The sequence below is a fragment of the Candidatus Hydrogenedentota bacterium genome (assembly GCA_012730045.1).
Taxonomy (GTDB): Bacteria; Hydrogenedentota; Hydrogenedentia; order Hydrogenedentales; family CAITNO01; genus JAAYBR01.
The window spans coordinates 1-57,671 of sequence record JAAYBR010000114.1 but is presented as its reverse complement, the minus strand read 5'-3'; the positions used below and the strand labels follow the sequence as shown (position 1 = coordinate 57,671).

Genomic DNA, 57,671 nt, shown 5'->3' with positions numbered 1-57,671 from the left:
TCCACTCATTGACCACAAGGAGCCACATCCCGCTGTCGGTGTTCTTGGGCAGGGCGATGACGCCGCGGTCCAGGGAGCCCCAGGTGGGCGCGAGGTCGGCCTCGATCATGGGGCCGGCGTCGGGCGCGGAAAGGACGGGCTGGAGGTCGGCCAGCTCGCGGACGGCCCGCATGAGGTCCTTCCAGAATTCCGAGTCCTTCTCGACGTATGCGGTGCCCCAGTAGACCAGGCCGCGCGCGCCGCGCACGATGGCGTTGTAGGCCATGAACCGGGTCTCGGCGAGGGTGGGCCGGCGCAGTTCCTTTTTAGCTTCCGGCGTGTGTTCGGGCTGGATGTCGGCCCAGCCGAAGCCCTGGAGGACCAGCCACACGGGCTTGCCGGGGGCGGCGGCCTTGAGGCGCTCGGTGTAGCCGCCCACGCTGGACATGGTCTGGTCCATGAGGTCGGAGTGGTTGACGTGGCGGGTGCGGGGCACGGGGTAGATGTCGCAGGCGATGATGTCGGCGGCGCGGCTGAACTGGGCGAGCTGGGGAACCGAGTTGCGCGGGGCGTGGTTCATGACCACGGGGTGGGCGGGGTCGAGGCGGCGCAGCTCCTCATAGCCCGCCAGCATGCCCTCGGCCATCTTGTCCGCGCGCTCCCGCGCATTGGAAAGGTTCAGGCCGGGCTGGGGCTGTGTCTCGCCGAGGGCCTCCCAAATGGCGTCGGCAAGGGCCTCAGCCTCCGCCGGCCGGCCTGTGCCAAAGAGGCGCTCCACCTCCCCGCGGTCCTTCGCCAGCTTCTCGGCCAGCGCCTTGTCCTCGAGGGCGGCGATCTTCTCGCGCTGCTGGCGCACTTCAGCGTTGCGCCGCCACATGGTGGCGCCGTACCAGCAGTTCCACAGCGCCTCGTCCGGCACCTCCCAGGTGATGAGCGCCGGGTGGCCGCCGAACTTCGCCACGAGGTCGGCCAGATGCTTTTTCCCGCCCTCGGGGTCGTCGCTCAGGTCAATCTGGCCGCCCGTGTTGATCCAGGCGAACATGCCGCGGGCGGCCAGCTTGTCCATGACCCCCGTGTCGGCGCCTGAATACACCAGGTTGACACCCGAGGCCGCCAGCTCGTCGTAGAGGGCGTCCTCCTTCGGCGTCTCGTACACCCCCAGGATGAACGCGCGCTTCCCGTCGATCCGCGTCATCTGGTCGTCGTCAATCACGACGGTGGCGGCGTGGGCGGCGGACACGGCGCACGTCGCGCAGAGGAGAAGGGTCCAGAACGGTTTCATGGCAGGCTCCTTTACGGTTGCAACCCCGCGATTAGACCACGCGGGAGGGGAGCGCCGCAAGAGAGCGCCGGGACCATCGGTCGCATTGGCCGGACCCGTCCGGCCTGTTCAACGAACGCCCCCGGTTTGCATCGCTCCTCCGACAAAACTTATGATAGCGTCGTGTGCCTGGTTGCGCACGTTGTCATCCGGGGAACTAGCATGCCGAAAATCGCCTTTATCGGCGCGGGGAGTACGGTCTTTGCGAAGAACGTGCTGGGCGACTGTCTTCTGACGGACGCCCTGCGTGACGCCCGCATCTCCCTGATTGACGTGGACCCCGTCCGTCTGCGGGACTCGGAGGCCATGGTGCGGGCCCTGAACCGGACCGTGGGCGCGTCGGCGGTGGTGGAGGCCTTTCCGGCCGCCAAGGCGGAGCGCGCGCTGGCCGGGGCGGACTATGTGGTGAACGCGGTCCAGGTGGGGGGCTACGAGCCCTGCACGGTCGCGGACTTTGAGATCCCCAAGAAGTACGGCCTGCGGCAGACCATCGGCGACACCCTGGGCATCGGGGGCATTTTCCGCGCCCTGCGCACGATTCCCGTGCTGCTGGACTACTGCCGGATCCTGGAGCGGGTCGCTCCGGACGCGCTCCTTCTCAACTACACCAACCCCATGGCCATGCTGGTCCGCGCGGTGCAGCGGGCGGCATCGGTGCGCTGTGTCGGCCTGTGCCACAGCGTGCAGGCCTGCGCCCCCGGCCTCTGCCGGGAACTGGACCTTCCGGAGGACAACCTGCGCTGGCGGATCGCCGGGATCAACCACCAGGGCTGGCTGCTGGAAATTTCCCGGAACGGCGAGGACCTGTACCCCGAAATCAAGCGGCGGGCACTGCTTCCGGAATACCGTTCGCGGGACGCGGTCCGATTCGAGATCATGCGCCTTTTCGGGCACTACGTCACCGAGTCCAGCGAGCATTCGGCGGAGTATGTGCCCTGGTTCATCAAGGCGCGCGCGCCGGAGCTGGTGGGGCGTTTCGGCATCCCGCTGGACGAATATCCCCGGCGCTGCCGCGAACAGATCGCCCAGTGGGCGGCTCTGCGCGGGGAGCTGGTGACCGACGCGCCGCTTCCGCACACGCGCACGGACGAGTACGCCTCGCGCATCCTGGAGGCCGTCGAGACCGGCGCCCCCTTCACCTTCGGCGGCAACACGGCGAACACGGGGCTCATCCCCAACCTGCCGCACGGCTGCTGCGTCGAGGTGATGTGCGTGGCCGACCGCAACGGCGTCACCCCGGTCTTCGCCGGGGAACTCCCGCCGCAGTGCGCGGCATTAAACCGGACGAACATCAACGTGCAGGAGCTGGCAGTGGAGGCGGCGCTCACGCGGCGCCGGGACCATGTCTACCAGGCGGCCCTGCTCGACCCGCACACGGCGGCGGAACTGACGCCGGACGAAATCGTCTCGCTGTGCGACGACTTGTTTGCGGCGCACGCGGAGTGGATGCCGGAGTATTTCTGATGATCACAACCAGGGGACGGGAGAACAGGACCATGGCTTGGCTGGCGTTCATGCGGGAGGTGATCCGCAACAGCAAGACAACGGGGGCCATCGCCCCGAGCAGCAGGGAACTGGCGGAGAGGATCGTCCAGATGGCCGACATCTCCGGGAAGAAGATGCTGGTGGAGTTCGGCGCCGGGGACGGCGTGTTCACCCGCGAAATTCTCCTTCGGAAGGACCCGGACGCGGAGTTTTTCTCCCTCGAGATCAACCCGCCCCTGGCCGAGGCCTGCCGGAAGAGCTGCCCCGGGGCCGCCATCATCACGGACAGCGCGGAAAACGTGCGGAAGCACCTTCAGGCCCTCGGGCATGACCGCTGCGACGCCATCATCTCGGGGCTGCCCTGGTCCCGGTTTGACAACGACCTGCAGGACCGCATTCTGGCGGCCACCTGCGAGGCCCTGGCCCCGGGCGGCGTTTTCGTCACGTTTGCCTATGTGATGACCCCCCTGCTGCCCTCGGGGAAGCGCTTTCTCACGGCGCGGCTCCCCGCGTGCTTCGCCTCGGTGAAGCGGTTGGGGCCGGTGTGGAACAACCTTCCGCCCTGCCACGTTTACCTCTGTACCAAACAGGGATGACACGGCGGCCCCGCGCCGAAGGAGGACCGACATGAAGTTTGCGGTGCTGGTCTGGGGCGGATGGGAGGGCCATGAGCCCCGGAAGTGCGTGGAGCGCTTCCTGCCCTTTCTGCGAGGGGAGGGGGTCGAAACCCTCGTCTCTGACAGCCTGGAGGTCTTCGCCGACCCGGAAACCATGCGCAAGGCCGACCTCGTGGTGCCCTGCTGGACCATGGGCGTCCTGACGGAACCGCAGGAAAAGGGCCTGCTGGCCGCCGTGGCCGGGGGTGCGGGCATCGCGGGATGGCACGGCGGCATGGGCGACGCCTTCCGCAACAGCACGGACTACCAGTTCATGACCGGCGGCCAGTTCGTCGCCCACCCCGGCGGCATCCTGGACTACACCGTGCGGGTCACGCGGCCGGACGACCCGGTCATGGCCGGCATCCCCGACTTCACCATGCGGTCGGAGTGCTACTACATGCACACCGACCCGTCCAACGAGGTGCTCGCCGACACCGTGCTCACCGGGGAACACGCCCCCTGGACCGCGGGCTGCGTCATGCCCGTGGTGTGGAAACGCCGGTACGGCGCGGGCCGCGTCTTCTACAGCGCCCTCGGCCACGTCGCGGCGGATTTCGACACGCCTGAGTGCTTTGAGATCATGAAGCGCGGAATGCTCTGGGCGGCGCGGTAGCCTGTCCCCGCGCGCAAATGCAGGGAGCCTTCGCATGGAACCAGTGAATGTCGGCGTCATCGGCTGCGGCAACATCTCCGACCGCTATTTCGAGGCGGGAAAGCGCTTTGACGACATCCAGATTGTGGCCTGCGCCGACCTGGCGATGGAGCGGGCGCGGGCCAAGGCGGAGGCCCACGGCATCCCCAGGGCCTGCCCGGTGGACGCGCTCCTGGCGGACGAGGAGGTGGAGATTGTCCTGAACCTCACCGTGCCGGGCGCGCATTTCGACGTGGCCCGCCGCGCCCTGGAGGCGGGCCGGCATGTATACAACGAGAAACCCCTCGCCCTCGCGCGCGGGGAGGGGCGGGCGCTCCTGGAGCTTGCGGAGAGGCGCAGCCTGCTCCTTGGCTGCGCCCCGGACACCGTCCTCGGCGCGGGCATCCAGACCGCCCGCAAGGCCATTGACGACGGCTGGATTGGCGAGCCCGTCTCCGCAACGGCCTTCATGCAGTGCCACGGCCACGAAAGCTGGCACCCCGACCCCGAGTTCTACTACGCCGCCGGCGGCGGCCCCCTCTTCGACATGGGCCCCTACTACCTCACCGCGCTGGTCACCCTGCTGGGACCCGTGGTTTCCATCTCCGCCGAAACCCGCGTCACCTTCCCTGAGCGTGTCATCACCAGCGAGCCCAAGCGCGGAAAGCGGGTGACTGTCGAGGTGCCCACCCATGCGGCGGGGCTGCTGCGCTTCCGCAGCGACGCCGTGTGCGTGCTGGTCACCAGTTTCGACGTGTGGCGCACCACCCTGCCGTGCATCGAGATTCATGGCACCGAGGGTTCCATGATCGTTCCCGACCCCAACACCTTCGGCGGTCCCGTGCGTGTCTTCCGCCCCGGCCACGAGGACTGGCGCGAAATCCCCCTCACCCACCCCTACGCCGAACAGTCCCGGGGGCTCGGCCTCGCCGACATGGCACGCGCCCTCGGCACGGGCCGCGCCCACCGCGCCACGGGCCGTCTGGCGTTTCATGTCCTCGACATCATGCACGCCCTGCACGAGGCGGCCGCATCCGGCACGCGCGTGCGGATCGAGAGCGTCTGCGAGCGTCCCGCCCCCATGCCCATGTCCCTGCGCGCGGGCCAGGTGGACCCCGAACCCGCCGCCTGACGATTTTTCCCCTTTTCACCCGTTGCGCAATGTGATACACTCTCTGTAGAGGTGCGCGTGAATATCGGGCGCGGGGGGCTGCGCCGGCAGGAGCAGGACATGGCTTATACGCAGCACGTGAACCAGATGCGCGAGGGCCTCGCCAAGTGGAACCAGTGGCGTCTGGCCACGCCGGGGTCCAAACCGGACCTGTCGGGCATGGACTTGGCGGGGGCGGACCTGCGCCGGGGCAACCTGCGCGAGGTGAACTTCTCCAACGCCATCCTGGCGGGGGCCAACCTGGAGGGGGTGGACCTGACCCACTGCAATTTCTACGCCGCAAACCTTTCCAACGCCAACCTGCGCAACGCGGTCCTGTCGGGGGCCGACCTGACCAAGGCTGACCTGCTGGCGGCGAACCTGGCGGGCGCGTCCTTTGAGCAGGCCACCATGGGCGGGGTGAGCCTGAAAGGCCAGACTCTGGTGGGCGCCAACCTGCGCCGCGCCAACCTGTACCAGGCGGACCTGACAGAGGCCGATCTTTCCGGGGCGGACCTGACAGAGGCCATGCTGGTGGAGGCGGTGCTGGAGATGACCAACTTCTTCGAGGCGCAGCTGGTCAGGGTCAACCTCAGCGGCGCAAAGCTGAAGTTCACCAACTTCAGGGGAACGGACATGGACGGCGCCGTGCTGCGCGATGTGAACCTCAAGGGCGCCCAGTTCACCCTCGCCCAGCGGATGAAGATGCTGCTCAAGCGGTGACGGCGGTCTCCGGTTCCCCGCCGGGGCCGAGAATGGCCGACAACGACAGCTCCACCCGGAGGGCCTCGCCCACCAGCGGGTGGTTCGCGTCCACCACCACCTGGTCCCCGTCCACCGCCACCACGGTCAGCAGCGAACGCCCGCCGTCCGCCGTCTCCATGACAAAGCGCCGCCCCGTCTCCGGGATTCTTCCTTCGGGGAAATGCTCCGCGGCGATCTCCACCACGAGCTCGGGGTCAAACACGCCGAAGGCCTCCTCCGGCGGGAGGACAAGCTCCCGGGATTCCCCGGGGGCCATGCCCAGAACGGCCGTCTCGAAACCGGGCAGGTGCCTGTTGGCCCCAATCACCAGTTCAAGGGTTTCCCCCTCCGGCGAGGCGTCCACCACCTCCCCGTCCATTCTCGTCACCCGGTAATTCACGGCGACCCGGTCGCCGGCCTGCGCGCGCTGCATGGTGTCCTCCTGGTGGGAAACAGAGAAGGGCCGGAAGCCCCGAAAGGCTTCCGGCCCGTTGTGTGCAACTTGGGGACTAGTAACGCCCGCCGCCGCCGCGGCCGTAACCGCCGCCGCCGCGGCGGTCGTTGTCCGCCTTGGGGCGCGCCTCGTTGACCGTGATGTTCCGGCCGTCGAGGTCGGCCCTGTCCAGCGCCTTGATCGCGGCCTGGCCCTCGGAGGCCACCGGCATCTCGACGAAGCCGAAGCCCCGCGACCGGTCCGTCTCGCGGTCCATGATCACGCGGGCCGAGTCCACCTGGCCGAACTGCTCAAAAGCGGCCCGCAGGCTCTCGTCACGCGTCGAGTACGACAGGTTGCCAACATAGATGTTCATCTTCACAGCTCCTTGTTCCGGGCATCGCCCGACTTCACAAATAACGTCGTCTCAGCACTGGCAAGGTCGGGACTATGACACTCGAACACCTGGGAGCTGATCGACAAACAACCGGAACCGGCAAACGGACCGCCTCCGGGACTGTCTTACTCTACCACAAAACCCTTTCCATTGCAAGCATTTTTTTCGTTTTTCGGGTTTCACCGAAAAACGATCGTTCGGCGGCGGTACACCATGATCCGGTCGTCGGCATGCGCGCGCACCGCCGTGGAGAGCACGTGGCGCTCAATGTCGCGCCCGAGCGCGACCAGTTCCTCCACGCTGTGGGTGTGGTTCACCCGCAGGGTCTCCTGTTCAATGATGGGGCCCATGTCCAGGTCCGCCGTGGCGTAGTGGCTGGTCGCCCCGATCAGCTTCACCCCGTGTTCGTAGGCCTGATGGTAGGGTTTGGCTCCTTTGAAGGCCGGCAGGAACCCGTGGTGCACGTTGATCACCCGGTGCGGGAAGCGGTCTATGAAGGCCGGGGTCAGGATTTGCATGTACCGCGCCAGCACGACGAAGTCGGCATGGTGCGCCCGCAGCAGCTCCAGCATCCGCGCCTCCGCGGCCTCCTTGCCGCCGGGGGGCACGGGCACGGTGAAGAAGGGCACCCGGAACCCCGCCGCCACGGGCTCCAGGTCCGGGTGGTTGCCGATGACCAGGGCGATGTCCGCGTTGATCTCCCCGTACTGGTGGCGGAGCAGCAGGTCGTAGAGGCAGTGGTCGTACTTGGACACAAGCACCGCCATGCGCTTGCGCTCGCCGGAAAAGGAGAGGGAAGTCTTCATGCCGAACGCCTCGGCGAGCTTCGCCAGGTCCCCGCGCAGTTCCCCGCGCGACCGCCCCATGCCGGAGCAGTCGAAATGCACCCGCATGAAGAAGCGGTTGTCCAGCGCCTCGGCGTGCTGCTGCGCGTTGATGATGTTGCCGCCGTTCTCGAAGATGAACCGGCTCACATGGTAGACGATGCCCCTGACGTCCTCGCAGTGGAGGGTCAGCGTCGCGGTTTCCTGGCTCATGCGCGTGTTCCCATGGGTTGCCGCCGCCGGGGGCGGGAGGGAAACCATACCGCCGCGCCGCAGGTCATATCAAACGAAGGGTGACGCCGCGGACGGACACAAGGAACGCGGACATGGGCAAAAAGAACGCCTTTACACTGATTGAACTGCTGGTGGTCATCGCGATCATCGCCATTCTGGCGGCGATCCTGCTGCCGGCGCTCTCGCGGGCCCGCGAGGCGGCCCGGCGCGCCTCCTGCCAGAACAACCTCAAGCAGCTCGGGCTGGTGCTCAAGATGTACAGCGGCGAGGCCCCCGGAGGGAAATTCCCCCCCAAATCCATCCGGGTCATCAACCTGCTGTTCTCGCTCAAGTCTTCCTATCCCGAATACCTGACGGACCTTAACAGCCTCTTCTGCCCGTCGGACCCGGAAAACCTGAAGGACGTGTTCGAGCCCGGCGGCGATTTCGCGGACGCCTCGGGCCGCATTCTCGTGGACCGCATGGACGGCGACCCGCGGGACGGGGAGTACACCCCCGGATCGGGCATCCTGCCCGCCGACCGGTCCTATGTCTATTTCGGATGGGTGGTTCCGGAGAACTCCTGGCTCGTGCCGGTGGTGTGGGGGCAGGGCTTCTTCCTGGGCGCCTATTTCGAGCGCGTGGTCCAGCCGTGGATGCAGGCGCAGTACGACTTGGTGGAACAGCGCAACGACGAGGACTTCACCTTCGTCCACGCGGGCAACACGCGCGTCGCGCCGAACTCCGAGCTGACCATGTACCGCCTGCGCGAGGGCATTGAGCGCTTCTTTATCACGGACATCAACAGCCCCGGCGCCGCCAACACGGCGCAGTCTTCCATCCCCGTGGTGTGGGACAAGGTGGGCACGACGGCGGAGATGTTCAGCCACATCCCCGGCGGCGCGAACGTGCTCTACATGGACGGCCACGCGGACTTTGTGCGGTGGGTGCCCCAGGCGAACCCGTCCACCGACGCGTCCGGCACGGAGGGCGAGCCGTTCCCCATGTCCCTCGCGTGGGGCATGCTCGCCGAACTCGCCCGCGACGAGCAGGAGAACCTGTAGGCCGGGGCGCTCAGGCGTCCAGCCGGTCCCAGGCCGCGGTGTCCTTCGGCGCGTACCGCTCCAGCTCGACGGAGTCGGCGATGAGCCGGCGCATTTCGGCCAGCGACCCCACGGCCCCGGCGGCCATGGCCTGCACGCCGATGTTGCCCAGCGCGGTCGCCTCGACGGGCCCCGTCACCACGCGCACGCCGCAGGCGTCCGCCGTCATCTGGTTGAGCAGCTTGTTTTGCGTGCCGCCGCCGATGATGTGCAGCACCTCGGTGGGCCGCCCGAGCAGGCCGTCCAGGGCGCGCAGGGTGCGCCGGTATTTCAGCGCCAGGCTCTCCAGCGCGCAGCGGACCACCTGCCCGCGCGTCTCCGGAACGGGCTGGCCATTCTCCGCGCACAGCGTCTGGATGAGCGCCACCATGTCCGGCGGCGCCATCAGCCGCGGGTCGTCAATGTCCTTCAGCACCGAGCGGAAAGGCGCCGCGGCGGCGGCCTCGGCCGTCAGCGTGGCGTAGTCGGCCGTCTGGCCCGCACGCTCCCAGGACCGGCGGCACTCCTGCACCAGCCACAGGCCGAAGATGTTCTTCAGCAGGCGGATTTTGCCGCCCACGCCGCCCTCGTTCGTGAAGTCCAGCGCGGCGCTCTGTTCGTTGACCACGGGCGCGTCCGTCTCCGCGCCCAGCAGGGACCAGGTGCCGCTGGACAGGTAGGCCCACGGCGCGCCGTCATCGCCCACGGGCACCGCCGCCACCGCCGACCCCGTGTCGTGCGACGCCGTGGCGATCACGGGGATGCCCTGCGCGAGCCCGGCCGCCGCCGCGACCTCCTCCCGCAGGGGGCCCAGCACCGTGCCCGGCGCCACGGGGTCCAGCAGCAGCCGACGGGGGAGCCCCAGCCGCGCGATAAGGCCCTCGTTCCAGGTGCGCGTGCGCGGGTCCAGCAGCTGCGTGGTCGAGGCGTTCGTGTATTCGCAGGCCTTCTTGCCTGACAGCAGGTAGGCCAGCAGGTCGCCCATCATGAGCAGGGAATCCGCCACCTCGAGCAGGGGGGACCCGGACTTCACGAGGCTCAGGAGCTGGTACACCGTGTTGAACGGCAGGAACTGGATGCCCGTCTCGCGGTACAGCTCCTCCCGGGGCACGGCCTTGAACGCCTCGTCCATCATGCCGTCGTTGCGCTTGTCGCGGTAGTGGACCGGGTTGGCCAGCACCGACCCGTCGCGCGCGACGAGCCCGAAATCCACGCCCCAGGTGTCCACGGCGATCCCGTCCAGCTCCCGGGTGTGCTCGCGGGCGCACACGGCCAGCCCCGCGCACATTTCCTCATAGATGCGCGCCAGGTCCCACTGCCGGGTGCCCAGCATCACCAGCCCCTCGGTCCGGAACCGGTGGATCACCTCCAGCCGGAGCCGGCCGTCCTCCAGCACGCCCAGCACCGCCCGGCCGCTTTCGGCCCCGAGATCGAACGCAAGAAACTTGTGGGTCTTCATACTGTCCTCCGTTGCCGGTTGCCCGTCTTCTTAACGGTCAGGAAAGAAGATAGAGGAATGCCCCGCCGAAATACAACCCGTGCGATTCCCCCGAATCATCGGACGGGCTACACGCCGAACGCCGATTTCCGTGTGGCAGCCGGGGTGCCTTTTCCTTGTTCCTCCGCTTCCCCGGTATTTGCGCGCGCCGCTCTCGGACTCCCTAGCAGGGCTTTCCCAGTGCGAATGCCTCCGAGGAGTGCCAAACGGCGGTGTCGCATCGCCCTAAAGGAGGAGTTGTTATTGGTTGCAGGCATAAGCCTATTGGTGAAAATAGAATAGATTTTTTCAAGGAGTATGGAAGAGTCGGAGTTTGGACGCGTGCGGTTGGCGGGGAGGGGGCATCCAGGCGGGAAGACGCAGTTTTTTTTTGCCTTTTTCCCGATTGCAGAGTAAGATTCCCATAAGTGCCTGGTGTGTCGGTTCGGTTCCGTCACGCCAGTCTGTCTCGCGGATTGTGCAATGTAGGGAGAACGGTCATGGGTATTCTCGGACGGAGTTTGTCTTTTGTGCTGGTCCTCACAGCGGCCATGGCGGCCATGCCGCTTCCCGCGGCGGCGCAGGGCGCCTCTCCGGGGCCGATCGAGTGGAAGAACGCCGCCGCGCAGAAGGCGGCCGGTTCCCCTGCGGCCGTGCTGGCAAATCCGGCGCCGCGTCATGTGGTGCTTCAGTTCGCCGCGCCGCTGGCCCCCGGCGTCCGTCAACAGCTTGAAGCAAGGGGCGTGACACTGCTCGCCTATCTGGGGAGCAACGCCTATTTCGCGGCGCTTTCGGGGGCGGACAAGGCGGCGGACGCGGCGACGGCCGCCGGACTGGTGTCGGCGGAGGAGATTGATCCCGCCCATAAATTGCACCCCCGCGTGGCGGCGGGCGACTGGCCGGAACACGCCATCGCCTCCCTGCCCGCGTATGTTCTGGACGGTTCGGGGGAGAAGGGCGGCGAGGAGGTGCTGACCGCCGCGGTGTGCGTGGTGTTTCATGGGGACGTGGACCAGGCGACGGCGGGGGCGGAGGCCGTGGCGCGCCACGGGGGCCTGCTGAAGGACGCCATCGCCAGCGTGAACGCCGCCGTCGTGTGGGTGCCGGCGGCGAATGTCGCCGCGCTGGCGGCGGAGGACTGCGTCCAGTGGATCGAGCCGGTGCTCCCGAAGATGGGACCCGTCAACAATTCCAACCGGGTGATCACGCAGGCGGACGCCGCGCAGACGGCGCCGTACAACCTGGACGGCACGGGGGTGAACGTGCTCGTGTACGACGGCGGCACGGCGCGGGGCACGCATTTGGACTTCGGCGGGCGGCTGACCGTGCGCGACGCCTCCGGAATGGCCGACCATGCCACGCACGTTGCGGGCACGGTCGGCGGCAGCGGCGCGGCCAGCGGCGGCACCTACCGGGGCATGGCCCCCGGCGTGACCATCCAGTCCTACGGCTTCGAGGATGACGGCTCGGGCACCTTCCTGTACACCAACCCGGGCGACATTGAGGCGGACTACACCGCCGCCGTCAACACTTACGGCGCGGTGATCGCCAACAACTCCATCGGCACGAACACGGCCGCGAACGGCTTTCCCTGCGAATACGAGGGCGACTACGGCGTGACGGACCAGGTCATTGACGCGCTTGTCCGGGGCAGCCTCGGCAGTCCCATGCGCATCGTCTGGGCGAACGGCAACGAGCGCGGGAACGGCCGCTGCGGCACGGAATACCTCACCACCGCGCCGCCCGCCTGCGCGAAGAACCACATCACCGTGGGCGCCGTGAACTCCAACGACGAGGCCATGACCTCCTTTTCCAGCTGGGGGCCGACGGACGACGGGCGCATCAAGCCGGACGTTTCCGGCCCCGGCTGCCAGAGCGACGACGACGGCGCCGTGACCTCGTGCAGCTCCACCGGCGACACCGCCTACACCACCATGTGCGGCACCTCCATGGCCGCGCCCACCGTGACCGGCCTGTGCGCCCTGATCCTGCAGGATTTCAAGGTCCTTCACCCCGCCGACCCCCTTCCGCGCAACTCCACGCTGAAGGTCCTCCTCGCCCACAACGCCGTGGACCTGGGCAACGTCGGGCCGGACTACCTGTTCGGCTACGGCTCCGTCCGCGTGACGGACACCATTGACTTCATGCGCGGCGGCAGTTTCCGCGAGGACTCGCTGGACCAGGGCGAGGCGATGTTCTACATCGTGCCCGTGACGGCGGGCGATCCCTTTCTCAAGGTCACCGTCGCCTGGGACGACGCGCCCGGCGCGGTGAACACCATCCCCGAGCTGGTCAACGACCTGGACCTGACCCTGACCGCCCCCGACGGAACCACCGTCCACTACCCCTGGACGCTGGACCCGGCCAACCCCTCCGCCCCCGCTGTGCAGACGCAGGCGGACCACCGGAACAACATCGAGCAGGTGTTCGTGAACGCCCCGGCCGAGGGGAACTGGATCATCAGCGTGGCCGGCACCAGCGTGCCGTCGGGCCCGCAGGTGTTCTCCCTGGCCGCCTCCCCGGCCCTGTATGCCTGCACCTCCGCGGGCATCCTCACCCTGGACCGGGCCGCCTACCGCTGCGAGGACACGCTGGGCGTCACGGTCAACGACTGCGACCTGGACGCGGACCCCGGCACGGTGGAAACGGTCACCGTGACCGTGGCCTCCACCACGGAACCCGCCGGGGAGACCGTCGTGCTCACCGAAACCGGCATGCACACGGCCACCTTCACGGGGAGCCTGCCGCTCTCCGCCGCAAACGCCCCCGGAACCCTCCAGACTGCCGGCGGGGACACGCTGACGGCGTCCTATGTGGACGCGGACGACGGAATGGGCGGCACCAACGTGACCGTGACCGTCACGGCGGTGACGGACTGCACGCCCCCGGTCATCGGCGGGGAGCAGGCCCTCGAGGTGAAGTCCACCACGGCGACGCTCACCTTCACCACCGACACGCCCACGACCGGGCGGGTGCTCTGCGGCACCGTCTGCGGCGACACCGCCATTGACATGACCGACTGGACTCCGGGGACCACCCACACCTTCGCCCTTTCCGGTCTCACGCCGCTGACGCCCTACTACTTCTCCTTCGAGGCGGAGGACGCCGCGGGCAACCAGACCGTGTCCCCCGGAAGCGGCTGCTTCAACTTCACCACGACGGAAAGCCCCGACTATTTCACGGAATGGTTTGACAGCGCCGACTTTGACCTCGAAGGCCAGACGCTGTTTTTCACGCCCGACGGGTCGCTGAGTTATTACCACGCCTGCCGGGAGGCGGCCTCGGCGTTCCCGACCGACCCGACGGGCGGCACGGCCCTGGCGGTGGGCGACGACAACTTTGCCCAGGTGGACATCGGCGCGGGCCAGCATGTCTCCCTGTACGGGGTGGACTACACCACCTTCTATGTCGGGTCCAACGGCTACCTCACCTTCGGCGCGGGGTCGAGCGCGTCCTCGCGGTCTCTTGAGAACCAATTCGCCCTTCCCCGCGTGTCGGGGCTGTTCAGGGACCTGAATCCGGGGTCTGCGGGCACCGTTTCCTGGAGGCAGCTCGCCGACCGCGTGGCGGTGACCTTTGAGAATGTTCCCGTCTACGGAACCACCAACTCCAACAACTTCCAGTTTGAGCTGTTCTTCGACGGGCGCGTCACGGTCACCCATCTCGCCATGGACGCCACAGACGCCATCTGCGGGCTGTCGGAGGGCAACGGCGTCCCTGTGGACTATGTCGAAAGCGACCTGAGCGCCTATTCTTCCTGCGACCCCATGCTGGTGACCCCCGGCGAGGGGTTTTCCTCCTCCGGGCATGTGTCCGGCCCCTTCACCCCGGCGGACAAGGTGTACACCGTGGCCAACAACGGGGCGGCCGACCTGCACTGGACCGCCGGCACGGCGGAACCCTGGTTCACCGTCTCTCCCGCGACCGGGACCCTCCCCGCCGGCGCGGAGTCCGACGTCACCGTCTCCCTCAACGCCACGGCGGAGACCCTTCCCGTCGGCAGCCACACGGGAACCGTGCTGTTCACGAACACGGATTCGGGGCACGCCGTGGCCCGCGGTGTGGCCCTGGAGATCACGGCCATCCCGGGGGAGATCGTCGTCACGGACTCCATTCTCCCGGACAATGATCTTGCCATGCCTTTCGGCGATGTGATCCACGGCCTCGCCCGCACCGAACAGATCACCGTCAGCAACACGGACGGCGCCCACGACCTCGTCATCTCCGACATAAATGTGGGCGGACTTCTCTATATGGAGGACTTTGAAGACGGACTGGCCCAGGACTGGGTCGAATACGAGGACGCCTGGTGGAGCGTTTCCGGCGGGAAGTATTCCGCGTCAAGCAGCTCGAGCTTGTTCATGAGCTCCCGCTACACAGGGGACACCTGGACCGATCTGGACGCCTCCGTCGCCTTCAGCTGGACAGGCATTAACTCGAACACCCAGTCCGTGTTTGTGCGCGCCACCTCCGACTTCATCCCCGAAGTCTCTGGGTCCGGCCTCGGCGTGGGCGTGGCGGATGGCGAGTTCTGGGTCATCCGCTACACCGACGGCAGCATCACCTGGATCCAGGGTTGGACATCCTCCGCCCTTCTCAACCCCGTGGACAACCTCGTCACGCTGAGTGTGAACGGTTCAGACATCAGTGTTTACTTCAACGGATCCCTGGCCTGGACGGGCACCGACCCCAGCCCGGGTGCCGGGCATGTCGCCCTCGGCGGGTGGAGCTGGGGCGGGAACGATCCCGTGCAGATTTTCGATGATGTGCGGGTGGGGCTGCCCGGAGAAATCGCCGGCACCGGCGGCAAGATCAGCACGGAGCAGGCCTGGTACAACGCGCACCCCGTTTCTGGTTACGGCACCGGGCAGGCACCTCCCGCATCGGCCTTCCCCGCGTATGACGGGCCCAAATCGGCGGATTCCGCCCCCACTGGAGGGGTGGCCACCGCCGTGTCCCCCTTCACGCTGGGCGGGCTTCCCGCCCTGCCCCATGCCGTGCCCCCCGGCGGGGCCCTCACCTTTGACGTGACCTTCGCCCCCCAGCGTCTGGGGGCGGCGGACTCCACGGTGAGCATCGTCACCAACGACGACGACGAGCCCGAGGTCGCGGTGGCCGTCACCGGAAACGGCATCGCCGACGATCTGGCGGTGGACCCGTCCGACGGCTTCTCCCCCTACGGCCCCCAGGGCGGGCCGTTTGGGCCGTCCTCGGCGGACTATACCCTGACCAACAACGGGGCGGGCGACCTTAACTGGACCGCCGCCGTCACACAGCCGTGGCTGTCCGTTTCCCCCGCGTCGGGCACCCTTGCCGGCGGCGGATCGGTCACCGTCACCGTGTCCCTCACGCCGGACGCGGCCGCGCTGGCCACCGGAACGTATACGGACACGGTCAGCTTTGTGAACACCGGAAACGGGGTGACTTCGACCAGGCCCGTGGAATTGACCGCTGTCGAGCCGATGTCGGTGAGCACGGGAACGGACCTGGACGCCTTCGGGTATGTCGGCGGGCCGTTCACACCCGAGTGCCAGACCTATGACATCTGCAACAATGAGGGCGGCATCCTGAACTGGAGTGCGGTCTTCAGCGCGCCCTGGGTCACCGTGACGCCCTCCTCCGGCGCGCTGGACCCCTACAGCTGCGTCACCGTGAACGTCTGCATCGGCGGCACCGCCGACACCCTGACGCCCGGAAATTACACCGACACCGTCACGTTCTCGAATGACAGCTCCGGCTACTCGGCCGCCCGAAGCGTCGCGCTGGAGGTGGAGGCCGTGCCCGGCGAGATCGAGGTGACGGACACCATTGCCCCCGCCGACGACCTCGCCATGCCCTACGGGTATCAGTTGGTGGGGTCTCCCCGGACAGAGAACATCACCGTGTCCAACACCAGCGGCGCGCACGATCTGGTGATTTCGGACATCCTTTTTGGGGCTTTCTACCGAGAGGATTTCAGCGACGGACTCGCCCAGGGATGGGTGGAATACGAGGACGCCATGTGGGACGTGGTGGACGGCCACTACCGCGCGCAGACGGCGTCCGCCTACTACATGTCCGCGGTGTACACCGCGGCATCCTGGAGCGACCTGGACGTGGTGGCCACGCTCGGCAGGGCCGGCGTCAACACCAACACCCACGCCCTGTTTGTCCGCGCCAGTTCCGATTTCGTGCCGGAGGTCTCCGGGTCCGCCCTGGGCGTCGGCATCAGCGCCGAAGGCAGTTTCTGGGTGATCCGGTTTGACGGCGCCACCTTCACCTGGATTCAGGACTGGACACCTTCGGCGCTGCTGGATCCGGTGACGAACACCGTCAGATTGAGCGTGGAGGGAAGCGCCATCAACGTGTTCCTGAACGAAACCCTGGCGTGGACCGGGACGGATCCGTCCCCCTCGGCGGGGCACATCGCGCTTGCCGGCTACAGCCCCGGGGGGAATGACCCCGTGCACTCGTTCGATGATGTGACCGCCGGCCCTCCGGGGTTCGCGCTGTCCACGGGCGCGGGGATCAGCGCGGAGCAGGCCTGGCGCAACGCGCACCCTGTCACCGGCGGCTCCGCCTCCCTCGCCCCACCGGCCTCGGCGTTCCCCGTGTACAAGGGGCCCAGGGCTGAAACGGGCGCGCCCGCCGGCATGGAGACGTCGGGCAGCTCTTTCAGCCTCAGCAACATGCCGACGCTTCCTTACACGGTGGCCCCCGGATCCTCGGTGGCCTTCGACGTGGTCTATAACCCGGCTGCGGCCGGTCCGGACGCGTCGTCCGTGCTGATCCAGACCAATGACGCCGACGAGCCGGAGGTTTCTGTCGCCGTCACGGGAACCGGGCTGGACGACTATCTCGTGCTGGATCCGGAATACGGCTTGGACTCCTCGGGCTACGAGGGGGGCCTGTTCTCCCCGGTCGGCACCACCTACACACTGACCAACCACAGCGGGGCGGACATCTCCTGGACGGCGGCGCCGACGCAGCCCTGGGTGACGGTCTCCCCGGCGGGCGGGACTCTGGGGGCGTTCTCGTCCACCGCCGTGGAGGTGACCATCAACACGGCAGCCTTCACCCTGACGCCCGGCACCTACACGGACACGGTCACCTTCGCGAACACTGGGAGCGCGTACACCACCACGCGGGACGTGGCCCTGGAGGTGATCCCCCTTCCTGGCGAGGTCCAAGTGACGGACAGCGTCCTTCCCGCAGACGACCTGCAGATGCCCCTTGGCAACGTGATGGTGGGCGTCACCGAAACGGGCCAGATCACCGTGACCAATGTGGATCCCATCCATGACCTTTCCCTGGAGGGCGTCTCGTTGGTGGGCTTCACCTACACGGAGGACTTCGAGAGCGGGTCCGCCCCCGGATGGGTGCCGACCGAGCCCGGCAGCACCGAGGTGGTTGCGGGCGAGTATGTTCTCTCCAGCGGCTCCGGAAACGACCCCCAGTCGTACTACTCGGGCATGACCATGCAGAACGGCTCCATTGAGGCGGACGCGCGGCTGATTGCGCCGAACAGCGACCTGTACTGGGGCCTGTTCCTGCGCGCCAGCGCCGACTTCGCGTTCAATCCGGGGGCCGACGCGGGCACCGGGTATGTGCTGGTGATGAGCCCGGACGGGGATTACTGTGTGCTGAAGGTGGTTTCCGGCTCATTCACTGATCTCAGCTGCACCAGTTCCGGCGCACTGAATACCGGAGAGGCGCCGAACACGGTCCGTTTCTCGGCCGATGGAAGCCTGCTGGAGGTGATCTTCAACGGCGTGCCCGTCTGGAGCACGACCGACTCGGACATTTCCGGCGCAGGATACGCCGGCGTGTGCATCGTGGACGGGTTTGGCGGCGCCGGCTCCTGCGCCTTTGGCGAGGTGCGCATCACGCCCGTCGGGGCGGAGGCGAGCGCCTTCTCCCTCTCCGGGGTTCCCTCGTTTCCGCTGACGCTCAATCCCGGCGGATTCACCACGTTCGACGTCAACTTCACCCCGACCGGCGAGGGGCCGTTCACCGACTCGGTCCTGATCGCCACCAACGACCTGGACGAGCCGGTGACGGAGGTGCTGCTGAGCGGCAACGGCGTCCTGGACGACCTGTGGGTCAGCCCGGTGGAGCCTCTGGTCTCCTCCGGCGGCACCGGCGGGCCCTTTGACCCGACGGGCAAGGAGTACCTGCTCAACAACGCGGGCGGCAGTGACGTGAACTGGACCGTCGGCCTCTCGGAAGCCTGGCTGGACGTCTCCGTTTCGTCCGGGATTCTGGCGGCGGGCACCTCCACGTCGGTGGTGGTCTCCCTGAACAGCAACGCCAACGCGCTGCCCTTCGGGGTGCACACGGCGGTGGTGTCCTTTACCAACACCGCCACCAGCGTCTCCATCACCCGGGACGTGGAGCTTACGGCGATTCCCGACCCGCCCATCGCGCGGATCGAGGCGCCCGCCTCGCTCGAGGCGACGCTGTCCCAGGAGGCCGTGTTCACCTTCGACCCCGCGCTCAACCTCTGCAACGACGGCGAGGACTGGCTGGAGTACACCATCAGCGTCCAGTACAACGAACCGGTCCTGGACAAGCAGGGCGGCGGGGACCGAGTGCGCGCCGCCGTGGACACGGCCATCGAGCGCAGCGGCATCCTGGACGGGCCGTTGTCAATAAAGGGCGCGGGCAATGCCGCCGCCGCCGGGACCAAGGCGGCGGACACCCTGTCCGACCCGGCGCAGGTCGCCAGTGTCATGACCGCCGCCGAGGCGGGCATCACCACGGCCTCCACCGTGAACGTGGCTGTCTATGGGGCTGACGACACGGCGTATCTGTCGGACGTCCAGGCCAAGCTGATCTCCACCGGGCAGTTCGGCAGCGTCGCGACCTTCAACCTCGGCGCCGTCACGCCGACACTGGCCGAACTCCAGGCCTTTGACGCAGTGCTTGTCTACGGCAACATGCCCTACGCCGACGCCACCGCCCTGGGCGACGCCATGGCGGACTACGCGGCCGGCGGCGGCGGCGTGGTGTGCAGCGTGTTCGAGGTGGGCGACAACCTGAACAGCTGCATGATGCAGGGCCGGTGGGTTTCCGGGGGGTACGTGCTGATGGACCGCCCAACCACCATCGACAGCCCCGCCACCCTGGGTACGGTCCATGATCCGGGGCATCCGATCATGACGGGAGTGGTCTCGTTCAATGGAGGGAGTTCCTCCTACCGGCCCACCACGACCTCTGTGTACCCGGGGACGACCCTGGTGGCGGAATGGTCCGACGGGCACCCGCTCGTGGCGGTCGCCGATGTCAATGGCGCGCTTCGCGCGGATGTGTGCTTCTACCCGCCCTCCAGCGATGTTAGCTCCGACTTTTGGGACGCCTCCACGGACGGCGCGCGCATGCTGGCGAACGCGCTGGTCTGGACTGCGGGCGGCCAGAATTGGCTGCAGGTCCAAGACCCGTCGGCCGGGGCCGTCGCCGGCGGCGCCTGCGCCGCCAAGACCGTCACCTTTGACGCGGCCGGGCTCGCTCCGGGCGTGTACACGGCGGACATCCTGATCGAGCACAACGACCCCGGCAACCCGTCCGTGACGGTTCCCTGCACGCTGACGGTGCGCGTGGACGACCTGCGCGCGCAGCCGGAGACGGGGCTGGACGCCGAAGGGTACTTCGGCGGACCGTTCGCCCCCGGGCAGGCGGTCTACACCCTGACCAACGCGGGCGCGGCAGCCGTGCCCTGGCAGGCGGCCGCCGATGCCGCCTGGGCGGATGTTGTCCCGGCCTCCGGCACGCTGGATCCGGGCGGAACGGTGGACGTGACGGTGTCCGTCAACGCCGCGGCGCAAAGCCTCGTGCCCGCCGACTACACGGGCAGGGTCACCTTCTCCAACACCGGCACGGGGTACAAGACGTACCGCAGCCTGGACCTGACGGTGCTTGAGCCCCTCAGCGTCACGCCGGACACGGTGTTCCGCTCGCGCGGCGCGCCGGGCGGCCCCTTCGCCCCGCTGACCGCGTCCTACACGCTCACCAATGCCGGCCCGTCCCCGGTGCCCTGGCATTTGACCCCCTCCGAGACCTGGCTGGACGCGGCCCCGACCTCCGGAACGCTGGACCCGGGGACGTCCGTGGAGGTGCTGGTCGCCCTCAACATCGGCGTCACCGCCCTGCCGGCGGGAACGTATCCGGCCATGGTGGGTTTCGTCAACGAAGCGACCACGCATTCGGTTCCCCGGAACATCCTGCTGGAGATCGGCAGGGAGTACCACACAGAGCTGTTCGATGCGGATGACTGGGACATTCAGCACCAGACGCTGCTGTTCACCCCCGACAGCTCCCCCCTGTTCTACGGGGTGTGCAGCGCACCGGCGGTGTCCTTCCCGACCGATCCCACGGGCGGCACGCCCCTGACTCTGACGGATGACAGCTCCGTGCAGGTGGACCTGCCCGCAGGGGTGGAGGTCTACCTGTATGGGACGGCGTACTCCACCTTCTACGTCGGGTCCAACGGGTATGTCACCTTCACCGCCGGAGACAGTTCGGCCACCGGATCCCTGGGAAACCATTTCAGCCTGCCCCGCGTTGCGGGCCTTTACAGGGACCTCGACCCGGAATTCCAGGGCGTCGTCTCCTGGAAGCAGCTTGTGGACCGGGTGGCCGTCACGTTCAGCAATGTCCCGAACTACGACACCACCAACTCCAACAACTTCCAGATCGAGCTCTACTTCGACGGGCGGATTGCCCTCACCCATCTCGGCATGGACGCGGTGAACGGGCTCGCGGGGCTCTCCGCGGGCGCGGGTGTGCCCGCCGACTACCTGGAGACCGACCTTACCGGCTTCGCGGGCTGCCCCGTGACGGTTCCCGACGTGGTCGGCCTCCAGCAGGGCGCCGCGGAAACGGCGCTGGTGGAGGCCTTCCTTGCCGTGGGCGCCGTCACGGAGTCCTGGAGCGCCACCGTTCCCGTCGGCGAGGTCATCAGCCAGAATCCCGCTGCGGCCGCGGTGGTGCCTGCCGGATCGGCCGTGGACCTCGAAGTGTCGAAGGGCCCCGAGCCCGTTCCTGTTCCCGACGTGGTCGGCCTGCAGCAGGCGGCCGCGGAATCCGCGCTCACAGGCGCGGGCCTTGCCGTCGGCACGGTCACCGAGTCCTTCAGCGCCACGGCGCCCGTGGGCGAGGTGATGAGCCAGACGCCGGCGGCCGGCGCGTTGGCGCTTCCCGGCTCGGCGGTGGACCTCGAGGTCTCCAAGGGCCCCGAGCCCGTTCTCGTTCCCGCCGTGGTCGGCCTGCAGCAGGCGGCCGCGGAATCCGCGCTCACAGGCGCGGGCCTTGCCGTCGGCACGGTGACCGAGTCCTTTAGCGCCACGGCGCCCGTGGGCGAGGTGATGAGCCAGAATCCGTCGGCCGGTGCGTCGGTGCTTCCGGGCACCCCGGTGGACCTCGAGGTCTCCAAGGGCCCCGAGCCCGTTCTCGTTCCCGCCGTGGTCGGTCTCCAGCGGCTCGCCGCCGAGACCGCGATCATGGGCGCGAGCCTCAACGTTGGCACAGTCACCGAGACCTGGAGCGCCACGGTGCCCGTGGACGAGGTGATGAGCCAGAATCCGTCGGCCGGTGCGTCGGTGCTTCCGGGCACCCCGGTGGACATCGAGGTCTCCAAGGGCCCCGAGCCGGTCACGGTTCCCAACGTGGTCGGTCTCCAGCAGGCGGCTGCGGAATCCGCGCTCACGGGCGCGGGTCTCGCCGTCGGCACGGTGACCGAGTCCTTCAGCGCCACGGCGCCCGTGGGCGAGGTGATGAGCCAGACCCCGGCGGCGGGCACGCCCGTCGCCCCCGGCACCGCGGTGAACATGGAAGTGTCGAAGGGTCCCGCGCCGGTGACGGTTCCGGATGTGGTCGGCCTCCAGCAGGCGGCTGCGGAATCCGCGCTCACGGGTGCGGGTCTCGCCGTCGGCACGCTGACCGAGTCCTTCAGCGCCACGGCGCCGGTGGGCGAGGTGATGAGCCAGACCCCGGCGGCCGGCGCGTCGGTGGCCCCCGGCACCGCGGTGGACCTTGAAGTGTCGAAGGGTCCGGCGCCGGTGACGGTTCCGGATGTGGTCGGCCTCCAGCAGGCGGCTGCGGAATCCGCGCTCACGGGCGCGGGCCTCGCCGTCGGCACGGTCACCGAGTCGTTCAGCGAGACGGCGCCGGTGGGCGAAGTGATGAGCCAGACCCCGACGGCGGGCGCGTCCGTTGCGCCCGGTACGGCGGTGGACCTTGAAGTCTCGAAGGGCCCGGCGCCGGGCGGCGACAAAGAGGTGCCGAACGTGGTCGGCATGACGCAGGCCCAGGCCGAGTCCGCCCTGACCGGGGCGCAGCTCACGCTGGGCACGGTGACCGAGGTGTACAGTGACACGGTTCTCGCGGGCGAGGTCATCAGCCAGAATCCCGCCGCCGGTGCGATGGTCGCCGAAAACACCCCCGTGAACCTCACGATCTCGAAGGGTCCGGCGCCGGTGGCCGTGCCCAACGTGGTCGGCCTGACCCAGGCGGCCGCCGAGGCGGCCCTCACGGGCGCGGGCCTCGCCGTCGGCGCGGTGACGGATGCGTTCAGCCTGACCGTTCCGGCGGGCCAGGTCATCAGCCAGAACCCCGCCGCCGGGGTGGAGGTCGCGCCCGGCACGTCCGTGGACCTGGTGGTCTCCAAGGGTCCGGCGCCGGTGACGGTGCCCGATGTCGTCGGCCTGACGCAGGCTGTGGCGGAGACCGCGCTCACGGGCGCGGGCCTGACCGTCGGCACGGTGACCGAGTCCTTCAGCGACACGGCGCCTCTGGGCCAGGTGATGAGCCAGACGCCCGCCGCGGGCGCCGAGGTGGCGGCGGGCGCCGCCGTGAACCTGGAAGTCTCGAAGGGTCCGGCCCCGGCGGGAGACAAGGAAGTGCCCAATGTGGTCGGCATGACCCAGGCGCAGGCCGGGTCGGCCCTGGTGGCCGCCGAGCTGACCCTGGGCACGGTGACCGAGGTGTACAGCGCCACGGTGCCCGTGGGCCAGGTCATCAGCCAGAATCCGGCGGCCGGGGCGATGGTCGCCGAAAACACCCCCGTGAACATCACGGTCTCCAAGGGCCCGGCGCCGGTGGCTGTGCCCAATGTGGTCGGCATGACTCAAGCCGCCGCTGAGACCGCCCTGACGGGCGCGGGTCTTGCCGTCGGCGCGGTGACCGAAGCGTACAGCGCCACGGTCCCGGCGGGCGAGGTGATGAGCCAGACCCCGGCGGCGGACACGTCCGTCGCCCCCGGCACGGCGGTGGACCTCGAGGTCTCGAAGGGTCCGGCGCCGGTGACGGTTCCCAACGTGGTGGGCCTGCAGCAGGCGGCCGCAGAGACGGCGCTCACGGGCGCGGGCTTGGCGGTCGGCACGGTGACGGAGTCCTTCAGCGACACGGTTCCCGTGGGCGAGGTGATGAGCCAGACGCCGGCGGCGGGCGCCGAAGTGGCGGCGGGTACCGCCGTGAACCTGGAAGTCTCGAAGGGCCCGGCCCCCGCGGGCGACAAGGAAGTGCCCAACGTCGTCGGCATGACACAGGCCGCGGCAGAGACGGCTCTGCTTGCGGCGCAGCTGACCCTGGGCACGGTAACCGAAGCCTTCAGCGCCACGGTTCCCGCGGGCCAGGTCATCAGCCAGAATCCCGCCGCCGGGGCGATGGTCGCCGAAAACACCCCCGTGAACCTCACGGTCTCGAAGGGTCCGGCACCGGTGACTGTTCCCGACGTGGTGGGCCTGCAGCAGGCGGCCGCGGCGACGGCCCTCACAGGGGCCGGCCTTGCCGTCGGCGCGGTCACGGAGTCCTTCAGCGCCACGGTGCCGGCGGGCGAGGTGATGAGCCAGACCCCGGCGGCGGGCGCGTCCGTTGCTCCCGGCACGGCGGTGGACCTCGAAGTTTCGAAGGGTCCCGCGCCCGCAGTCACCGTGCCGGACGTTGTCGGCATGACTCAGGCGGCCGCGGCGACGGCCCTGACAGGCGCCGGCCTTGCCGTTGGCACGGTCACGGAGTCCTTCAGCGCCACGGTCCCGGAGGGCCAGGTCATCAGCCAGACGCCCGTCGCGGGTGCCAGCGCCTCCGCCGGTTCGGCGGTGAACCTTGTGGTCTCGAAGGGTCCCGCCCCGGTGATTGTGCCCAATGTGGTCGGCATGACCCAGGCGGCGGCCGGCACCGCGATCGGCGGGGCCGGGCTCACCCTGGGCACGGTGACTGAGTCCTTCAGCGCCACGGTCCCGGCGGGCCAGGTGGTCAGCCAGACGCCCTCAGCGGGCGCAAGCGCGGCCGCCGGTTCGGCGGTTTCCCTGGTGGTCTCGAAGGGGCCGCAGCCGGTGGTCGTTCCCGACGTGGTCGGCACGGCCGAGGCGCAGGCCCGGTCGGTCATCGCCACTTCGGGGCTCACCGTGGGCGGCGTCGCCGGGGCCTACAGCGACACCGTGGTCGCGGGCGCCGTCATCAGCCAGAGTCCGGCGGCGGGCGCGCAGGCGGCCCCCGGCAGCGCCGTTTCCCTGGTGGTCTCCACGGGTCCGGACCCCGCCTCCGTGGAGGCGGCGCGCGCCGCCCTGGCCGAGGTCTTCCGGTCCGCCGACACGAACGGGGACCGGCTGCTTTCGTACGACGAGGCGGCCGGGGTTTATCCCCCCCTCACCCAGCCCATATTCGACGCCCTCGACCTCAACGATGACGGGCGGCTGGACAAGGAAGAGCTGGGGGTCAAGGGCTGCGGATGCGGGTGTACCTGCTCCAAGGCCGACATGACGGTGGAGGGCCTCAAGTCGCGTCTGGGCGACGTGTTCCTGGGGGCGCTGGCGCTCACGCTGCTGGCCGCCCTGGGGCGCCGCCGCACGGAATAGGCCCACCGTCCCGCATTTCGCGCCCGCCGGAGCTTCGGCTCCGGCGGGCGTTTCCTTTCCATGGCGGCGGTTCTCCGAAAGCGATGGGAAACATGGGAGGTATGGGATGCCGGGGAAGGGCGGCGCCTTGGGCCTGAGAGGAGTGTATGCCCGGACCGTATTGCCGCTGGAACGAAGTCCCAGCCTCCGGGCGGTCGGGCCCCGGCCTGTGGCGCCCCCCCGCGGGGAGGTGTCCGTCACTGGATCATGGTGCGGACGGGCTCGAAGGTCTGGGGGGCGGGGGCGCCGCCGCGCTGCTGGAGTTCGCTCTCGGGGGCGCCGCGTTTTTGGGCCTCGGCGAGCCAGGCGGCGGCGGCGTCGGGCTGCTGGGCGTCGCGGGCCATGTCGGCGAGGCGGAGGGCGGGTTTCCAGTTGGCGGGGTCGGCCTCAAGGGCGGCGCGGAGGAGGCGTTCGGCCTGGTCGGGCCGCCGGAGGGCGAGGGCGGTTTCGGCGAGTTTTTCCCCGGGCGATTCGCCCCCTGCGCGGGGTGTCTTGGCGGCGTAGCGGAGGGCGGCGGCCCAGGCATTGGCGGAGGCGGCCTGTTTGGTGAGGGCGTCCCACGCCTCGGGGGAAAGGGTGTCGCCAGCCTCGTCGAGAAAACGGTCGGCCTCGCCGCGCAGGGCGCGCACCATGCCGAGGATACGGGTGGCGTCGGCGTTCTCGGGGAACCGGCGGTGGGTGCTTGCGGCGAGGTACAACGCCTGGGTGAGGCGTCCCGAGGCGAGTTCATACTCCACGCGGGCGAGATGCCCGGCCGGGTCGCCCGGGTTGGCCGTCAGTTTCTCGCGGGACGTTTTCTCCAGCGCGGCGACACGCTCGGCGGCCTTCTGGGCGGGTTCGGCGGCAAAGGCAAAGGGGGCCTCGGGCAGGGCGGCAGCGGCCTCGGCCAGAAGCGGCGCGGCGTCCCGCATGTTTCCCGCCATGAACAGCTGGAGGCCCCGGGCGCCCTGCAGGTCGGCGCGGTTCGGGGCGCGGCGGGCGGCGTAGGCCATCCCGTCGAGGGCGGCGCGGGCCGCGCCGGGGGCGTCCATTGTGTCGGCGGGCCGCAGGCCGGCGGCAAGGGCCGCGGCGTCCGCCGCCCAGTCGGCGTGCGGCGCGCGCAGGAGGAGGGCGGCGATCTCCGCCGGATCGGGCGGAATCTCCGGAACGCCGGCGCGGATTGCCTTCCAGCGGTATTCAGCCCTGTCCGGCGCGGTCTCCGCCGCGCGGACCCAGGCCTCGCGCGCGCGGCCCCGCCATTCGGCGCGCGCATCGTCCGCAAGGCTGGCGGATGCCGTCTGGCGTTCGCAGTACCGGGCGAGGGCGGCCCAGGCGCCGGGGCTGTCCGGGGCGGCCTCCGTTGCGGCGAGGAGCGCGGCGTCGGCGTTCTGCCGGGCCGCCAGGTCGAGGAAACTGAAAACGCCAAGAATGACGGCCCCAACGCCCGCCGCCCCAGCGAGGACGAGGCGGGGGGTGCCCAGGGGAAGACGGTGGATCACCGCCGCCAGCGCGAGGGCCGCGACGGCCCAGGCGTAATACGCGGAAAGGGCGGGGTTCACCCCGGCGATGCCGGCGGCATGGCCGAGAGCCCCGGGAAGGGGCATGCCCGCGGCCAGGCGGGCGGCCGCGCCCGTTGCCGCGCACAAAATGGCCAGCAGCGCGCCGAACCCGATCTGCCCCGCACGGTGCCGCAGGGCGGGCAGGGCTGCCGCCAGCGCCGCAACCAAGAACAGGGCGGCGGTCGCGTCGGCGGCGCAGGCGGCCGCGCCCAGCACCGCGGCGAAGGCGGCAAACCTGCTCTTGCCGGAAAACAGGCGGTCCAGACAGACCATGGCCCACACGGCCAGCGACGCGCCCAGCACGGGCGCCAGACCCGGCGCGGTGGACAGCGCGCCCGCGGCGGCGGGGGAAAGGGCAAAGAGCAGGGCGGTGCCGAGGGCGATCCCCTCGCCCGACCCGGGACGGCGCCCCCGGCGTGCCAGCAGGAAGACGCCGAGCGCCGCCAGAACATGCGCGAAGAGGCCGAGCGCGCGGACGGTTCCCGCACCGCCGCCGCCGGCCTGCCACGCCGCGGACAGCCCCAGCACGGTGAGCGGGGCGTCGGGCAGCAGGGGGAAGGCTTCCGGCGCGGTGAGGAGCGCGTGGGCCTTCGGCGTGTCGCAGAGCAGGTCATCGCCTGGACCGCTAAAGGGGACGTGCACGACGGAAAAATGGACCAACAGCGCGGCCACGCCCACCAGCACGGCGGCCACAGCGGCCTGCACCCCCTGAAACACCTCGCCCTCCGGCGCTTTGAGGGGCGCGGCGGGCGCGGGGGACTGCTCGGCGGCGGATTCGGGGATGTCGGGGCGGGTCGTCTCTTCCATGGGCCGGTCTCCGGGAATGTCGGATTAATGCGCCTGATTATACCCCGAATCGGTGCCCGGCGGCAGGCACAGGCGCATGGAAATCACGGACGAACACGGACCTGCACGGACCGACACGGACACCGGAATCCGGGCAGGGAGAATTGAGGGGGGCTCGGCCTGATTTCGTCCGTGTTAGTCCGTGCTCGTCCGTGTTCGCCCCTGACCCGGGCATCCGGGGAATAGAACTTGCCCTCCCGCTATGTTATAAAGAGCGTGCCACTTAGGAAGCTTTCGGGAGCAACCCCAGATCAAGACTGAACAGGAGGCGTATGCTGATTGCCGTCATGTCCGGTTTCGCGGGGGCCCTGCTTGCGCCGGCGGTGTGCGGCGCGGCGGGCAAACGGACCGGATGGATCCTCGCGGCGCTCCCCGGCGGACTGTTCCTGTACTTCCTGCGGCTGCTGGCGGCGGGGGGGGCGGTGTCCACGCTGGACTGGGCCCCGGAACTGGGCGTGAGCCTCGCCTTCCGCGCGGACGGGTTGTCCCTGCTCTTCGCGCTGCTCATCTCCGGCATCGGCGCGCTGGTGACGGTGTACTCCGGCGGCTATCTCTCGAACCACCCGTTCCTGGGCCGCTGGTTCCTGTACCTCTTCGCGTTCATGGCGTCCATGCTTGGCCTTGTGCTGGCGGACAACCTCTATCTACTGTTCATCTTCTGGGAACTGACCAGCTTCACCTCCTACCTGCTCATCGGGTTCAACCACGACGAGGAGGCCTCGCGGGCGGCGGCGTTGCAGGCGCTCCTGGTGACGGCGGCGGGGGGGCTTGCCCTGCTGGCGGGGCTGGTGATCCTCGCCGGGGTGACGGGAAACACCGGCCTGTCGGGCATGGCCGCGTCGGCGGAGCTGCTGCGCGGACATCCCGCGCGCGTCACGGTGGTCGTGCTGCTCCTGCTGGGGGCCTTCACCAAGTCCGCGCAGTTTCCGTTCCATTTCTGGCTGCCGAACGCCATGGCCGCGCCAACCCCCGCCAGCGCCTACCTGCACTCCTCGACGATGGTGAAAGCGGGCGTGTACCTTGTCGCGCGGATGCACCCGTTGTTCGCGGACGACGCCGTGTGGCACACGGGACTCGTCGTGTTCGGCGGCGCGACGCTGCTCTACGGCGGGGTGCGGGCGGCGGCGCAGACGGTGATCAAGCGGATGCTGGCCTATTCCACCGTGGCGGCGCTGGGGGTCATGATGCTGCTCTTCGGCATCGGCACCGAGGCGGCGGTCCATGCGGCGGTCGCCTTCCTTTTCGCCCATGCGCTGTACAAGGCCGGGCTCTTTCTCGTGGGCGGGGCGGTGGACCACGCCACGGGGGAGCGCGACCTGCGGCGGCTTTCCGGACTGGGACGGGCCATGCCGCTCACGGCGGCGGCGGCGGCCGTGGTCGCCCTGTCCATGGCGGGCGTGCCGCCCCTTTTCGGGTTCACGGCCAAGGAGCATGTTTACGCCGCCGTGCTGGCCTCGCCCGCCGTGGCGGCGGTGACCGTTGCGGGCGCGCTGCTCTTTGTGCTGGTCGCGCTGGCGGTGGGTGTGCGCCCCTTCTTGGGGCGCCCCCTCGACACGCCAAAACACGCCCATGAGCCGTCCCCGTCCCTGTGGCTTCCTCCCCTGGCGCTGGCGGCGGGGTCGCTGGGGTTCGGGTTCGCGCCGGGTCTGCTCGACCGCGCCCTGCTGCTGCCCGCGGCGGCGGGCGTGCTGGGGGAATCCCTGGCCCCCTCCGGGCACGCCGCGCACGGCGGGCTGGTGCTGGGCCTGAGCGCGGCCACCCTCGTCGTCGGGTTGGGCCTGTTCTTCGCGCGGGACCGGATCCGGGGGCTGCTCGGCGGGTTCCGGCTGCTGTCGCCGGGGGAGCCGGAAAACCTCTGGAACGCCGGGATGCGGGGGATGGTGTGGGCGGCGGGCGCGCAGACGCGGGCGATCCAGCACGGGTACCTGCGCGGCTATCTTACCCTGGTCTTCCTGGCCCTCGTGCTGCTGACCGCGCCGGTGCTCCTGCGCCACAGCCCCGAGGTGGGGCGCATCCTGCACAGCCGGTCCCTGTCCGCGCTGCTCCACCTGCGCTTCCATGAGGTCGGGCTGGGGCTGCTCATGGCGGTCTCCATCGGCGCGGTGGTCCACATGCGGACGCGGCTGGCCGCCGTGGCCGCGCTGGGCGTGGTGGGCTACGGCATGGCGATCATCTTCATTCTTTTCGGCGCGCCCGACCTGGCCATGACCCAGTTCGTCATCGAGACGCTCACGGTCATCCTGCTGGTGCTCGCGTTTTACCACCTGCCCGCCTTCGCGCCGCCCGCACGCCGGGTCTTCCAGACCGGAAACCTCCTGCTGGCGGGGTCGGTGGGCGTGGTCATGGCGCTGCTGGTGCTGGTGGCCGCCGACGAGCACCACCCGACGGCCCTCGCGCGCTATTTCTCGGACAACAGCCTGTCCCTGGGCCACGGCCGCAACGTGGTGAACGTGATCCTGGTGGACTTCCGCGCCCTGGACACGCTGGGCGAGATCACCGTGCTGGCGCTGGCGGCCCTCGGGGCCTATGCCGTGCTGTATCTGAAGCCGCGCGGGGAGGGGGGGAAGCCGTGAACTCCGTCATCTTCCGCTCCGCCACGCGCTACATGTTCCCCATCCTGCTGCTGCTCTCCGTGTTCCTGCTCATGAGCGGCCACAACGAGCCCGGCGGCGGGTTCACGGGCGGGCTGGTGGCCGCGTCGGCCTTTGTGCTGTACGCGCTGGCCTTTGACACGGCCGAGGCGCGGCGGAGGCTTTGGCTGGACCCCCGGTATCTCATCGGCACGGGCCTGCTGCTGGCGCTGGCCTCCGGAGTCGTGGGGCTGCTGGCGGGCGAGCCTTTCCTGACGGCGTACTGGGTGAACGTGCCGCTTCCCGGCGGGGGCGTGGCGGCCCTGGGGACGCCGCTGCTGTTCGACGCCGGGGTGTGCCTGGACGTCGTCGGCGTGTCGCTGCTCATCATTTTCTCCATGGCCGACGTGGACCGGGGGGAACCGTGATGGAGCTTCTCTTCGCGGCGGTGGTCGGCGGGCTGTACGCGGCGGGCGTGTACCTGCTGCTGCAGCGCAATGTGGTGAAGATCATCCTCGGGCTGGCCCTGCTCGGCCACGGCGCGAACCTGCTGATCTTCACGGCGGGCGGCCTCACCCGCGCGCGCGCGCCCATCATCGCCGAGGGCGCGCTGTCGGCGCCGCCGGACACGGCGGACCCGCTGCCGCAGGCGCTCATCCTCACGGCCATTGTCATCGGGTTCGGCGTGCTGGCCTTTCTGCTGGCGCTGGTGGAGCGGACGCACCAGGTGGTGCCCACGGACGACGTGGACGAGCTGAAGGGCACCGACACATGAGCCTGCCGCTGACACTCCCGCTGCTGGTTCCCCTGACGGGGGCCGTGCTGTGCGTGCTGCTCTTCCGCAGCCCGGGCGCGCAGCGCGCCGTGGCGCTCGGCGTGTCGCTGGCGCACTGCCTCGCGGCGGCGGCGCTGTTCGCGGGGGTGCGCGGCGGCGGCGTGGCGGCGGTGCAGATCAGCGGCTGGCCCGCGCCCTTCGGCATCACCTTCGTGGCGGACCTGCTCGCCGCGGTCATGGTGTGCGCGGGCGCCGGGATGGGCCTGTGCATCGTGGTCTACTCCCTGTTCGCCCTGGACCGCGGCCGGGAGCGCTTCGGCTACTACCCGCTGGTGCTGGCCCTGCTGGCTGCGGTGTGCGGGGCCTTCCTCACGGGCGACATCTTCAACCTCTATGTGTGGTTCGAGGTGATGCTCATGGCGTCCTTCGCTCTCATGGCGCTGGGCGGCGAACGCCCCCAGCTCGAGGGCGCGATCAAGTATGTCACCCTCAACCTGGTCTCCTCCGCCGTGTTCCTCTCCGGCGCGGGCATCCTCTACGGGCGCGTGGGCACGCTCAACCTGGCGGACCTCTCCCTCGCCGTGGACACGCACCTCTCGCCGGGGCTGCTGACCGCCATCGCCATGCTGTTCCTCGTCGCCTTCGGCATCAAGGCCGCCCTGTTCCCCTTCTTCTTCTGGCTGCCCGCGTCGTACCACACGCCGCCGACGGTGGTGGCCGCGCTGTTCAGCGCGCTGCTGACCAAGGTGGGGGCCTACGCCCTGATCCGCGTGTTCACCCTGGTCTTCTCGCACGACATCGGGTGGACCCATCCGGTGATTCTCGCCCTGGCCGGGGTCACCATGCTCACGGGCGTGCTGGGCGCGGCGTCGAAGTACGACTTCCCGAAGATTCTCGCGTTCCATATTGTCAGCCAGATCGGCTACATCGTCATGGGCCTCGGGCTCTTCTCGGCCATGGGCCTCGCGGGCGCGGTCTTTTTCATGGTCCACAACATCGTTGTGAAGACGAACCTCTTCCTGGTGGCGGGCATCGCGCGCCGCCTGACCGGGGAGACCCACCTCGACCGTCTGGGCGGGCTCTGCCGCGCGCGGCCGTGGCTCGCCGCGTGCTTCTTCGTGTCCGCCATGTCGCTGGCCGGCCTGCCCCCCTTCTCCGGGTTCTTTGGCAAGCTCGCCCTGCTGGTCGCCGCCGCGCGCACCGGCCACTGGACCGTCTTCACCGTCGCCGTCGTGGTCAGTTTCCTGACGCTGTACTCCATGACCAAAATATGGACCCACGCCTTCTGGAAGCCCGCGCCGGAGGGCATGCCCGACCCCGCGCCGGGCCGCGACCCGGAGACCGACCGGGCCGTCGCCGGGATGCTCATCCCCGTGACGGCGCTGGCGGCGGTGTCGCTGCTCATGGGGCTGGGCGCGGGCCCGTGCATGCGGCTGGCGCTGGATGCGGCGGAGCAGCTGCTGGACAAGGGCGCCTACATCCGCGCGGTCCTCGGGGAGGGCGCGGCATGATCCTCTTCCTGTGGAACATCCTGCTGGCGCTGCTCTGGGGCGCGCTGACCGGCGCGATGACGCCGCTCAACCTGCTGGCGGGGTTTGTCCTCGCCTACGCGGCGCTGTCGCTGACACGGGCCGGGGCCGAAAGCGGCTATTTCCTTCGGACCCGGAGGCTTCTGCTATTTTTTCCGTGGTTCCTGTGGCAGATGGTGGTGTCCAACCTCCGCGTGGCCTACGACATCATCACCCCGTGGCACACGTCGCGGCCCGGCGTGGTGGCGGTGCCGCTGGACGCGGAGACGGACCTGGAGATCACCCTCCTGGCGAACCTCATCACCCTGACGCCGGGCACGCTGACCCTCGACGTGTCGGAGGACCGCAGGACGCTGTACCTGCACGCCATGTTCATCACCGACCCGGAGGACGTGCGCCGGGAAATCAAGGACGGGCTGGAGCGCCGCCTGCTGGAGCTGCTGCGATGAGCCCCTTGATGCACATGGCCGCCGCGCTGCTGGGCGGCGCGCTGCTGCTGACCGTGGGAAGGCTCCTGCGCGGCCCGACGCTCCCCGACCGGGTCGTCGCGCTGGACCTCATCTCCACGCTGGTGGTGGGGATCATCTGCATGTGCGCCCTGGTCTTCGACCAGCCCGTCTACATGCGCGACGCCCTGGTGCTCGCGGTCGTGTCGTTCCTGGGAACGGTGGCCTTCGCGTACTACGTGGCCAGGGGGGGGAAGCCATGAGCAAAATGCTGGTCGAGCTGCTGATGCTTGCGGGGGCGGCGTTCATGTTCCTGGCCGCGCTGGGCGTGGTCCGCCTGCCCGACCTCTACATCCGGATGCACGCCGCCACCAAGAGCGGCACCCTGGGCGTCACCTGCGCCATTGTCGCGGTCGCCCTGCACTTCGGCGACTTCGCCATCGCGGTGCGGGCCTCCCTCATCGTGGTGTTTATCTTCCTCACCGCCCCCGTGGCGGCGCACCTCGTCGGGCGCGCGGCCTACCAGGTGGGCGTGCCCCTCTGGAAACGCTCCATCGTGGACGAGGGACGCGGCGGCCCGCGGGATCAGAAGTAGATGACCGTGGACAGGTAGACGGTGTGCTGGTCCACATCGGCGCGCGTGCCCGAGAACCCGAAGGTGTCCACCCGGTTGTCGTCGCCCCAGCGGTAGACGTAGGCCAGGTCCAGGTTCACGCGGTCGTACAGCAGCAGTCCCAGGCCCAGCGTGACGCCGTAGTAGTTGTCCGGCGACCCGTCGCCCCGCTTCAGGCCGAGGAAGCCGTCCCGGCGGCCGCTGGCGGGCTCGGGGTCGTAAAACACGCCGGCGCGCACGCTCGGCAGGATGTTCTGCACGGGCTTCCGCGCGTCCACAAACACATACTCGGCGCCCGCGCGCACGGTCCACACGGCGTCCATGTCGTGGGCGTCCGTGTCCAGGCCCGACACGCCCCACACCTTGCGCAGGCGCGGGTTCCGGTTGCGCTTGTCATGGATCACGAACTGGTCCCACGACCGGCGCGTCACGTCGAAGGAAAGCGTGAGCTTGTCGTTGGGGAAGCGGTAGGCCGCGCCCGCGCCCACGGCGTCGGGGAAGGTGATCTCCTTGTGGCGCGACCCGGTGCGGAGCATGCCGCGCACGCCGCCCACGCGCACCTCCTGCGACTGCTCGTAGTCCACCCCGGCGGTGAAGCGGGTGTGGTAGACCAGGCCGAAGCTCCACCGGTCGTCGGGCTTGTACAGCGCGCCGGCGGTGTAGTTGATGCCGTGGAAGTTCTTGTGGCGCTCAATGGTCCGGGAGAGGGTGTTGGTGGCGAAGCCGCCCAGGATGCGGCTCAGGACGCGCTGCTCCGAGACGGACTTCCACTCGTTGTTCGGGATGATGTCCTCGTTCCACAGGTTGACCACGAGGCCCAGGGACAGCTCCTCGGTGATCTCAAAGCCGACGGCGGGCGAGAGGCTGGAGAGCTGGCCCTCCTGCCGGTAATCCACGAGGGAGGAGAACAGGGCCGCGGCGCCCCCGGCGGGGACGATGCCGTTGTAGCGGAACTTCAGCCGGCGGTCGAAGTCGAACTTGCGCTGGAGGCTCAGGCTCACCACGAGGTTGCGGCCCCCGGGCGCGAAGGGCAGGGGGTAGACCGCGCTCATGTAGTTCAGGCCGCTCAGGCTGAGGCTGTGGCCCTCGTCCATCTCGGGGTGCCGGTCCGAGGAGAACTCCTCGCCGTCCCACTTGAAGTCGTAGACCAGCGAGAACTCGGGGCGCTCCAGCTGGGTGAGCCCGCCGGGGTTCCACGAGGCCGCCGTGGCGTCGTCGGCCACGGCCACAAACGCGCCGCCCATGCCCAGGGCGCGCGCGCCGCTCCCCACCACGTTCGGGGAGGACGTGATGTTGACGGACTGCGCCCCGGCGCACGGCGCGAGGGCCGCCGCGGCCAGCACGGCCAGCAGCGCGATCCCCGGCCGCCGGAACGGGGCGTCACATCGTGACAGCGGGCATGCCTTTTTCAATCGTCGCACCCTCCTGCTGAAGGTCAAGCGTCTTCGCGCGCGTGCCGGTGTCGCCCGGACTCTCGATCCGGGCGCGGCCCACGGGCACATACTCCGGCGGCGCGAGCACCTCGCCGGTCGTCTCGTCCACCCAGGCCGGCGTCTCGTTCACAAGCAGCAGGTACGCGCCCTGCCGCACGCCGTCCTCCTTGGTCCAGTTCAAGAGCAGTTCGGCGCCCGCGCCCGCGCCGCGCACGGCCATCACCTCGCCGGACAGCTTCGGGTACATCGCCTCCAGCTGCGCCGACAGCGCCGCCGCCGCCTGCTTCACCTGCGCCGGGTCCGACGCGTCGGCGATGAACGCGTCGAGGATGGACACGATGTCCGAGGTCTCCGTGCTGATGACGCGCAGCTTGACCTCGAGCCCCTTGCCGTCGCGGGGGAACAGCTCGCCGGTCAGGAAAATCTGGGCGTTCGTGAGGCGGCCCAGGGCGATGGCCTGATTGGGGTCGGCCAGCGCCTGGGCGAGCTGCTGCTCCGTGAGCACCTGCTGGAGCTGCGCGCGCTCGAGGCAGCGGAACCGCCCCTTTAGCGTCACGGCGGCCTCGGTCTCCGCGCGGAGGGCGAACGCCGCCCCCTCGTCCACCCCCGGCCCGGCAAAGGCCAGCACGGCCACGGGCATCCGGCTCTCGACGGTGTTCAGCGCCACGGGGCGCACCTCCACGTCCACCGACTTCTCCAGCACCTTCCCGGTGGCGTCCTCGGCGCGGATGGCCACCTGGAACCGCCCCTCCTTCTCCGTCTCCAGCGGAAGCCGCCGCGTGAAACTCTCCTTCGGCGCGTTGGCCAGGGGCTCCACGGGCACGCCGTTGATGGAGATGGACTTGAGGGGCTGCGGCCCCACGACCTCGCCGGACACCATGAGCGCGCGGCTGTGTCGGTAGGGCTTGTCGGACAGGGGCGACTTCAGGCGGATTTCGCCGTCCTCTGGCGCGGGGGCGGCCTCCTGCGCGAGCTGGAGCAGCACCTGCGGCGCGTCGGCGGAGGCGAAGACCAGCCCGCCGCGGTCCTGCCGCTGCTGCCGGAGCCACAGTTTGGCCTCCACGGACTCGGGGTCGCCCTGGAAAACCTTAAGCGCCGAGCGGGTCTCGTTGCCCGCCGTGTCGTTCGACGCCACCACGAAGGTGTTCTCGCCGGGGGCCAGGGGCAGCTCGGCGGTGAAGGCCAGCTTCGGATCGCCCGCCGACTCGGCCACGACCCGCTGGTCCACGGCCACGCGGCTCACGCCGTTCGTGTCCACCGCCGCGCCCTCCAGCAGGATGGTGCGGTCGCCCGTGACTGTCGGCTCCACGGGGATGTAGATGCCCAGCGTGGGCCCCGTCATGTCCACCGTCACCGTCGTTTTCTGCTCCGTCTCCTTGCCCGCCAGGTCCACCGCCGTCACCGTCACCTCGTGCGTGCCCTCGTCCAGCTCGACAGTCTCCTTCACCTTGATCTCCGTCTGGCTGCCGCGCTGGAAGGCCTTCTGCTCGTTCACACGAACCTCGGCCACGCCGGTGTCGTCGGCGACGGCCACCTCGACGGGCAGCTCGCGCTCGGAGACGATGCGGGCGGGCTGCATGTCCGCCGCGAGGGCGGGGGCGGTGTCGTCCTTGAGCGCCCCCGTGCGGATCTTCTCCTTTTTCACCTCGTCGAGAAGGGCATGGGCGCGCTCCGTGTCCACCATGGCCAGGGCTTCCTGGAGCTGCTGTTCCGCCTCGTCCAGCCGCCCCAGACGCAGATAGCAGACGCCCAGCTCGCGGGCGGGGAAGTACTCCACAAAATGCAGGCCGTAGGTGCGGGCGCGCCAGGTGTCGCGCGAGCGCCCCTTGAGCGCCTGCTCGAAGTCCGCCGCCGCCTCCTCATGGAAGCCCCCCGCCAGATAGGAGGTCCCCCGCTCGTAGTAGCTCCACCAGCGCCCGTGGAACACGCCGTCCGTGACGCCGTAGGGCTGGCCGTCCTTTTCCCGCACTGTGGAGGGGTCCGAAACGCAGCCGCCCGCAAGCAGCAGTCCCGCAAACGCGAAAAGCACCCGTCTCTTGTTCATCCCCGTCGGTTCCTCCGTAAGGGCGTGCGTTCTTCTGTGGGGCGCGGCCCTCAGGCGCCGCCGGAGGGGGCCTCCCCGTCCGTGTCCATGATGCGCCGCAGCCGCTTCCGTTCGATCGAATCCATCGGGGCGAAGGCGATGGCCACCCCCCGTATGTCCACGCGGGCCACCCGGCCGTCCAGGCAGACCCCGTCGCGGGCGTGGCCGCCCTCCGGGCAGATGAGCACGCGCACCCGGCTGTCCAGCGGCAGCGACCGCTCCGTGGCCATCAGGATGCCGCGCTCGCTCAGGTCCACCACCCCCCCCTCCACCAGCACCCCGCTGTGGAGGCGCACCTCCACGCGCGCGGCGACGCGCACCCGGTCCGAGTCCCGCTGTTCCGTTCTCGCCTTGACCACGCGCCCGTTCCTCTCCTGCGCCCGCGCGGACGCGGACAGCCGCACAGCCTCCCGTGGCCAAATCCCTTCCCCTAAGAGCATAACATAAATTCCGCCCATTTGTAAGGGGGTAATGCGAAAAATGAGCAGGACGGGCGGCGGACGGTGGCCGCAGCCCGCGCCCCGGGCCGGGCCGGGTGGACGATATGGACAGAATGGACGAAATGGACAGAATGGACGATATGGACAGGATGGACCCGGAGGACAGATCCGACGCAGGTGGCCTCATTCCTTGTCCATTCCGTCCATTTCGTCCATCTCGTCCATATCGTCCATTCTGTCCATTCCGTCCATCTCGTCCATTCCGTCCATCTCGTCCATGCGCGCCCCCGCGCGGACACCGAAACCGCCGCTCCCCCAACGATCCGGGCTATAATGCCCCATCATGAAATCGGAACCCCCGCTTGGGTGTTTCCGCAACGGACCTTCGGAAGGATGACGGATGGCGGACAGTGATTTCCGGGAGATGCTGAGCGCGGCGCGGCTGTATGAGGCCGCGCAGCGCTTTTACAGCGCCGTGCCCCGCCGCTTCTTCGCGTCGGGCCGCGCCTTTCCCGCGTGGCATTACTTCTTCGAGATGACCCGGCGGTGCAACCTGCGCTGCCGCATGTGCCAGTACCTGGACTTCCTGGAGAACACCCCCGCCGGCGCGCAGAAGGACGGCGAACTGACGACCGAGGAATGGCTCCGGGTCATCAGCCAGTGCCACCGCTTCTGCCTCGTCACCTTCACGGGGGGCGAGCCCCTCCTCCGCAAGGACATCGGGGAGCTGCTGGAGAGCGCCTCGCGCCGGTGCCGGACCCATGTCATCACCAACGCCACCCTGCTCACGGAGGAGCGCGCCGCGCAGCTCGCCGCCCTCGCCCCGCGCCGGACGGGCGGCCTCGGCCTCAACTTCGTCGGCACCTCCATTGAGGCCCCCGGCGACCTACACGACGAGATCCGGTCCATGAAGGGCGCCTTTGAGCGCACCATGGCGGGCATGGCCGCCCTGCGCGCCGCGCGGACCGCCGCCCGCAGGGCCTGCCCGCGCATCCACGTCACCACGGTGCTCCAGCAGGCCAGCGTCCATGTCCTCCACGAGATGCCCCGCGTCGCCGCCGCCGCCGGCGCCGATGTCCTCAACCTCGTCACCGAAACCCGCATGCACGACCTTCCCGGCCTCGGCGAGGCCGACCCCGCGTCGTTCCGCCCCGGCGACCTCTCCTGGCCCCGCATTGACCCCAAACAGCTCGCCGAGGCCCTCGACCGCACCCGCGACGCCGCCCGCGACGCCGGGGTCGCCCTGCGCCTGCCGCGCATGCCCGTCTCCGAGCTCATCCGCTACTACGACACCGGCATCCGCCTCGCCGACTACACCTGCCGCAACGCGTGGAACACGATGTTCATCGGCCGCCAGGGCGCCGCCTACTCCTGCTGGATCAAGCGCGTCGGCAACGTCCGCGAGCAGACCCTCCAGGAACTCTGGAACAACCCCGAGATGCGCGCCTTCCGCCAAACCTGCCGCACCCGCCTCTTCGCCATGTGCCCCGGCTGCTGCTTCCTCGAGCACAAAACCATGCGCGACCCCGAGGGGGAGGGGGAGTAGAGGGGAGACATCGCGCCGTCAACGGCCGTCCCCGTGCAAGCAGGACCTCCCGCCGTAGCGCCGCCGTCCCGGCGGCCTTGCGGGATGCAACGAAGCCATCTCTCAACAAACTGTCTCCGCAGAACCTCGCGATGATACACATGCAAAGAAACGGCAGGAGGTGCGGAAGGCCATCCGCTACACAGCAGGGTATGGGCCCCAGTTTCTAGTTAGGCACATCGAGACGAATGTAATCACTGAAACGCTGCGAGATGTTATCCGCACCGTCGCGATAGGTGACGCGCACGGTGTAATACCCGGGTGCCGATGGAAGCTGATACGCCTTGGTGGCAGCCAAGGGTTCCCAGCCGCTCCATGTCGCACCGTCAATACTGAAGCGCATTCTCGAAGCGCCTGCGCCGCCCGGGTCTGCCCATGAGAGAGCCAGCGACACCCAGCGGTCCCGTGTTGAGGAATCGCCACCGTTGATGAGGATGGATCCCGTTGGGGGTGTGGTATCCAAACGGATGAAGTCCCTAAACGTGGCCGAGGTGTTGTTTGCGGCGTCACGGTATTGGACGCGTATGGTCTTATACCCGTCACCACCGGGAACCACGAAAGCCTGTGATGCCTTCAGGGGACTCCAAGGGGTCCACGTTGCCCCATTGTCACTGAAGCGCATCCGGGTCACCCCGGAACCACCCCCGTCGGACCATCCGAGTTTCAATGCGACAACCGGGTTATTTGTGGCGGACCGGTTGTTGTTAATGACTATGGAGCCCGTTGGGGGCGTGGTGTCCAGACGGATGAAATCGCTGAACGCAGCAGACCGGTTCCCCACCTTGTCGAGATACTGTACACGCACCGTCTTGTACCCGTCACCGGAGGGCAGGACATACGCGCGCGACTGAGAAAGAGGCTCCCAGGACGACCATGTGGCACCGTCATTGCTGAACCGCATGCGCGACACCCCAAACCCACCGCAGTTGGTCCACGCCAAGGATAAAGTGACCTCCGGCACATTGGTCGATGCGGCACCATGGTTTATATTCACGGAGCCAGTTGGTGGTGTGAACGGGTCGGGCACATATTCGTACGCACCCATGTCATAACCACTTCCAATAGGACGATGTACTCCCGAAATATCCCAAAAAAATTCCGGCAACAAAGCAGCAGCGTCAATACAAGGGGAGGAGCACCCTAAGCGATAATCGCTGTCAGGATGCTCAAATAGGGGGTCATTTGATATATTCCCAAAGCCGCCAATATCAGGCAAGTCTTCTACACATGAATAATTTACATAATCCACTAGTCCTTCGCTCCATAATTGAGAACCTTCGCCAGTTGCGGTATTCCCCCACAGTATACAATTCATAATCGTTGGAAAAGAGTCACTATCACTCCACACGCCACCGCCAATGCCAGAGGAACCCTCAGCCACATTCTTAGATAACGTACAGTTTACAATTAATGGAAATGAGTTGGTACATGATACGCCGCCACCATAGCTTGCCCTGTTCCCAACAAAAACACAATTAGCAATTGTTGCGTCCGACAGTCCCACGCCTGCGATCCCACCACCAACTGTTGCGACATTTTCCACAAACACGCAATTATAGATTTTTGGCGCAGCACCAAGATTGAGCATTCCACCGCCGAAGCCAGGCAAGGTAGACGCAGAAGCGTATCCCCTTGTTACAACAAACCCATCGAGAGTACATCCAGTTGCACCAATTACACAACGATCCAGATGCTGCCCATCTAGCACAGTTCTATTTTGTGTCCAGTTTCGTATATCGCGAGACTGCTCATCTCCAGAAAATCCGCCGTAGATGTGCACGCCTTCTTTCATTCTGACTACCGGCGCACCATTAGACGTGTACGTCCCGCTTCTAACCCATATTTCCGAGTCACTATGCGCGCGGGCAGCATCAATCCCCTCTTGTATAGTAGCATACGCGGTATTCCATGAGCGACCGTTATGTAAGGTTGCCACACATTCCGAATCAACATACACGACGCCATCTAATGAATCAGAGACAACTAGGCGAACGCTGGAGAATGGTGCCACTGAACTGCCGGCTTCAGGATACTGGCGAATAACACACCCACTCGGTACATCATCGGAATACTCATAGCTTATAGACCCCACTCGTAGTCCGCAGAATAAGATTAGCGAGCGTGCCTCACCCTCCATCTGCGCAGAAAGATCAGGAACTACAACAGCGTTATAGTACTCATAAGCACCCATATCGCATTGTGCTCCTTGCGGCCGCACGGTGCCCAGATAATCATATTGTGAGTAGGCTGTGCATATGCCAAGATCAATGCACGGCGATGTTGTCTGTAAACGTAGGTCTGTGCTTGATACAAACCGGGGATTTGTCGAAATGCTTTCATAGCCGCTAGTGACGCCATCAACGCAAGAATACCGTACGCTTCCGCTTTCCAATTCATCAACATCTTTAAATGTAGTCGAAGCATACCATCGAGTATCATTCCACAGAATACAACTTTCGATGATGCCCGCACCATAAACCCCTCCCGCGTCAACCACTCCTCTTGGCAACGCGGCCGGCTGTGTGCTCTGTCCAGCGATGACCTTGTTTTCAGTAGTGGTACAATGAAATAGATCTATGCTCTCCGCAGAAAACAGTGCGCCACCCAGACCATCGCCACCAACGTCTCCATATTCTGCGCCGCTTCCTGCATTACCACCGGATGCCGTGTTATAGGAGAAGATACTATTGGACACGGTCCCAGTAAAGTATCCGGCTGCGCCTAGACCGTCACCCCCTGGACCACCACGGCCGATATATGCGCCAACACCTGCACCTCCTCTTCCACCGAGAGCGGTGTTATCATTAAATATAGATCGTTCAACTACTGCATTGTTAGCATATAAACCCCCTCCACCTGCGCTCCCTCCCCAGCCGCCGTACTGGAAGCCGTTCCCTCCTTTTCCCCCTGTGGCTGAATTCCCAATAAACGAGCACTGGGAAATTAGAGGATATCCGCCACCAACACCGCCACCGTAAGCTGACCCACCATCGCCAGCCGCCCCAGATGCTGACTCCTTACCGTCTGCACCTGTTACGGAATTAGAAATAAACTGACAATTAGTAATCACGGGGTAACTATTGATGAGTCCAATCCCGCCACCTATTGCATTTGGTCCATCTTGCAGACTTCCTAGAATTGCGATTGCATGATTGTTTGAGAATGAGCAGTTTCTAATGATTGGAGAAGAATTGTCATTCAACATACCTCCGCCTGTCGCCAACGAGCCGACTATACTTACATGCCCGCGCGTAACTGAAAAACCGTCAAGAACTGAATTATCTGCCCCGACAATACATCTCCGCTGCCCTTCGCCATCAATAATAGTATCGTTAGCTTCGTAATCGCGGTCACTTAATGCAGACTCATTACCGATGAATCCCCCATACATCCCCACACCTTCCCTCATCGTTATCACTTGCGCGCCAGATGATACATAGACTCCCGCTGCCACCCACAGTGACGATCCATATTTAGCAGAGTCTATTCCATCCTGCAACACGCTAAATGCAGTCTCCCATGACAATCCGTCAGGAGACGCGCAATTCGAAGATGAATTTACATACACAATGCTGCCTTCTGGGTCATCTGGTGCGCCCCATAGAAGAACGGTATCATCGCTTGATCCGGTGAGGATCTTTTCCCCATCGTAGGAATATGACACCCCGTATATACTCTCGCTGTGCTTCACATAACGGCGAATCTCTCCTGCCGTGTCTGCGTTCCACACACGCGCCGTACCATCCGAAGATGCTGTAACAACTTGCTTTCCATTTGGAGAATATGCTGATACATAAATGTACCCTGTGTGTCCTCTCAATATACTTAGGGTATCGCCAGTTAATAGGTCGAAGATTCGCGCAGTCTTATCGCGAGATGTGGTTAATAGTTTCTGTCCGTCCGGTGAGAAGGATACGCTGTATAAAATGCCGACATGTCCATACAGGCTTTTCTCAAGAACCCCTGTATGAACATTGTATATCTTTGCTGTATTATCAAGCTGGGCTGTGGCTAAATGGGCACCATCTGGTGAGAAGGAAACGGAGGCTCGGGCATTTGCCACACTCATGCTGTCGGTTAATGTGCGTATGGCCTGACCTGTCGCCACGTCCCACAGTTTCACGATGTTATCGATGGATGCCGTGGCCACGAGGGTGTTGTCTGGGGAGAACCGCGCACAAATGACCGCTGCTGAGTGGCCCGCAAATGTTCTAACGAGGGTGCCCGAAGCGACGTCCCAAATCTTGGCGGTCCCATCTTGCGAGGCGCTCAACACCTGCGTGTCATCCAAGGAAAATTCGACAAACTCCACCCGATTCTGGTGTCCCAAGAAGGTGCGTTTGTGGGCACCGGTGCTGGCGTCCCACAATTGGACTGAAAAAACTGCCGCTGGAACATCAGCAGACCCAGTGACGATCGTGGTTCCGTCGTGTGAGAAGCCCACCGCACCCGGATCAGTCATGCTCAGCGTCAGTATGGGGTCCGTTACCGTATCCGCAGTTCCGTGCGCTTGAAACAGAAGGACTGCTGTGAACAATGCGAGTCGGAAGAGCGGCCCTGTGGTTCCACGAGCCGCTCTTGCATCCCCTTGGCCGGAATCCCAAAACCTCATCATCTCTTGTCTCCTCTGGTGGCTAACCGATCTAGTGCAGGTACCATACCACTTCCTGGTGCGTGGCGCAAGTCCTCCCTGGATACAGGCTTCCAATGACCGGAGAGCGATCGGTGGTCTCAGGCCCGTCTTTACGTGCGCATCACCGGTATCATTTCTACTCCGTGGTGACGGGCTCGTCTTCGGCGTTGCCGCCGAGGGCGGCGTGGAGGGTGTGCCAGGCTAGGGTGGCGCATTTTACGCGGACGGGGTATTCGCGGACGCCGGAGAAGACGCGGAGCTTGCCGAGGGCGGCCTCGTCGAGGGGGGTGTCGGGGGCGGACTTGAGCATGTGGTGGAAGAGGGTGAAGAGGGCGTCGGCCTCGGCGCGGGATTTTCCCTTGACGACGGTGGTCATGAGGGAGGCGGAGGCTTTGGCGATGGCGCAGCCCTGGCCGTCGAAGCTGGCGGCGGCGATGGTGTCGCCGTCGAACTTGAGGTAGAGCTTGATGGTGTCGCCGCAGAGGGGGTTGTAGCCGTCCACCACGGTGTCGGCGTCCGGCATGGGCCCGAAGTTGCGGGGGTTCTTGTTGTGGTCGAGGATGACCTGCTCGTACATGGCGCGGGGGTCGCTCATCAGCAGAAAAGCTCCCTCACCTTGAGGAGGGCGGCGGCCAGGCGGTCCACCTCCTCCGGGGTGTTGTAGAGGCCGAAGGAGGCGCGCGCCGTGGCGGGGACGCCGAAGCGCTGCATGACGGGCTGGGCGCAGTGGTGCCCGGCGCGGACGGCGACGCCCTCGCCGTCGAGGATCTGGCCGATGTCGTGGGGGTGGGCGCAGTCCATGATGAACGAGATGACGCCGGCCTTCTCGCGGGCGTTGCCGATGATCCGCAGTCCGGGCACATCGCGCAGGGCGCGGGTGGCGCGGTCGAGGAGGACGGCCTCGTGGGCCGCGATGTTCCCCATGCCCAGGCCGGTGAGGAAGTCCACCGCCGCGCCGAGGCCGATGACCTCGGCGATGGGCGGGGTGCCCGCCTCGAACTTGCCGGGGATGCGGCCGTAGACCGTTTTCTCGAAGGTGACGGAGAGGATCATGTCGCCGCCGCCCTGCCAGGGGGGCATGCGGTCGAGGGCTTCGGCGCGGCCGTAGAGCACGCCGACGCCGGTGGGTCCGTACATCTTGTGCCCGGCGCAGACGAAGAAGTCGGCGCCGAGGGCCTGCATGTCTATGGGCATGTGGGGGGCGCTCTGCGCGCCGTCCACCAGCACGCGCGCACCCTGCTCGCGGGCCTTGCGGCAGATTTCGGGGATCGGGTTCACGGTGCCGAGGGCGTTGGACACGTGCGTGACGGCGACGATCTTGGTCTTCTCGTTGAGCAGCCGGTCGAACTCATCCATGAGAAGCTCGCCGTCGTCGTTGATGGGGATCACGCGCAGGACCGCGCCGGTCGTCTCGCGGAGCATCTGCCACGGAACGATGTTGGAGTGGTGCTCCATGTGGGAGACGAGAATCTCGTCGCCCGGCCGGAGCGTCGCGCGGCCGAAGCTGTTGGCGACGAGGTTGATGGCCTCCGTCGCGCCGCGGGTGAAGATGGTCTCGCAGCCCACGAGCGCGCCGAGGAAGACGTTGATCTTGTGGCGGGCCTCCTCGTAGAGGTCCGTGGCGCGCTGGCTCAGGTGGTGGACGCCGCGGTGGACGTTCGCGTTGTCCTCGCGGTAGAAGCGCGACATGGCGTCAATGACGCTCTCCGGCTTCTGCGTGGTCGCCGCGTTGTCGAAATAGGCCAGCGGCTTCCCCCGCACCTGCCGGGACAGGATGGGGAATGCCGCGCGGACGCGCCCCATGTCGTCAAAGGGCGACGCGGGGGCGGGGGAATGCGGGTCTGTGACGGTCACGGCCATGTTACCTCTTGGCCGGCGCGGGGCTGAACAGGTCCAACACCAGCCGGTCCGCGCGCTTGCGGACCGCGTGGTTGGGGATGTTTCCGATCATGTCGCCGGCGAACCCATAGGTTAGCATGGCGCGGGCCGTCTTCTCATCCAGGCCGCGGCTGCGGAAGTAGAAGACCACCTCGTCCGGGTGCCCGCCCACGGTGGCCCCGTGGGTGCATTTCACATCGTCCGCGTAGATTTCGAGCTGCGGCTTGGTGTCCACGCGCGCGTCCGGCGACAGCAGCAGGTTCTTGTTGAGCTGCATGGAGTCCGTCTGCTGGGCGTGGGGCGGCACATGCACCTTCCCCACAAACACCGCCCGGCTCGCGCCGTCCAGGATGCCCCGGTAGGCGATGCGGCTCGCGCAGTGGGGCGCGTCGTGCAGGATGTGCAGGTCGTGGTTCGTGAAGTCCGTCCCCCGGCCCAGGTAGAGGCCGTTCAGGTGGACCTCCGCGCCCTCGCCCGCGAGGCGCACCCGGGTCTGCCCGCGCACCCACGCGCCCGAAAGCGCCACGGTGTGCGAGTAAAGGCGGCTGTCGCGGCCGAGCACCGCCGCCGCCAGGCCGACACGCCGTCCTTCGGCCCCCTCCTCAATCACCTCCTGGCGGACCAGTTCCGCGCCCTGCCCGAGGAAAATCTCCTCCACCACGTTGTTGAACCGGGCGGGCGCGCCGTCCAGCGCGACATGCTCGATGGCGACGTTCGCGCGGGCGTTGTCCCCCAGCACCACCAGCACGCGGGGATGCGCGGCCTGGTTGGGGGCGGTGCGCGCCGAGACGAAAAGGAAATGCACGGGCGCGGCGAGTTCCACGCCGTTGGGGACATACAGGAAGGCGCCGTCCCCGGCGAAGGCCGTGTTCAGGGCGCTGAAGACGTCCGGCGTGCCCGCCGCGCCGCCGATGCGGCCCGCGATCTCGCCGGTCCACGCGCCCGCGGCGGCCTCGCGGAGACTGCCCGCAAAGCAGCCCTCCGGCAGCGCCCCGGCGCGGCCCAGTCCGGGCGCGTGCACGCCGTCCACGAACACCGCCCACGTCGCGTCGTCATCGGGTGTCCAGGGGGCGATGTCCCCCTCCGCAAGCGCGGCCCGGGCATCCCCATGCACCGGGGTGGTGAAAGGCGTCTCCACCACCGGGGCGACGTTCACCTGCCGCCAGGCCTCCAGCTTGGTGTGGGGAAACGGGGTCTCCATGAAGGCGGCCGCGCCGCCGTCGCGCAGGGCGCGCAGCCACGCCGGCGCGGACGTGTTGTCCAGCCGGTCCATGTCGCGCAGGTAGGGGGCCTTGCCCGCCGCCGCCTGTTTTTCCTTCACTTCCGCCACGGGAGTCTTCCTTGTCACGCCTGCGCGTGTTCGGCCTTCACCCAGTCATACCCCTTCTCCTCCAGCTCCAGCGCCAGCTCGCGCCCGCCGGACTTGATGATCCTCCCCTTGTAGAGGACATGCACGAAGTCCGGGGTGATGTAGTCCAGCAGGCGCTGGTAGTGCGTCACGAGGACGAACGCGCGGTGCGGCGAGCGGAGCCGGTTCACGCCCTCCGCGACGATGCGCAGGGCGTCAATGTCCAGCCCCGAGTCCGTCTCGTCGAGGATGGCCAGACGCGGCTCCAGCACCGCGAGCTGGAGGATCTCGTTGCGCTTCTTCTCGCCGCCGGAATAGCCGGAGTTGACGAAGCGGTCCGCGAACGCGGGGGGGATCTGCACCTGCGCCATCTTCTCCTCCAGCAGTTCCGCGACGTCCATGGCGTCCAGCTCTTCCAGCCCGCGGCTCTTGCGGGTCTCATTGAGCGCCGCCTGGAGGAAGGAGCGGTTGGTCACGCCGGGAATCTCCACGGGATACTGGAACGCGAGGAAGACGCCCGCGCGGGCGCGCTCCTCGGCGGGCAGGTCCAGGAGGTCCTGGCCGAGGTAGGAGACCCGGCTCTTCTCCAGGTCCACGTCGTAGGCCTCGTGGCCCGCGAGGACCTGGGCCAGGGTGCTCTTGCCGGAGCCGTTCGGCCCCATGATGGCGTGCACCTCGCCCTCGTTCACTTGCAGGGTGATCCCCTTGAGGATTTCGATCCCCGCCACCGAGGCGTGCAGGTTTTGGATGTCCAGCAGCATTATCCGACGCTCCCTTCAAGGCTGACGCTGAGCAGGCGGGACGCCTCCACGGCGAATTCCATCGGCAGGTGGTCGAAGACCTCCTTGCAGAACCCGTTCACGACCATCGAGATGGCGTCCTCCGTCCCGATGCCGCGGGACTGGCAGTAGAAGAGCTGGTCCTCGCTGATCTTCGAGGTGGACGCCTCGTGCTCCACCGACGCGGACGGGTGGCGCACGTCCAGGTGCGGGAAGGTGTGCGCGCCGCAGGCGTTCCCGATGAGCAGGCTGTCGCACTGGGTGTAGTTTCGGCTGTTCTCCGCCTTGGGCATCACGCTGACCAGCCCCCGGTAGGAGCTGTCGCTGTGTCCGGCGGAGATGGTCTTGGAGATGACCGTGCTGCGGGTGTTCTTCCCGAGGTGGATCATTTTTGTGCCCGTGTCGGCCTGCTGGCGGCCCCTGGTCAGGGCCACGGAGTAGAACTCGCCCACGGAGTTGTCGCCCATCAGCAGGCAGCTCGGGTATTTCCAGGTGATGGCCGACCCGGTCTCCACCTGGGTCCACGAGATGTGCGCGTTCTCGCCCGCGCACTTCCCGCGCTTGGTCACGAAGTTGTAGATGCCGCCCTTGCCCTCCTCGTCGCCGGCGTACCAGTTCTGCACGGTGGCGTAGCGGATGGTGGCGTTCTTGTGCGCCACCAGCTCCACCACGGCGGCGTGGAGCTGGTTCTCGTCGCGCATGGGGGCGGTGCAGCCCTCCAGATAGCGCACCTCGGCCCCCTCGTCCGCGATGATCAGCGTCCGCTCGAACTGCCCCGTGTCGGAGGCGTTGATGCGGAAGTAGGTGGACAGGTCCATGGGGCACTTCACCCCCGGCGGGATGTATACGAAGGACCCGTCGCTGAAAACGGCGCTGTTGAGGGCAGCGTAGAAGTTGTCGCCCGCGGGCACCACGGAGCCTAGGTACTTCTTCACCAGCTCGGGGTGGTCGCGCACGGCCTCGGAGATGGGGCAGAAAAGGATGTCCCGCTTCGCCAGGATGTCGCGGTGCGTGGTGGCGACGGAGACGCTGTCAAACACGGCGTCCACGGCCACATTCGCCAGCCGCTTCTGCTCGTCCAGGGGGATGCCCAGCTTCTCGAAGGTCTCCAGGAGCTTCGGGTCCACCTCGTCGAGGCTCTGCGCCTGGGGCTTCTGCTTGGGCGCCGAGTAGTAGCTGATTTCCTGGAAGCTCGGGGTCTCGTAAACCACCTTGGCCCAGGTCGGATCGCTCATGCCCAGCCATGCGCGGTAGGACTTCAGCCGCCATTCCAGCATCCATTCCGGCTCGCGCTTGCGCGCGGAGATGGCGCGGATAATATCCTCGTTCAGCCCCTTCGGCAGCGTGTCCGCCTCGATGTCGGTGGACCAGCCGTACTTGTACTCCCCGGAGGCGAGGTCGGCGACTTCCTGGTTGCTCCGCTCCACGCGGGACCCGCCGTAGGCTGCGGTCTCCAGGGTGTCTTTTGGGTCGCTCATGGTGAATCTCCGCCGGTCGCCGGATGGGACGCCCCCGGAAGGGCCGGGGGATGCTTCGCTACGCCCTTCTGCAACAGCGAGTTACGGGCTCCGTATTCCCCGGGAGGCCCCGCGCGTGAACCGGAAGGCCCGGTTCTGCTAGAGTTTTCCCGGGTTTTCGGGGTTTCGCCCCCCCGCCGGAGGGAACGGCCCGCCCGGACCGCGTATTGTGTCACGCGGCGGGGGCGCCGGGCAAGCCTTGGACGGGTTTCAGGCGGCAACACGTAGGGAGTTCCTGTCATGTCCGATGCGGCAAACGATTCGCTGGTCACCGTGTGCAACCCCCGGAACGGGGAGGCGCTCTACACGTTCCCCGAGCCCACGCCGGAGGAGGTGGACCAGGTCTACGCGCGCGCCCGCGCCGTTTACCCGAAGATCGCCGCCATGAGCGTGGCGCAGCGGGTGGCGGAACTCGGCAAGCTGAAGGCCTACCTGCTGGCGAACCGGCGCGAGATCGCCCGGAAAATCTCGCTGGAGACGGGCAAGAGCCTCTTTGACGCTCTGGCGATGGAGGTCTTCCCCGCGGTGGACCTCATCACCTACTATGAGAAGCACGCGGTGCGCATGCTGAAGGACCAGCGCGCCCCCACGCCGGTCCTGCTCTTCGGCAAGAAGTCCAAGGTGGTCTACGAGCCCCTCGGCCCCGTGCTCATCATCTCCCCGTGGAACTACCCCTTCAACCTGTCCTTCCTCCCCATCACCTGCGCCTTCACGGCGGGGAACGCGGTCATCCTCAAGCCCTCCAAGGAGACGCCCCTCAAGGGCCTGCTGGAGGAGATCATCGAGGGCAGCGGGTTCATGAAGGACGCCGTCCAGGTGGTCTACGCCACCCGCAAGACGGCCAACCTGCTCATTGACGCGAAGCCCGCGAAGATATTCTTCACCGGCAGCGTCGGCGCGGGGAAGAAGGTGATGGCCCGCGCGGCGGACCTGCTGATCCCGCTGGAGCTGGAGCTGGGCGGCAAGGACCCCATGATCGTCTTCGACGATGTGAACCTGGAGCGGACGGTCAACGGCGCCCTCTGGGGCGGCATGGCCAACTGCGGCCAGACCTGCACCTCCGTTGAGCGCATCTTCGTGCAGGACACGATCTACGAGCCCTTCCTCAAGCTGCTCAAGGAGAAGGCCGAGCGCATCGTCACCCTCGACAATCCCAAGGCACGGGAGAACGAGGAAGAGCTGACGATGGGCTGCATGACCGCCGAGTTCCAGATCCAGGAGATCGAGCGGCAGCTCGAGGATTCGGTCAAGATGGGCGCGGTCATCGTCACCGGCGGCAAACGCGCCCCCGGGTCGCATGTCCTGCCCCCCACCATCGTCAGCAACGTCACCAACGACATGCCCATCCAGTGGAACGAGACCTTCGGCCCCGTGGTCACCGTCACCCCCTTCAAGACGGAGGACGAGGTGATCCGCATGGCCAACGACTCGCCCTACGGGCTGGCGTCCAGCGTGTGGTCGCGCGACCTGGTCCGCGCCGAGCGCGTCGCCCGCGCCCTGGTCACTGGCAACGTGTCCATCAACAACGTCATGGCCACCCTGGCCAGCCCCGCGCTGCCCTTCGGCGGCATCAAGGAAAGCGGCTTCGGCCGCTACAAGGGGCACTTCGGCCTCCACTCCTTCTCCAACGTCAAGTCCATCCTCATAGACCGGCAGAGCCCCCGCCTGGAGTCCTACTGGTTCCCCTACTCCCCGGCCAAGTTCGCCCTGCTCATGGAGGTCTTCGAGTCCGCCTTCAAACCCGGCATCGGCGGCCTCCTCGGCATCGCCTGGACCGGCCTCAAGATGGAAATCCACTCCTGGAAAAACCGGCTGTAATCCCCCGGGCCAATCACTGACCGGCGCGATTCCTGACCGGTGGTTGCCGGACAGAGACCGATGACCTCATGTCCGCGCCAAGGCGCGGGTTGATGCACTGGAAGGTCACCGATCAGGGCGCAGCAAGCGGCTCCCCTACGGGAGTGAACGGGCGTCTTCGCGTGTGCCTTGGTCATGCGCGCGTGGGGCGCGGCAAGCGGCGCCCCACGGGAGTGAACGGGCGTCTTCGCGTGTGCCTTGGCCATGCGCGCGTAGGGCGCGTCAAGCGGCGCCCCTACGGGTGGTGATCCTGATCTCTTCGCGTATGCCCACGGCGCGCGCATGTAGGGGCGCCGCTTGCCGCGCCCTCTTCCCCGCGCCCTCTTTCCCGCGCTTGCAGACCGTGTTTCACCCCAACCGTCTATTTCCCGATGCAGAAGGAGGAGAAGATGCGGTCGAGAAGGTCTTCGGGGGTGGTTTCGCCGGTGATTTCGCCGAGGGCCTGGAGGGCGGCGCGGAGGTCGGCGGCGAGGCATTCGGGGGCGCCTTCGGGGGCGTGAAGGGCGCGCTCGACGTTTTCGAGGGTGCGGCGGAGGCTGTCTTCCTGGTGGAGGCGGGTGAGCTGGGGGCCGCCCTCGCGGGGGGCGGCGCCGCCGAGGAGGGCGGCGGCAAGGGCCTCCTCGAGTTCGCGGAGGCCCGCGCCGGTCTTGGCGGAGACGGCGAGGGGCGGGGCCAGGTCCCCGTGCCCCTCCGCCGGGGCGGGGGCGAGGTCGGTCTTGTTCGCCGCCAGAATCACGGGGACGGTGCCGGCGGTCTCGTCGGCGAGGAGGCGGTCCTCCAAGGTCCATCCGTCGGCGGCGTCGAGGACGAGCACAATCACCTGGGCGGAGCGGAGGGCGCGCCGGGCGAGGTCCACCCCCTGGCGTTCGATGTCGTTGTCGGCGTCGCGGATGCCGGCGGTGTCCGCGAGGCGGACGGGCACGCCGCCGAACTGGGCCTGCTCGCCGAGGACGTCGCGGGTGGTGCCGGGGGTGGGGGAGACGATGGCGCGGGCGTCGCGCAGGAGGGCGTTGAAGAGGCTGGACTTGCCGACATTGGGCCGTCCGATGACGGCGACCTCGGCGCCCTCGCGGTAGAGGCGTCCGGCGCGGGCGGTGCCGAGGAGCCGCCGCATGTCCTCCGCGGCCCCGCGGAGCCGGTCGAAAAACGCGGCGTCCACCAGTTCCGGCAGATCCTCGTCGGGGAAATCCACGGCGGCGTCGGCGCGGGCGAGGGCGTCGGCCAGGGTCTCGCGCAGGCGGCGCATCTCGGCGGAGAGTTCGCCGGAGGCGGCCGCGTTGGCGGCGCGGAGGGCGGCGTCGGTGCGGGCGCGGATGCGGTCAATGACGGCCTCGGCCTGCACGAGGTCGAGGCGGCCGTTAAGGAAGGCGCGCTGGGTGAACTCGCCGGGCCGGGCGAGGCGGCAGCCGCGCCGCAGGGCCTCTTCTAGGATGGCGCGCAGGGGCGCGGGGCCGCCGTGGGCGTTGATCTCGACGACGTCCTCGCGGGTATAGCTGCGGGGCGCGCGCATGACGTGGAGCAGCACCTCGTCCAGGACGCGGCCCGCCGCGTCGTGGATGTGGCCGTGAAACACGCGCTGGCGCGGGTGGGTGAGGGGGCTCCGTCCATGCGGGGAGACAAAAAGGGCCGAGGCGGTCCGCACCGCGCCCGGCCCGCTCAGCCGCACAATCCCCACGCTGCCCTCGCCGGGGGGCGTGGAGATCGCGGCGATGGTGTCGTTGGTCCCGGAGGACATGGGGTCAGTCCCCCAGGGTTCCCGGATCCTGCTCCTGAGGGCGTCGTTCGCCGGAGCGCTGTCCGCCTCCGCCGCCCCTGCGGCGGCGCGAACCGCCGTTTCCGGAGCGGTTGCCGCCGCCGCCGCCGCGCTGATCGCGGGCGGGCCGGGGCACCGCGCCGCCGGCGGGGGTGATGCTGACGACGCGGTAGAGGCTGTCCCCGTGGCTGGCCGTGGTGACGCCGTCGTCGCCGCGGAGGGTCATGTGGATGATGCGGCGCTCCTGGGGGCTGAGGGGCTTGAGGCGGACGATGCGGCCGCTTTCCTTGGCCCGCGAGGCCATGGTGCGGGCGAGGTCCTCCAGCGACTGGCGGCGCCGGTCCACATAGCCCTCAATGTCCACCACGAGGCGCTCGGTGTTCTCCGCCGTGTCGCCCTTGGTGAGCATCCGGTTGACGAGGTACTGGAGGGCGTTCAGGGTGTGGCCCTTGCGCCCGATCAGCATGGGGGTGTGCTCCGACTTGACGTCGAGGCGGGGCGTGCCGTCGTCGGAGCGCACAAAGGCGACCTCGCCCGGCAGGCCCATCTTGTCCAGCATCGCGCGCAGCAGCTCCGCCGCCTCCGCGCCCTGCTCGTCCGTGATGGGGTCCACGGGCTCCTCGGCCTGCGCCGGGGGAAGGGGGGCGCGGTCCTCGGCCGCCGTGTCCGGCGCGTCCGCGCCGCCGTCGGCCAGGGCCTGCTCGAACATCTCGGCGCGGCGCAGCGCGTCAAGCGCCTCGTCGTGCACGCTGGTGTGCTTCGTCGCCACGTCCTCCGACGGGGCGTTCTCCCGCGCGGGGGCTGCGGGAGCCTCCGCCCGGCGCTGCTGCTGGGGGCGGGCATTGCCGCCGCCCTGCTGGCCGCCGCCCTGCTGGCCGCCGCCGCGGTTGTCGCGTCCCCGGCCGCGGTTGGCGTCATTGCCGCCGCGGCTCTGTTCATTGCCGCCGCGTCCGCGGGACTGGCCGTCGCGGGACTGGCCGTCGCGGGACTGCTGGCCGCCGCCCTGGCGTCCGTCGCGGCGCTCCTGACCCTGCCCGCCCTGTCCACGCGGCGGCTGCTCGCCGCCGCGGTTGTCCCGGTCGCGGCCCCGGCCGCCTCTTCGTCCGCGGTCACGGTCGCGGTCGCCGCCGCGGTCGCCGCCGGACTCGGCGCGGGCGGGGGTGTCGTGCAGGTGCTGGCAGGTCAGCCGGACATGGGCGTCCCGGGCGCCGAAGCCGAAGAGGCCCCGGCTCCCCTCGTCCAGGATTTCGATCTTGTCCACTTCGTAGAGTTCGACGCCCAACTGTCTGAGGGCGCCCTGAATGGCTTCCTCGCGGGTTTTTCCGCGCGCTTCCACCGATTTCATAGGTTGTCACATCTCCATGCGCGCCCTTTGGGGGCGCGGGGAACGCGGACCGCCGGCCTAGGGCTTGTCCTTCCGGTTCCGGGAGCGCTTGTCTTCCTTTTCACGCCTGATTTCCTTGGCCATTTCGCGTTTCTTGGCCTGGGCGGCGTCGTAGAAGTGGCGCGCCTTTCTGGGGGTCCGCTTTTTTACGGGTTCAACGGAAACATTCGCGCCCTGAATCACAAAATTCTGGGCGATGCCCAGCAGCGTGCTCACGAGGATGTACAGGTTCAGCCCGGAGGCCAGGTTGTACATGAACACGGAGAAGATGAACGGCATGAGGTTCATCATCAGTTTCTGCTGGGGGTTTTGAACCGGCCCCGAGGGGGGCATGATCTTCTGGCTGGCGTACATGGCCACGGCGCTCAGAATGGGCAGCAGGTTCAGGCTGTCCACCGAAATGAACGGGATCGTGAACGGGAACGTGAACAGGCGGTCGGCCTCGGACAGGTCGGCGATCCAGAGGAACGGGGCGCTCCGCAGCTCAAAGGCGCTCCACAGCATGCGGTAGAGCGCGAAAAACACGGGCATCTGGAGGAACAGGGGCAGGCAGCCGCCCAGGGGGTTGACCCCGCGCTCCTTGTAGAGCTCCATGCTCCGCTTCTGGAACTCCTGCTGGTCCTCGCCGCACTCCGCCTTGAGGCGCTCCAGCTCCGGGGCGAGCTTCTGCATCCTCTTCATGCTGAGCATGCTCTTGTACGTGAGCGGGAACACCGCGATCCGCACGAGCAGGGTCAGCAGGATGATGGCGATGCCGTAGTTCGCCCAGACATGGTCGTGGCACCAGTTGAGGACCACGAGCAGGGCCTTGGCGAACTTGTCCATCAGGGTCACGCTGGTGAAGAAGCGCTGCACCGACGGCAGGGTCGGCCACCCCGCCGCCATGTCGCGCACCGCCGTGGACCCGATGTACACCTTGTAGGCCCAGGCGGCCTCCGCGCCGGGGGCCAGCTCCTCGCGCGGCGCGCCGACGCCCACGAGAAAATCCCCGGCCCGCCCCTCAATCCAGCCCTGGCCGCCCGCGAACTCCGGCTTGAGCCCCACGCAGAAGTAGGCGCTCCAGACGGCCACCCACTCGGGCGACATGATCCGCTCGACCGGATCCGCCGCGTCCAGTTTCGTGGTCGCCTTGTAGGTGTTGCCGTCCCCCACGCGCCACACGAAATGCTGGGACGCGCCCTTGGTCAGGTCACCCGAGGCCACATCCGGCCCCCAGAGAAGGGCCAGGGCGGGCTCGCGCGTGTCCAGACCGAGCAGCTGCGGCTCCGCCCCGAGGTTCGCAAACCCCACCCGCGTGTCCAGCGTGTGCCCCTCCGCACCGAGGCGGAAGGTCTTGGTCACCCGCGCCCGGCCGGGGGCCTCCAGCGTGAAGACCGCCTCCAGGCCGTCCGGCGAGACCGCCGCGTCCCATCGGCGGTCGTTGGCCGCGTCCCCCCAGAACTGCCCGCCAAACCGCAGTCCGAGAGGGTACTCGGCGGCGGTGTCGGGCGTGTCCGGCTTGGGCTGGGGCACCAGCTGGCGGGAGTCCTCCCCCTCTTTCCCCAGGATGACCGTGGCCCGCTTCAGCCGCGCGCCCACGCGGGTGAAGACAAGCTCCAACTGGTCGTTCTTGAGCGTCACCTCGTCGGCTGCGGGGTCCGCCGGCATGTCGGCGGCGGGGGGCAGCCACGACAGGGGGGAGGCGGGGTCCACCGCCGGGGCGTCGGCGGTTTCGGGGGTCTGCGCCGGATCTTCCGGCGCGGCCGGCATCTCGGCGGTGACAGGCGTCTGCGGGGCGGGCTTCTTCGGCGGGGCCGGCATGAAAAACTGCGTCCACACCAGCACCAGCGCGACCATCAGCACAATGGCCAGCAGCTGGTTCCGCTGCATCTTCCTGTCTTGCTCATCGTCGAACAATCGCTGTCTCCCTAAAATCCGCCCGTCTTCGTCCGGGCCCGCGGCGCGGGCACCGGGTCGTGTCCCCCCTTGCAGAAGGGCTGGCACCGCAGCAGCCGCCACGCGGCGTAGGCGGTGCCCCGGAACACCCCGTGGATCTGGAGGGCCTCCACCGCATACTGGGAACACGACGGGTAGAACCGGCAGTGGTTGCCCAGAAGGGGCGAAAGCGTCCGCTGGTAGATCCGGATGCAGGCCACCAGGAGCCTAGCCATCCAGCGCGCCCCCGCGGCGCAGCAGGCCTTCCAGTTCCCCAAAGAAGGCCCCGGAAGCCAGCTCGGCGCTTCCCGGACGCGCCACCACCACGACATGCGTCCCTGCGGCCATCCCCGCGCGCCGCCGCCGGAAGAGGTCCCGGATGCGGCGTTTGACCCGGTTGCGGGCCACCGCGTTGCCCACCTTGCGCGACACCGCCAGCCCCAGCCGGGGCTCCGGTGCGGGATCCGCCGCAAGATAGCAGATGAAGTGCGCGCCCACGCTTTTCCGGCCCTTCTTGAACACAAAATCGTATTCTTTGGGGCGCGTGATGCGCGCCGACCGGGGAAATCCCTCCCCGGACACCGCAGGGTCGGGGGGGCGCACCCCTAGACCGTCAGGCGGTACCGCCCCTTGCGACGACGCGCCGAAATGACGCGCCGCCCGCCCGGGGTGGCCATCCGGGCGCGGAACCCATGCGTCCGCTTGCGTTTAAGATTTGAAGGCTGAAACGTCCTTTTCACAACGAGTTCCTCATGTCATCCTGGGGGGAGTGACCCCGGCGGCCGCTGAAAACGCACACACTCCCACACCGTTCCTGATACTGCGCTTACGGAAAAATCCCGGGCATGCTCGCCGGGCATCCGTCCAAAAAGAGAGAAGCACCCTCCGCCGGGTCGGGCGATTGGACGGTGTAGTGTACCGTTTACCGCCGCCCAAGTCAAATAAATGGCGTCCGGGGGACAACGCTCCCCGGTCGGACCGGTCCGACAGGTCTGACCTGTCCGACGGTCCACCCCTTCCTTTTCCGCGTGTTGTCTTGGGCGGGGAAAGTGGGTATCCTTATGGCACGCCGGGGCGCGGGCCTTGGCAACCGCGGAGAAGAGCCATGACGGAACAGCACGGAACGGGCCGGTTGCGGGCGGGGGATCCCCGGCTGGTGGTGCGTTGGGCGCGGCGCTATGCCCAAAGCCGCACGATCTCCTTCCTGGTGCAGTGGGCGGTGATTGTGGTGATGGTGCTGGTGATCGGGCTGGCGGCCAACCTGACCAGCATGGCCCACCGGCAGGACAACATGGGCCTTTTCTACCTCTCCATCGCGCTGATGTGCCTGGTCATGCTGGCGCTGGCGTGGTTCTCCCTGTCCCGGTGGGGGGGCGAGTTCATCTGGAACGTGACCCAGTGGCTTTACGGCGGCGAGGGCTACGCCTCCTTTGACCCCGGGGCGGGGCGCGGCCTGCCGCGCTGGCTCACGGCGGCGGGCGGCGG

Annotated in this window: 38 protein-coding genes (1 of these 38 running past the window's edge); 17 read left to right on the top strand and 21 right to left on the bottom strand. The window is 67.9% G+C overall.

The genetic code is table 11. The annotated features are described in order from the left end of the window. Positions 1-1,261, bottom strand: the 5' portion of a protein-coding gene (locus GXY15_13055) for a hypothetical protein (GenBank protein NLV42138.1). Its footprint begins 152 nt before the window's first position; the window shows 1,261 of its 1,413 coding nt (coding positions 1-1,261); it begins with the start codon at positions 1,259-1,261; the stop codon falls past the left edge of the window. 201 nt (positions 1,262-1,462) lie between these two features. Here GXY15_13055 and GXY15_13050 point away from each other — a divergent pair, with 201 nt between their 5' ends. From GXY15_13050 to GXY15_13030, 5 genes are all read left to right on the top strand, one after another. Beyond that, complete coding sequence (locus tag GXY15_13050; protein NLV42137.1) at positions 1,463-2,764, top strand: alpha-glucosidase/alpha-galactosidase; 1,302 nt, start codon at positions 1,463-1,465, stop codon at positions 2,762-2,764. Positions 2,765-2,796: 32 nt separating this feature from the next. After that, a complete protein-coding gene (locus tag GXY15_13045) occupies positions 2,797-3,381 on the top strand; it encodes a ribosomal RNA adenine dimethylase domain-containing protein (protein ID NLV42136.1) in 585 nt (194 codons plus the stop codon). Positions 3,382-3,412: 31 nt separating this feature from the next. Next, the gene (locus GXY15_13040; protein ID NLV42135.1) at positions 3,413-4,057 is read left to right on the top strand and encodes a ThuA domain-containing protein; all 645 of its coding nucleotides are present in this window, start codon (positions 3,413-3,415) and stop codon (positions 4,055-4,057) included. Positions 4,058-4,091: 34 nt separating this feature from the next. Then, the gene (locus GXY15_13035; GenBank protein NLV42134.1) at positions 4,092-5,207 is read left to right on the top strand and encodes a Gfo/Idh/MocA family oxidoreductase; all 1,116 of its coding nucleotides are present in this window, start codon (positions 4,092-4,094) and stop codon (positions 5,205-5,207) included. A gap of 99 nt (positions 5,208-5,306) precedes the next feature. Further along, positions 5,307-5,948 (top strand): pentapeptide repeat-containing protein, encoded by a 642-nt coding sequence (locus GXY15_13030; protein NLV42133.1) that lies wholly within the window; start codon positions 5,307-5,309, stop codon positions 5,946-5,948. Here the strand turns inward: GXY15_13030 and GXY15_13025 are convergent. From GXY15_13025 to purU, 3 genes are all read right to left on the bottom strand, one after another. After that, positions 5,938-6,402 (bottom strand): peptidylprolyl isomerase, encoded by a 465-nt coding sequence (locus GXY15_13025; GenBank protein ID NLV42132.1) that lies wholly within the window; start codon positions 6,400-6,402, stop codon positions 5,938-5,940. The two genes, GXY15_13030 and GXY15_13025, sit on opposite strands and share 11 nt — an antisense overlap. Positions 6,403-6,478: 76 nt before the next feature. Next, positions 6,479-6,778, bottom strand: a complete 300-nt coding sequence (locus GXY15_13020) for an RNA-binding protein (protein ID NLV42131.1) — start codon at positions 6,776-6,778, stop codon at positions 6,479-6,481. 200 nt (positions 6,779-6,978) lie between these two features. Continuing rightward, positions 6,979-7,836 carry a formyltetrahydrofolate deformylase gene (gene purU / locus GXY15_13015; GenBank protein NLV42130.1) on the bottom strand — a complete coding sequence of 286 codons (858 nt, stop codon included), beginning with the start codon at positions 7,834-7,836 and terminating at the stop codon, positions 6,979-6,981. A gap of 113 nt (positions 7,837-7,949) precedes the next feature. On the opposite strand from purU, the gene GXY15_13010 reads away from it, so the two are divergent. After that, positions 7,950-8,900: a DUF1559 domain-containing protein gene (locus GXY15_13010; protein NLV42129.1), complete on the top strand. Its 951-nt coding sequence runs from the start codon at positions 7,950-7,952 to the stop codon at positions 8,898-8,900. A 10-nt stretch (positions 8,901-8,910) separates the two neighbouring features. Here the strand turns inward: GXY15_13010 and GXY15_13005 are convergent, their stop codons facing one another. After that, positions 8,911-10,377, bottom strand: a complete 1,467-nt coding sequence (locus GXY15_13005; GenBank protein NLV42128.1) for a rhamnulokinase — start codon at positions 10,375-10,377, stop codon at positions 8,911-8,913. Positions 10,378-10,895: 518 nt separating this feature from the next. Here GXY15_13005 and GXY15_13000 point away from each other — a divergent pair. After that, positions 10,896-25,226 carry a PASTA domain-containing protein gene (locus GXY15_13000; protein ID NLV42127.1) on the top strand — a complete coding sequence of 4,777 codons (14,331 nt, stop codon included), beginning with the start codon at positions 10,896-10,898 and terminating at the stop codon, positions 25,224-25,226. A gap of 236 nt (positions 25,227-25,462) precedes the next feature. Here GXY15_13000 and GXY15_12995 read toward each other — a convergent pair whose 3' ends face one another. Then, positions 25,463-27,610 carry a hypothetical protein gene (locus GXY15_12995; protein NLV42126.1) on the bottom strand — a complete coding sequence of 716 codons (2,148 nt, stop codon included), beginning with the start codon at positions 27,608-27,610 and terminating at the stop codon, positions 25,463-25,465. 311 nt (positions 27,611-27,921) lie between these two features. Between GXY15_12995 and GXY15_12990 the strand changes: the two genes are divergently transcribed. From GXY15_12990 to GXY15_12960, 7 genes are read left to right on the top strand one after another with little or no spacing between them, the layout of a single operon-like run. Next, positions 27,922-30,222: a DUF4040 domain-containing protein gene (locus GXY15_12990; protein NLV42125.1), complete on the top strand. Its 2,301-nt coding sequence runs from the start codon at positions 27,922-27,924 to the stop codon at positions 30,220-30,222. After that, complete coding sequence (locus GXY15_12985; protein NLV42124.1) at positions 30,219-30,647, top strand: Na+/H+ antiporter subunit B; 429 nt, start codon at positions 30,219-30,221, stop codon at positions 30,645-30,647. The genes GXY15_12990 and GXY15_12985 overlap by 4 nt, the downstream gene beginning before the upstream one ends. Next, complete coding sequence (locus GXY15_12980) at positions 30,647-30,994, top strand: Na+/H+ antiporter subunit C (GenBank protein NLV42123.1); 348 nt, start codon at positions 30,647-30,649, stop codon at positions 30,992-30,994. The genes GXY15_12985 and GXY15_12980 overlap by 1 nt, the downstream gene beginning before the upstream one ends. Further along, entirely contained in the window at positions 30,991-32,505 is a 1,515-nt protein-coding gene (locus tag GXY15_12975; GenBank protein ID NLV42122.1) for a Na+/H+ antiporter subunit D, read from the top strand. Before GXY15_12980 ends, GXY15_12975 begins: the two co-directional genes overlap by 4 nt. Beyond that, on the top strand, positions 32,502-32,972 hold the full coding sequence (locus tag GXY15_12970; protein ID NLV42121.1) for a Na+/H+ antiporter subunit E: 471 nt from the start codon (positions 32,502-32,504) through the stop codon (positions 32,970-32,972). The genes GXY15_12975 and GXY15_12970 overlap by 4 nt, the downstream gene beginning before the upstream one ends. Positions 32,973-32,986: 14 nt before the next feature. Further along, positions 32,987-33,232: a hypothetical protein gene (locus tag GXY15_12965; protein NLV42120.1), complete on the top strand. Its 246-nt coding sequence runs from the start codon at positions 32,987-32,989 to the stop codon at positions 33,230-33,232. After that, the gene (locus GXY15_12960; protein NLV42119.1) at positions 33,229-33,564 is read left to right on the top strand and encodes a Na+/H+ antiporter subunit G; all 336 of its coding nucleotides are present in this window, start codon (positions 33,229-33,231) and stop codon (positions 33,562-33,564) included. The genes GXY15_12965 and GXY15_12960 overlap by 4 nt, the downstream gene beginning before the upstream one ends. On the opposite strand, the gene GXY15_12955 is transcribed toward GXY15_12960, so the two are convergent. The 3 genes from GXY15_12955 to GXY15_12945 are packed head-to-tail and all read right to left on the bottom strand — an operon-like array spanning position 33,555 to position 37,457. After that, a complete protein-coding gene (locus GXY15_12955; GenBank protein NLV42118.1) occupies positions 33,555-34,994 on the bottom strand; it encodes a hypothetical protein in 1,440 nt (479 codons plus the stop codon). The genes GXY15_12960 and GXY15_12955 overlap by 10 nt on opposite strands. Further along, entirely contained in the window at positions 34,963-37,059 is a 2,097-nt protein-coding gene (locus GXY15_12950; GenBank protein ID NLV42117.1) for a hypothetical protein, read from the bottom strand. Before GXY15_12950 ends, GXY15_12955 begins: the two co-directional genes overlap by 32 nt. A gap of 50 nt (positions 37,060-37,109) precedes the next feature. Further along, a complete protein-coding gene (locus tag GXY15_12945; protein ID NLV42116.1) occupies positions 37,110-37,457 on the bottom strand; it encodes a PilZ domain-containing protein in 348 nt (115 codons plus the stop codon). A 481-nt stretch (positions 37,458-37,938) separates the two neighbouring features. On the opposite strand from GXY15_12945, the gene GXY15_12940 reads away from it, so the two are divergent. Continuing rightward, positions 37,939-39,084 (top strand): radical SAM protein, encoded by a 1,146-nt coding sequence (locus GXY15_12940; protein ID NLV42115.1) that lies wholly within the window; start codon positions 37,939-37,941, stop codon positions 39,082-39,084. A gap of 205 nt (positions 39,085-39,289) precedes the next feature. Here the strand turns inward: GXY15_12940 and GXY15_12935 are convergent, their stop codons facing one another. From GXY15_12935 to sufB, 6 genes are all read right to left on the bottom strand, one after another. After that, complete coding sequence (locus GXY15_12935; GenBank protein NLV42114.1) at positions 39,290-43,435, bottom strand: PASTA domain-containing protein; 4,146 nt, start codon at positions 43,433-43,435, stop codon at positions 39,290-39,292. A gap of 457 nt (positions 43,436-43,892) precedes the next feature. Beyond that, on the bottom strand, positions 43,893-44,354 hold the full coding sequence (locus GXY15_12930) for an SUF system NifU family Fe-S cluster assembly protein (GenBank protein NLV42113.1): 462 nt from the start codon (positions 44,352-44,354) through the stop codon (positions 43,893-43,895). After that, on the bottom strand, positions 44,351-45,616 hold the full coding sequence (locus GXY15_12925) for a cysteine desulfurase (GenBank protein ID NLV42112.1): 1,266 nt from the start codon (positions 45,614-45,616) through the stop codon (positions 44,351-44,353). The genes GXY15_12930 and GXY15_12925 overlap by 4 nt, the downstream gene beginning before the upstream one ends. Before the next feature lies 1 nt (position 45,617). Next, entirely contained in the window at positions 45,618-46,964 is a 1,347-nt protein-coding gene (gene sufD, locus GXY15_12920; protein ID NLV42111.1) for a Fe-S cluster assembly protein SufD, read from the bottom strand. Between the two features lie 14 nt (positions 46,965-46,978). Next, a complete protein-coding gene (sufC, locus tag GXY15_12915) occupies positions 46,979-47,740 on the bottom strand; it encodes a Fe-S cluster assembly ATPase SufC (protein NLV42110.1) in 762 nt (253 codons plus the stop codon). A 2-nt stretch (positions 47,741-47,742) separates the two neighbouring features. After that, positions 47,743-49,239, bottom strand: coding sequence for a Fe-S cluster assembly protein SufB (sufB, locus tag GXY15_12910; protein ID NLV42109.1), 1,497 nt, complete (start codon positions 49,237-49,239; stop codon positions 47,743-47,745). Positions 49,240-49,518: 279 nt separating this feature from the next. On the opposite strand from sufB, the gene GXY15_12905 reads away from it, so the two are divergent. Continuing rightward, positions 49,519-51,096, top strand: coding sequence for an aldehyde dehydrogenase family protein (locus GXY15_12905; protein NLV42108.1), 1,578 nt, complete (start codon positions 49,519-49,521; stop codon positions 51,094-51,096). A 400-nt stretch (positions 51,097-51,496) separates the two neighbouring features. On the opposite strand, the gene mnmE is transcribed toward GXY15_12905, so the two are convergent. From mnmE to rpmH, 6 genes are read right to left on the bottom strand one after another with little or no spacing between them, the layout of a single operon-like run. Then, the gene (gene mnmE, locus GXY15_12900) at positions 51,497-52,870 is read right to left on the bottom strand and encodes a tRNA uridine-5-carboxymethylaminomethyl(34) synthesis GTPase MnmE (protein NLV42107.1); all 1,374 of its coding nucleotides are present in this window, start codon (positions 52,868-52,870) and stop codon (positions 51,497-51,499) included. 4 nt (positions 52,871-52,874) lie between these two features. Next, positions 52,875-54,233 (bottom strand): KH domain-containing protein, encoded by a 1,359-nt coding sequence (locus tag GXY15_12895; GenBank protein ID NLV42106.1) that lies wholly within the window; start codon positions 54,231-54,233, stop codon positions 52,875-52,877. 57 nt (positions 54,234-54,290) lie between these two features. Next, positions 54,291-56,141, bottom strand: coding sequence for a membrane protein insertase YidC (gene yidC, locus GXY15_12890; GenBank protein ID NLV42105.1), 1,851 nt, complete (start codon positions 56,139-56,141; stop codon positions 54,291-54,293). A 38-nt stretch (positions 56,142-56,179) separates the two neighbouring features. Beyond that, complete coding sequence (yidD, locus tag GXY15_12885) at positions 56,180-56,518, bottom strand: membrane protein insertion efficiency factor YidD (protein NLV42104.1); 339 nt, start codon at positions 56,516-56,518, stop codon at positions 56,180-56,182. After that, entirely contained in the window at positions 56,415-56,768 is a 354-nt protein-coding gene (gene rnpA / locus GXY15_12880; protein NLV42103.1) for a ribonuclease P protein component, read from the bottom strand. Before rnpA ends, yidD begins: the two co-directional genes overlap by 104 nt. Positions 56,769-56,791: 23 nt before the next feature. Beyond that, positions 56,792-56,926 (bottom strand): 50S ribosomal protein L34, encoded by a 135-nt coding sequence (gene rpmH / locus GXY15_12875; protein ID NLV42102.1) that lies wholly within the window; start codon positions 56,924-56,926, stop codon positions 56,792-56,794. Between the two features lie 365 nt (positions 56,927-57,291). Between rpmH and GXY15_12870 the strand changes: the two genes are divergently transcribed. Then, on the top strand, positions 57,292-57,671 hold a 380-nt coding region (locus GXY15_12870), incomplete at its 3' end, for a hypothetical protein (protein ID NLV42101.1).

Coding starts and splice junctions, on each gene's coding strand:
- GXY15_12970 (NLV42121.1), top strand. CDS start 32,502: ATGATCCTCTTCCTGTGGAACATCCTGCTGGCGCTGCTCTGGGGCGCG.
- GXY15_13020 (NLV42131.1), bottom strand. CDS start 6,778: ATGAACATCTATGTTGGCAACCTGTCGTACTCGACGCGTGACGAGAGC.
- GXY15_12995 (NLV42126.1), bottom strand. CDS start 27,610: ATGGAAGAGACGACCCGCCCCGACATCCCCGAATCCGCCGCCGAGCAG.
- GXY15_12965 (NLV42120.1), top strand. CDS start 32,987: ATGGCCGCCGCGCTGCTGGGCGGCGCGCTGCTGCTGACCGTGGGAAGG.
- mnmE (NLV42107.1), bottom strand. CDS start 52,870: ATGTCCTCCGGGACCAACGACACCATCGCCGCGATCTCCACGCCCCCC.
- GXY15_12895 (NLV42106.1), bottom strand. CDS start 54,233: ATGAAATCGGTGGAAGCGCGCGGAAAAACCCGCGAGGAAGCCATTCAG.
- yidC (NLV42105.1), bottom strand. CDS start 56,141: ATGCAGCGGAACCAGCTGCTGGCCATTGTGCTGATGGTCGCGCTGGTG.
- sufB (NLV42109.1), bottom strand. CDS start 49,239: ATGAGCGACCCAAAAGACACCCTGGAGACCGCAGCCTACGGCGGGTCC.
- GXY15_13045 (NLV42136.1), top strand. CDS start 2,797: ATGGCTTGGCTGGCGTTCATGCGGGAGGTGATCCGCAACAGCAAGACA.
- GXY15_12905 (NLV42108.1), top strand. CDS start 49,519: ATGTCCGATGCGGCAAACGATTCGCTGGTCACCGTGTGCAACCCCCGG.
- GXY15_12980 (NLV42123.1), top strand. CDS start 30,647: ATGGAGCTTCTCTTCGCGGCGGTGGTCGGCGGGCTGTACGCGGCGGGC.
- GXY15_13035 (NLV42134.1), top strand. CDS start 4,092: ATGGAACCAGTGAATGTCGGCGTCATCGGCTGCGGCAACATCTCCGAC.
- GXY15_12960 (NLV42119.1), top strand. CDS start 33,229: ATGAGCAAAATGCTGGTCGAGCTGCTGATGCTTGCGGGGGCGGCGTTC.
- GXY15_13000 (NLV42127.1), top strand. CDS start 10,896: ATGGGTATTCTCGGACGGAGTTTGTCTTTTGTGCTGGTCCTCACAGCG.
- purU (NLV42130.1), bottom strand. CDS start 7,836: ATGAGCCAGGAAACCGCGACGCTGACCCTCCACTGCGAGGACGTCAGG.
- GXY15_13025 (NLV42132.1), bottom strand. CDS start 6,402: ATGCAGCGCGCGCAGGCCGGCGACCGGGTCGCCGTGAATTACCGGGTG.
- GXY15_13030 (NLV42133.1), top strand. CDS start 5,307: ATGGCTTATACGCAGCACGTGAACCAGATGCGCGAGGGCCTCGCCAAG.
- GXY15_13040 (NLV42135.1), top strand. CDS start 3,413: ATGAAGTTTGCGGTGCTGGTCTGGGGCGGATGGGAGGGCCATGAGCCC.
- GXY15_12975 (NLV42122.1), top strand. CDS start 30,991: ATGAGCCTGCCGCTGACACTCCCGCTGCTGGTTCCCCTGACGGGGGCC.
- yidD (NLV42104.1), bottom strand. CDS start 56,518: ATGTCGTGGTGGTGGCGCGTCCGGGAAGCGCCGAGCTGGCTTCCGGGG.
- GXY15_12925 (NLV42112.1), bottom strand. CDS start 45,616: ATGGCCGTGACCGTCACAGACCCGCATTCCCCCGCCCCCGCGTCGCCC.
- GXY15_12950 (NLV42117.1), bottom strand. CDS start 37,059: ATGAACAAGAGACGGGTGCTTTTCGCGTTTGCGGGACTGCTGCTTGCG.
- GXY15_13010 (NLV42129.1), top strand. CDS start 7,950: ATGGGCAAAAAGAACGCCTTTACACTGATTGAACTGCTGGTGGTCATC.
- GXY15_12990 (NLV42125.1), top strand. CDS start 27,922: ATGCTGATTGCCGTCATGTCCGGTTTCGCGGGGGCCCTGCTTGCGCCG.
- GXY15_12940 (NLV42115.1), top strand. CDS start 37,939: ATGGCGGACAGTGATTTCCGGGAGATGCTGAGCGCGGCGCGGCTGTAT.
- GXY15_13005 (NLV42128.1), bottom strand. CDS start 10,377: ATGAAGACCCACAAGTTTCTTGCGTTCGATCTCGGGGCCGAAAGCGGC.
- GXY15_13050 (NLV42137.1), top strand. CDS start 1,463: ATGCCGAAAATCGCCTTTATCGGCGCGGGGAGTACGGTCTTTGCGAAG.